59 protein-coding genes (1 of these 59 only partly in view) are annotated in these 55060 nt (G+C 71.1%); 31 read left to right on the top strand and 28 right to left on the bottom strand.

Annotated features, from left to right (window positions below):
• The first annotated feature begins 25 nt into the window (after positions 1 to 25).
• A complete protein-coding gene (locus tag Q9R20_RS03460) occupies positions 26 to 214 on the top strand; it encodes a hypothetical protein (protein ID WP_311248023.1) in 189 nt (62 codons plus the stop codon).
• A gap of 191 nt (positions 215 to 405) precedes the next feature.
• On the opposite strand, the gene Q9R20_RS03455 is transcribed toward Q9R20_RS03460, so the two are convergent.
• Entirely contained in the window at positions 406 to 645 is a 240-nt protein-coding gene (locus Q9R20_RS03455; protein WP_311248022.1) for a hypothetical protein, read from the bottom strand.
• A gap of 114 nt (positions 646 to 759) precedes the next feature.
• Here Q9R20_RS03455 and Q9R20_RS03450 point away from each other — a divergent pair, with 114 nt between their 5' ends.
• The gene (locus tag Q9R20_RS03450) at positions 760 to 1464 is read left to right on the top strand and encodes an alpha/beta hydrolase (protein ID WP_311248021.1); all 705 of its coding nucleotides are present in this window, start codon (positions 760 to 762) and stop codon (positions 1462 to 1464) included.
• Positions 1465 to 1478: 14 nt separating this feature from the next.
• Here Q9R20_RS03450 and Q9R20_RS03445 read toward each other — a convergent pair whose 3' ends face one another.
• Genes Q9R20_RS03445 through Q9R20_RS03435 form a run of 3 tightly spaced genes read right to left on the bottom strand, consistent with a single transcriptional unit; the run spans position 1479 to position 4752 of the window.
• On the bottom strand, positions 1479 to 3329 hold the full coding sequence (locus Q9R20_RS03445) for a DUF2207 domain-containing protein (RefSeq protein ID WP_311248020.1): 1851 nt from the start codon (positions 3327 to 3329) through the stop codon (positions 1479 to 1481).
• A gap of 50 nt (positions 3330 to 3379) precedes the next feature.
• Positions 3380 to 4171 (bottom strand): transglutaminase family protein, encoded by a 792-nt coding sequence (locus Q9R20_RS03440; protein ID WP_311248019.1) that lies wholly within the window; start codon positions 4169 to 4171, stop codon positions 3380 to 3382.
• Positions 4168 to 4752, bottom strand: a complete 585-nt coding sequence (locus tag Q9R20_RS03435; RefSeq protein WP_311248018.1) for a MarR family transcriptional regulator — start codon at positions 4750 to 4752, stop codon at positions 4168 to 4170. The genes Q9R20_RS03440 and Q9R20_RS03435 overlap by 4 nt, the downstream gene beginning before the upstream one ends.
• A gap of 83 nt (positions 4753 to 4835) precedes the next feature.
• Here Q9R20_RS03435 and Q9R20_RS03430 point away from each other — a divergent pair, with 83 nt between their 5' ends.
• A complete protein-coding gene (locus Q9R20_RS03430) occupies positions 4836 to 5213 on the top strand; it encodes a hypothetical protein (RefSeq protein ID WP_311248017.1) in 378 nt (125 codons plus the stop codon).
• Positions 5210 to 5491 carry a hypothetical protein gene (locus Q9R20_RS03425; RefSeq protein WP_311248016.1) on the top strand — a complete coding sequence of 94 codons (282 nt, stop codon included), beginning with the start codon at positions 5210 to 5212 and terminating at the stop codon, positions 5489 to 5491. Before Q9R20_RS03430 ends, Q9R20_RS03425 begins: the two co-directional genes overlap by 4 nt.
• 133 nt (positions 5492 to 5624) lie before the next feature.
• Here the strand turns inward: Q9R20_RS03425 and Q9R20_RS03420 are convergent, their stop codons facing one another.
• Positions 5625 to 5846, bottom strand: a complete 222-nt coding sequence (locus Q9R20_RS03420; protein WP_311248015.1) for a hypothetical protein — start codon at positions 5844 to 5846, stop codon at positions 5625 to 5627.
• Between the two features lie 137 nt (positions 5847 to 5983).
• Between Q9R20_RS03420 and Q9R20_RS03415 the strand changes: the two genes are divergently transcribed.
• Positions 5984 to 6310 (top strand): hypothetical protein, encoded by a 327-nt coding sequence (locus Q9R20_RS03415; RefSeq protein WP_311248014.1) that lies wholly within the window; start codon positions 5984 to 5986, stop codon positions 6308 to 6310.
• A gap of 2 nt (positions 6311 to 6312) precedes the next feature.
• Here the strand turns inward: Q9R20_RS03415 and Q9R20_RS03410 are convergent, their stop codons facing one another.
• The 3 genes from Q9R20_RS03410 to Q9R20_RS03400 are packed head-to-tail and all read right to left on the bottom strand — an operon-like array spanning position 6313 to position 8664.
• Positions 6313 to 7251, bottom strand: coding sequence for an aldo/keto reductase (locus Q9R20_RS03410; protein WP_311248013.1), 939 nt, complete (start codon positions 7249 to 7251; stop codon positions 6313 to 6315).
• A 37-nt stretch (positions 7252 to 7288) separates the two neighbouring features.
• Entirely contained in the window at positions 7289 to 7825 is a 537-nt protein-coding gene (locus tag Q9R20_RS03405) for a hypothetical protein (protein WP_311248012.1), read from the bottom strand.
• Positions 7822 to 8664, bottom strand: coding sequence for a hypothetical protein (locus Q9R20_RS03400; protein ID WP_311248011.1), 843 nt, complete (start codon positions 8662 to 8664; stop codon positions 7822 to 7824). The genes Q9R20_RS03405 and Q9R20_RS03400 overlap by 4 nt, the downstream gene beginning before the upstream one ends.
• Before the next feature lie 304 nt (positions 8665 to 8968).
• Here Q9R20_RS03400 and Q9R20_RS03395 point away from each other — a divergent pair, with 304 nt between their 5' ends.
• Positions 8969 to 9697, top strand: coding sequence for a DUF998 domain-containing protein (locus Q9R20_RS03395; RefSeq protein WP_311248010.1), 729 nt, complete (start codon positions 8969 to 8971; stop codon positions 9695 to 9697).
• A gap of 180 nt (positions 9698 to 9877) precedes the next feature.
• On the opposite strand, the gene Q9R20_RS03390 is transcribed toward Q9R20_RS03395, so the two are convergent.
• Entirely contained in the window at positions 9878 to 12205 is a 2328-nt protein-coding gene (locus Q9R20_RS03390) for a helix-turn-helix domain-containing protein (protein WP_311248009.1), read from the bottom strand.
• A 477-nt stretch (positions 12206 to 12682) separates the two neighbouring features.
• Between Q9R20_RS03390 and Q9R20_RS03385 the strand changes: the two genes are divergently transcribed.
• Both Q9R20_RS03385 and Q9R20_RS03380 read left to right on the top strand, forming a co-directional pair.
• Positions 12683 to 12958 carry a helix-turn-helix transcriptional regulator gene (locus Q9R20_RS03385; protein WP_311248008.1) on the top strand — a complete coding sequence of 92 codons (276 nt, stop codon included), beginning with the start codon at positions 12683 to 12685 and terminating at the stop codon, positions 12956 to 12958.
• Between the two features lie 94 nt (positions 12959 to 13052).
• Positions 13053 to 13466 carry a hypothetical protein gene (locus Q9R20_RS03380; RefSeq protein ID WP_311248007.1) on the top strand — a complete coding sequence of 138 codons (414 nt, stop codon included), beginning with the start codon at positions 13053 to 13055 and terminating at the stop codon, positions 13464 to 13466.
• Here Q9R20_RS03380 and Q9R20_RS03375 read toward each other — a convergent pair.
• The 6 genes from Q9R20_RS03375 to Q9R20_RS03350 all read right to left on the bottom strand — a co-directional run bounded on the left by Q9R20_RS03375 (position 13453) and on the right by Q9R20_RS03350 (position 19597).
• Positions 13453 to 13938 (bottom strand): VanZ family protein, encoded by a 486-nt coding sequence (locus Q9R20_RS03375; RefSeq protein WP_311248006.1) that lies wholly within the window; start codon positions 13936 to 13938, stop codon positions 13453 to 13455. The genes Q9R20_RS03380 and Q9R20_RS03375 overlap by 14 nt on opposite strands.
• Positions 13935 to 15938 (bottom strand): AarF/UbiB family protein, encoded by a 2004-nt coding sequence (locus Q9R20_RS03370; RefSeq protein ID WP_311248005.1) that lies wholly within the window; start codon positions 15936 to 15938, stop codon positions 13935 to 13937. The genes Q9R20_RS03375 and Q9R20_RS03370 overlap by 4 nt, the downstream gene beginning before the upstream one ends.
• A 26-nt stretch (positions 15939 to 15964) precedes the next feature.
• Positions 15965 to 16138 carry a hypothetical protein gene (locus Q9R20_RS03365; protein WP_311248004.1) on the bottom strand — a complete coding sequence of 58 codons (174 nt, stop codon included), beginning with the start codon at positions 16136 to 16138 and terminating at the stop codon, positions 15965 to 15967.
• Between the two features lie 104 nt (positions 16139 to 16242).
• The gene (locus tag Q9R20_RS03360) at positions 16243 to 16467 is read right to left on the bottom strand and encodes a hypothetical protein (RefSeq protein WP_311248003.1); all 225 of its coding nucleotides are present in this window, start codon (positions 16465 to 16467) and stop codon (positions 16243 to 16245) included.
• Between the two features lie 156 nt (positions 16468 to 16623).
• Positions 16624 to 17949 (bottom strand): UDP-glucose/GDP-mannose dehydrogenase family protein, encoded by a 1326-nt coding sequence (locus Q9R20_RS03355; RefSeq protein ID WP_311248002.1) that lies wholly within the window; start codon positions 17947 to 17949, stop codon positions 16624 to 16626.
• A 76-nt stretch (positions 17950 to 18025) separates the two neighbouring features.
• Positions 18026 to 19597 carry a sugar transferase gene (locus tag Q9R20_RS03350; RefSeq protein ID WP_396653653.1) on the bottom strand — a complete coding sequence of 524 codons (1572 nt, stop codon included), beginning with the start codon at positions 19595 to 19597 and terminating at the stop codon, positions 18026 to 18028.
• A 269-nt stretch (positions 19598 to 19866) separates the two neighbouring features.
• Between Q9R20_RS03350 and Q9R20_RS03345 the strand changes: the two genes are divergently transcribed.
• Positions 19867 to 20976 (top strand): PIG-L family deacetylase, encoded by a 1110-nt coding sequence (locus tag Q9R20_RS03345; RefSeq protein ID WP_311248001.1) that lies wholly within the window; start codon positions 19867 to 19869, stop codon positions 20974 to 20976.
• Positions 20977 to 20987: 11 nt separating this feature from the next.
• Here the strand turns inward: Q9R20_RS03345 and Q9R20_RS03340 are convergent, their stop codons facing one another.
• The 3 genes from Q9R20_RS03340 to Q9R20_RS03330 all read right to left on the bottom strand — a co-directional run bounded on the left by Q9R20_RS03340 (position 20988) and on the right by Q9R20_RS03330 (position 22092).
• Positions 20988 to 21206, bottom strand: coding sequence for a three-helix bundle dimerization domain-containing protein (locus Q9R20_RS03340; protein ID WP_311248000.1), 219 nt, complete (start codon positions 21204 to 21206; stop codon positions 20988 to 20990).
• 9 nt (positions 21207 to 21215) lie between these two features.
• Positions 21216 to 21740, bottom strand: coding sequence for a YbhB/YbcL family Raf kinase inhibitor-like protein (locus tag Q9R20_RS03335; protein WP_311247999.1), 525 nt, complete (start codon positions 21738 to 21740; stop codon positions 21216 to 21218).
• 70 nt (positions 21741 to 21810) lie between these two features.
• On the bottom strand, positions 21811 to 22092 hold the full coding sequence (locus tag Q9R20_RS03330) for a hypothetical protein (protein ID WP_311247998.1): 282 nt from the start codon (positions 22090 to 22092) through the stop codon (positions 21811 to 21813).
• A gap of 220 nt (positions 22093 to 22312) precedes the next feature.
• Here Q9R20_RS03330 and Q9R20_RS03325 point away from each other — a divergent pair, with 220 nt between their 5' ends.
• Positions 22313 to 23371: a PIG-L family deacetylase gene (locus Q9R20_RS03325; RefSeq protein WP_311247997.1), complete on the top strand. Its 1059-nt coding sequence runs from the start codon at positions 22313 to 22315 to the stop codon at positions 23369 to 23371.
• A 115-nt stretch (positions 23372 to 23486) separates the two neighbouring features.
• Here the strand turns inward: Q9R20_RS03325 and Q9R20_RS03320 are convergent, their stop codons facing one another.
• Complete coding sequence (locus Q9R20_RS03320; RefSeq protein WP_311247996.1) at positions 23487 to 23906, bottom strand: organic hydroperoxide resistance protein; 420 nt, start codon at positions 23904 to 23906, stop codon at positions 23487 to 23489.
• A 47-nt stretch (positions 23907 to 23953) separates the two neighbouring features.
• Positions 23954 to 24457, bottom strand: coding sequence for a MarR family winged helix-turn-helix transcriptional regulator (locus Q9R20_RS03315; protein ID WP_311247995.1), 504 nt, complete (start codon positions 24455 to 24457; stop codon positions 23954 to 23956).
• Between the two features lie 121 nt (positions 24458 to 24578).
• Between Q9R20_RS03315 and Q9R20_RS03310 the strand changes: the two genes are divergently transcribed.
• On the top strand, positions 24579 to 24716 hold the full coding sequence (locus tag Q9R20_RS03310) for a hypothetical protein (protein WP_311247994.1): 138 nt from the start codon (positions 24579 to 24581) through the stop codon (positions 24714 to 24716).
• Positions 24717 to 24785: 69 nt separating this feature from the next.
• Here Q9R20_RS03310 and Q9R20_RS03305 read toward each other — a convergent pair whose 3' ends face one another.
• Positions 24786 to 26075, bottom strand: coding sequence for a hemolysin family protein (locus tag Q9R20_RS03305; protein ID WP_311247993.1), 1290 nt, complete (start codon positions 26073 to 26075; stop codon positions 24786 to 24788).
• 164 nt (positions 26076 to 26239) lie between these two features.
• Positions 26240 to 26719, bottom strand: a complete 480-nt coding sequence (locus tag Q9R20_RS03300) for a PepSY domain-containing protein (protein WP_311247992.1) — start codon at positions 26717 to 26719, stop codon at positions 26240 to 26242.
• 140 nt (positions 26720 to 26859) lie between these two features.
• Between Q9R20_RS03300 and Q9R20_RS03295 the strand changes: the two genes are divergently transcribed.
• The 4 genes from Q9R20_RS03295 (at position 26860) to glmM (ending at position 30283) form a co-directional block, all read left to right on the top strand.
• Positions 26860 to 27696 (top strand): alpha/beta hydrolase, encoded by an 837-nt coding sequence (locus Q9R20_RS03295; protein WP_311247991.1) that lies wholly within the window; start codon positions 26860 to 26862, stop codon positions 27694 to 27696.
• Between the two features lie 275 nt (positions 27697 to 27971).
• Entirely contained in the window at positions 27972 to 28418 is a 447-nt protein-coding gene (gene rplM, locus Q9R20_RS03290) for a 50S ribosomal protein L13 (protein ID WP_295838049.1), read from the top strand.
• A 24-nt stretch (positions 28419 to 28442) separates the two neighbouring features.
• The gene (rpsI, locus tag Q9R20_RS03285; protein WP_311247990.1) at positions 28443 to 28913 is read left to right on the top strand and encodes a 30S ribosomal protein S9; all 471 of its coding nucleotides are present in this window, start codon (positions 28443 to 28445) and stop codon (positions 28911 to 28913) included.
• Positions 28914 to 28927: 14 nt separating this feature from the next.
• On the top strand, positions 28928 to 30283 hold the full coding sequence (gene glmM, locus Q9R20_RS03280) for a phosphoglucosamine mutase (protein WP_311247989.1): 1356 nt from the start codon (positions 28928 to 28930) through the stop codon (positions 30281 to 30283).
• A 63-nt stretch (positions 30284 to 30346) separates the two neighbouring features.
• Here the strand turns inward: glmM and Q9R20_RS03275 are convergent, their stop codons facing one another.
• Entirely contained in the window at positions 30347 to 31276 is a 930-nt protein-coding gene (locus Q9R20_RS03275; protein WP_311247988.1) for a Ppx/GppA phosphatase family protein, read from the bottom strand.
• Positions 31277 to 31355: 79 nt separating this feature from the next.
• Here Q9R20_RS03275 and coaA point away from each other — a divergent pair, with 79 nt between their 5' ends.
• From coaA to tsaE, 8 genes are all read left to right on the top strand, one after another.
• Positions 31356 to 32309: a type I pantothenate kinase gene (gene coaA, locus Q9R20_RS03270; RefSeq protein WP_311247987.1), complete on the top strand. Its 954-nt coding sequence runs from the start codon at positions 31356 to 31358 to the stop codon at positions 32307 to 32309.
• Positions 32310 to 32666: 357 nt separating this feature from the next.
• Positions 32667 to 36638 carry a choice-of-anchor G family protein gene (locus Q9R20_RS03265; protein WP_311247986.1) on the top strand — a complete coding sequence of 1324 codons (3972 nt, stop codon included), beginning with the start codon at positions 32667 to 32669 and terminating at the stop codon, positions 36636 to 36638.
• A gap of 2 nt (positions 36639 to 36640) precedes the next feature.
• Positions 36641 to 37450, top strand: coding sequence for a DUF5819 family protein (locus Q9R20_RS03260; RefSeq protein WP_311247985.1), 810 nt, complete (start codon positions 36641 to 36643; stop codon positions 37448 to 37450).
• 5 nt (positions 37451 to 37455) lie between these two features.
• Positions 37456 to 38484 carry an HTTM domain-containing protein gene (locus Q9R20_RS03255; RefSeq protein ID WP_311247984.1) on the top strand — a complete coding sequence of 343 codons (1029 nt, stop codon included), beginning with the start codon at positions 37456 to 37458 and terminating at the stop codon, positions 38482 to 38484.
• Between the two features lie 11 nt (positions 38485 to 38495).
• Positions 38496 to 40346, top strand: a complete 1851-nt coding sequence (gene glmS / locus Q9R20_RS03250) for a glutamine--fructose-6-phosphate transaminase (isomerizing) (protein ID WP_311247983.1) — start codon at positions 38496 to 38498, stop codon at positions 40344 to 40346.
• Between the two features lie 106 nt (positions 40347 to 40452).
• Positions 40453 to 40833, top strand: a complete 381-nt coding sequence (locus Q9R20_RS03245; protein ID WP_311247982.1) for a holo-ACP synthase — start codon at positions 40453 to 40455, stop codon at positions 40831 to 40833.
• Entirely contained in the window at positions 40830 to 41951 is a 1122-nt protein-coding gene (gene alr / locus Q9R20_RS03240; RefSeq protein ID WP_311247981.1) for an alanine racemase, read from the top strand. The genes Q9R20_RS03245 and alr overlap by 4 nt, the downstream gene beginning before the upstream one ends.
• Complete coding sequence (tsaE, locus tag Q9R20_RS03235) at positions 41948 to 42451, top strand: tRNA (adenosine(37)-N6)-threonylcarbamoyltransferase complex ATPase subunit type 1 TsaE (RefSeq protein ID WP_311247980.1); 504 nt, start codon at positions 41948 to 41950, stop codon at positions 42449 to 42451. The genes alr and tsaE overlap by 4 nt, the downstream gene beginning before the upstream one ends.
• A gap of 11 nt (positions 42452 to 42462) precedes the next feature.
• Here tsaE and Q9R20_RS03230 read toward each other — a convergent pair whose 3' ends face one another.
• Positions 42463 to 43401 (bottom strand): alpha/beta hydrolase, encoded by a 939-nt coding sequence (locus Q9R20_RS03230; RefSeq protein WP_311247979.1) that lies wholly within the window; start codon positions 43399 to 43401, stop codon positions 42463 to 42465.
• A gap of 77 nt (positions 43402 to 43478) precedes the next feature.
• On the opposite strand from Q9R20_RS03230, the gene tsaB reads away from it, so the two are divergent.
• The 4 genes from tsaB to Q9R20_RS03210 are packed head-to-tail and all read left to right on the top strand — an operon-like array spanning position 43479 to position 46187.
• On the top strand, positions 43479 to 44111 hold the full coding sequence (gene tsaB, locus Q9R20_RS03225; RefSeq protein ID WP_311247978.1) for a tRNA (adenosine(37)-N6)-threonylcarbamoyltransferase complex dimerization subunit type 1 TsaB: 633 nt from the start codon (positions 43479 to 43481) through the stop codon (positions 44109 to 44111).
• The gene (gene rimI, locus Q9R20_RS03220) at positions 44111 to 44659 is read left to right on the top strand and encodes a ribosomal protein S18-alanine N-acetyltransferase (RefSeq protein ID WP_311247977.1); all 549 of its coding nucleotides are present in this window, start codon (positions 44111 to 44113) and stop codon (positions 44657 to 44659) included. The genes tsaB and rimI overlap by 1 nt, the downstream gene beginning before the upstream one ends.
• Positions 44659 to 45759: a tRNA (adenosine(37)-N6)-threonylcarbamoyltransferase complex transferase subunit TsaD gene (gene tsaD / locus Q9R20_RS03215; protein ID WP_311247976.1), complete on the top strand. Its 1101-nt coding sequence runs from the start codon at positions 44659 to 44661 to the stop codon at positions 45757 to 45759. Before rimI ends, tsaD begins: the two co-directional genes overlap by 1 nt.
• The gene (locus Q9R20_RS03210; RefSeq protein ID WP_311247975.1) at positions 45756 to 46187 is read left to right on the top strand and encodes a hypothetical protein; all 432 of its coding nucleotides are present in this window, start codon (positions 45756 to 45758) and stop codon (positions 46185 to 46187) included. Before tsaD ends, Q9R20_RS03210 begins: the two co-directional genes overlap by 4 nt.
• Positions 46188 to 46196: 9 nt before the next feature.
• On the opposite strand, the gene Q9R20_RS03205 is transcribed toward Q9R20_RS03210, so the two are convergent.
• The gene (locus tag Q9R20_RS03205) at positions 46197 to 47384 is read right to left on the bottom strand and encodes a class I SAM-dependent methyltransferase (RefSeq protein WP_311247974.1); all 1188 of its coding nucleotides are present in this window, start codon (positions 47382 to 47384) and stop codon (positions 46197 to 46199) included.
• 230 nt (positions 47385 to 47614) lie between these two features.
• On the opposite strand from Q9R20_RS03205, the gene Q9R20_RS03200 reads away from it, so the two are divergent.
• The 4 genes from Q9R20_RS03200 to Q9R20_RS03185 all read left to right on the top strand — a co-directional run bounded on the left by Q9R20_RS03200 (position 47615) and on the right by Q9R20_RS03185 (position 52941).
• On the top strand, positions 47615 to 48466 hold the full coding sequence (locus Q9R20_RS03200; RefSeq protein ID WP_311247973.1) for a hypothetical protein: 852 nt from the start codon (positions 47615 to 47617) through the stop codon (positions 48464 to 48466).
• 30 nt (positions 48467 to 48496) lie between these two features.
• Positions 48497 to 49351 carry a hypothetical protein gene (locus Q9R20_RS03195; protein WP_311247972.1) on the top strand — a complete coding sequence of 285 codons (855 nt, stop codon included), beginning with the start codon at positions 48497 to 48499 and terminating at the stop codon, positions 49349 to 49351.
• A 126-nt stretch (positions 49352 to 49477) separates the two neighbouring features.
• Complete coding sequence (locus tag Q9R20_RS03190; RefSeq protein WP_311247971.1) at positions 49478 to 51397, top strand: dynamin family protein; 1920 nt, start codon at positions 49478 to 49480, stop codon at positions 51395 to 51397.
• Complete coding sequence (locus Q9R20_RS03185) at positions 51394 to 52941, top strand: dynamin family protein (protein ID WP_311247970.1); 1548 nt, start codon at positions 51394 to 51396, stop codon at positions 52939 to 52941. The genes Q9R20_RS03190 and Q9R20_RS03185 overlap by 4 nt, the downstream gene beginning before the upstream one ends.
• Here the strand turns inward: Q9R20_RS03185 and Q9R20_RS03180 are convergent.
• The 3 genes from Q9R20_RS03180 to Q9R20_RS03170 form a co-directional block, all read right to left on the bottom strand.
• Positions 52876 to 53577: a hypothetical protein gene (locus tag Q9R20_RS03180; protein ID WP_311247969.1), complete on the bottom strand. Its 702-nt coding sequence runs from the start codon at positions 53575 to 53577 to the stop codon at positions 52876 to 52878. The genes Q9R20_RS03185 and Q9R20_RS03180 overlap by 66 nt on opposite strands.
• Positions 53564 to 54304 (bottom strand): IniB N-terminal domain-containing protein, encoded by a 741-nt coding sequence (locus Q9R20_RS03175; RefSeq protein ID WP_311247968.1) that lies wholly within the window; start codon positions 54302 to 54304, stop codon positions 53564 to 53566. The genes Q9R20_RS03180 and Q9R20_RS03175 overlap by 14 nt, the downstream gene beginning before the upstream one ends.
• A gap of 89 nt (positions 54305 to 54393) precedes the next feature.
• Positions 54394 to 55060 carry the final stretch of a LuxR C-terminal-related transcriptional regulator gene (locus tag Q9R20_RS03170; RefSeq protein ID WP_311247967.1) on the bottom strand. The gene runs 1916 nt beyond the window's last position, so only the last 667 of its 2583 coding nucleotides appear in the window; its start codon lies beyond the right edge, outside the window — the gene reads right to left on this strand; its stop codon occupies positions 54394 to 54396.

Here is a 55060-nt window from a genome sequence, read left to right as displayed (position 1 = left end):
GACACCCTTTCCGAGGAGGACGACGATGACCGAACGCGAAGAAACCCAGGACGCCCCCGTCATGGACGGCGCCACCGACGCCGGCGTGGAGGAGAAGAAGGACGGCGCGCGCGAACAGCTGGCGGCGGACGCCGCCGTCGCCGACGACGACCTCGCGCAGGAGGATCTCAAGGACGACCTGCGCAGCATCCGCGGCTACGGCGAAGACCGCTGAGACGGACGACGACTCCCGTCCGGAGCCGGTGGGGGACGGGCTCGACGGGCGGGAGTCGTCGGGGACGCCGTGAGCGGCGTCATCCGCGCCGGCGATGCCGGGGTGGGATACGACAGAACAGTACGCTCGCCCCGGCGCGGTGGGATGATATCCCAGCCAATCCGAAGGAGACGCCTCCTCCGGGATCAGCGTCAGTCGGTCGGGACCTCACCTGCGGCGATCGCGTCGGCATAGGTGCGGATGTCGGGGCCCGGTTCGTAGTCGATGAAGCGGTCCTTGATGCGGGCGTTGATCTGCGCGAACGCCTCGTCGGACGAGATGCCGTCGCTCTCGCGGGCGATGGCGACGACGGCCTCGCGGAGCACCTTGTCGGCGTCGTCGAGGATCTTCTGACGGGCAGGTTCGTTCCAGCGGATGTCCGAGATGTCCATGGCTCACACGCTAAAGCGGCCCCCACCGCCGGATCCCGGGGTTGCGCGACGGGCCGCGATGTGCGGCGGCGCAACCCGCCTGACCTTCTGGTCGACCCCCGGCAGGATGGGGGCATGTCGACGGATGCCGGACCACGCCACGTCTCGCGGATCGCGGCGGGCGTCCGCGACCTCGACTGGTGGGTACGCGACTACGCCTACGCATTGAACGGGCAGGTGCGTGCGCTCCTCGGTCGCAGCGTCCCGGACGATCTCACCGCGGGGGGAGGGACCCCGCTCGTGCTTCTGCCCGGGATCTACGAGACCTGGCGCTTCCTCGAACCTCTCGCCCGGGTGCTCCACGATCGCGGTCACCCCGTCAACGTCGTCACCGAGCTCGGCGACAACCGCCGTCCGATCGCCGAGGCGGCGGGTCGCGTGGCCGCGCTCCTCATCGAGCGGGGGCTCGACGACGTCGTCCTCGTCGCGCACAGCAAGGGCGGGCTCATCGGCAAGCACGTCATGGCCTTCGACCCCGCGGGCGACCGGGTGCGTGCGATGGTCGCCGTCGCCACCCCGTTCGGCGGGTCGCGCTACAGCAGCCTCATGCCGACGCCGTCGCTGCGGGCGTTCCGCTCGGGGGACGCGACGATGCGCGCCCTCACCGCCGCGGCCGAGGCGAACGCCCGCATCACCTCGGTGTACGGCGCCTTCGACCCGCACATCCCCGAGGGCAGCGAACTCGCCGGAGCGCGGAACGTCCGCCTCGACAGCGGAGGACATTTCCGCGTACTCGCCGATCCGCGCGTGATCGCCGAGGTCGTCCGCGTCGCGGAGTGACGCCCCGCCGGGCGTCAGCGCCCGCCGCCGCCACCACCGCCCATCCCACCGCCCGAGAAGCCGCCGCCGAAGGACCCGCCGGAGAAGCTCCCCGACCCGCTGCTCGTCGTCACCGGAGTGCTCGCGGTACGCATCGAGCCCAGCGTCGTCGTGAACGCCGCGCTCGAGAAGCCCTGGGTGCCGGCATACCACGACAGGTCGCCGCCCGCCTCGCGCACCCGCGTGTCGAGAGCGTGCGCCCACTCTTTCTCGACGCCCCACACGACGGCCCACGGCAACAGTCGCTCGTACAGGTGGAGCACCTCGGACGCATCGCCGGGGTCGATGCGTCGCCGCTCCGCCCCTTCCGGGCTCTGCAGGACGCGCAGGCGGTCCGCCTCCGCCAGCTGCAGGTAGTCGCGTAGTCCCCGGAGGTGGTCACGCGCGGGAGCGCCGGCATCCGTGATCCGGTCGCGATACCGCAGGAGGACGAAGGCCACGATGCCGACCACCACCGTCGCGGGGACGGCGGCGATCTGCCACCACGCGGGAGCGGTGCCCTGGGCGGCGAGGATGACGACGAGCACGGAGACGACGAAAGCGCCGACGGCGAGCAGACCGGCGGCCACCCCCGCACCGGCCCGCTGCCTGCTGGTCCATCCGCGGGCGCGGAGTTCCGCGGACGCCGCGGACGGCAGTTTCTGCAGCGCCTTCGCCACGTCCTGGCGATCGGCGCCGAGCACGACGCGCGTGCCGGGGGAGGGGGTGTCGCCGAAGACGGCCCGCAGCACCGCGGAGCGCAACGGCGTCGCGCGCTCGCCGGTGACGAACTCGAGCTCGAGCTCGTTCGGGCGATCCGGCATTTCGATGATGCACAGGTGCCCGGCCACCGCCGTGTCGAGGAGGGCGGCCGGGATGCCGGCACCCCGGCGGTTCACCAATTCGGCGCCCTCGAGAACGTCGACGTCGGCGGGCGGCTCGTACTCGGGGACGATCACACCGCGCCCCGGGGCGTCACGGCCGCGACGACGCGCGAGGAGGGCCGTACCGACGCCGGCGAGGGCGAGGCCCACCGCGCCGAGGGACGAGGCCGCCAGCATCGGCGCGGCGTCGACGGAGAACTGCTCGATCGGGGTGCGTACGACCTCGCCGGGGACGAACGTCCCCGTCGCGAGTCCGACCGCGATGGTGACGTTCTCGCCGGGCCCGAGACCGGTCGCGCCCGCCTCATACATGAGCGGGGCCCCGCCGCCGCCGGACCGCGCGATATCGCACCGGGTGGTCGATCCCTGAGCGCCGACGTAGCAGGCGGCGGCGCCATCGAGAGCCGCCGACTCGAGCCCCGGATCCAGCCGGAGGCGCGCGGTGACCTCGGCGAACGGCTGCTCCCAGTCGGTGCCGTTGATATCGCGATAGAACTCGTCGGCGTCGGTGTCGGCGAACGCGCGGATGGTGTCGCGCTGCGTGTAGCGGAGGACGTACGTCTGCACGCCCCGGACGTACGAGTCGTCCCCGGTGAGGACGGTGACCTGTCGACGGTCCGTCTCGACCTCGAAGGGCACGGCGGCGCCCGCGGCGTCGGTGACCGAGACGATCCGGGTGTGCAGGGGGACGCCGTCGTAGTCGTCGGGGATCACGCGGACGATGCCCCGGTTCTGATCCTCGTCGGGGAAGCGTGCGATCAGGGTCTCGGTCACGGCCAGCTCGGCGTGACCGTCGGCGCTGCGAGACAGGGTCATGTCGGCGTCGAAGGCGTCGAAGGTGAAGTCGTCCGTGTCGGCCCGGGCCGGCAGGGGAGCCCCCACCGTCAGCAACGCGGCCAGCAGGAGCAGCGCCGCCGCCGAGAAGAAGCGGCGGGAGGGGCGCGGTCGGGCGAGGACGTCCATGGGTCGACGCTAGCGACCCGGCCCGCGCGGCGGATCCCCCGCACGGGGGATCAGCGCAGCAGGACCGCGCTCTCCGGGTCGTCGACCTGCAGGTCGCCGCGCACGACGGCGGTGACCTCGACGGAGTCGAGTGCGACGGCGCCGGAGATCGTGGTGAGGAAGGCCGTGTCGGCGGCGTCGCGTCCCGTCGCGATACGCACCAGATGGGCTCGAGGCGCCAGGCGGGTGGCATCCACGACCTCCCACCGACCCTCCACGAACGCCTCGACGACGGCATGGAAATCCATCGGGTCCAGCCCCGGCGCGAAAGCGGAGACGAGCCGGGCCGGTACCCCGCTCGCCCGCAGCAGCGCGATGGTGACGTGCGCGAAGTCGCGGCAGACGCCCGCCCCCGCGCGGAGGGTGTCGAGGGCGGAGTCGGTGGGTCCGCTCGAACCCGGCGCGTACGCGAGGCGCGCGGCGACCTCGCGCGGCACGAGAGCGACGATCTCGCGCGGCGGGAGCCCGACGAACGCCGACGCCTCGTCTCCCAGCAGGTCGGACGGGACGTAGCGGCTCGGCCGGAGGTATCGCACGGGGTCGAGATCGTCCGAGGCGGCGGGTGCGGCGGGCGGGGACACCTCGGCGCGGTAGACGAGGGATGCCGCGCCGGCCGGGAGGACAGCACGATGCAGACGCGTGCCGTGCGCATCGACGCGCTCGACGGGGACGATGTGGTGTCCGTCGACGGCGAGGTCGAGCCTCTCCTCCGTGGCCCACCCGGTCGCCGGGACGACGGAGAGGACCACCTCGGCGTCGACGGAGACCGTCAGCGCGATGTCGACGGTGACGACGGCCCTCACGCGGCGGCCGGGGGGATCTGGTCGGTCGCGCCAGAGGTCGTGGCCGACAGCGCCGCAGCGCGGGGGCAGCAACGCCGTTCCTCGACGTCGCAGATCTCGGCGACGGCGCAGCGCATGCGCTGCAGGAAGGACGTCACCGCGACGGTCTCGCTCTCGCTCATCCCGCGCGTGGCCTGCATCATGCGCGCGTGCATGGCGGCGAGGGTCTCGCGCATCTCGTCGTCGGCGTGGTCGGTGGTGGAGACGACGACCTTGCGTCTGTCGGTGGGGTGAGGGTCTCGGCGCAAGTGCCCCGAGCGCTCGAGGCGGTCGAGGAGGGCCGTCATCGACGCGGTGGAGACGCCGAGGTGGCGGGCGAGATCGATCGGGGTGACCTCACGCCCGGTCCCCGTCGCACGGGTGAGGTACCGCAAGACAAGGAGCTCGTTCTCGCCCATCGCCATCGAGTCCTGGGTGCGCCGGCGCATCGTCATCTCGGCGGCGCGGTACGCGCGCATCGCCTCCATGATGCGTGCCCCGCGTTCGTCCTCGGTGCTCTCGCTGTACCAGTAGGACGGGGGCGAGGTGCTTTCGGCGGTCATCGACGCTCCTAATATCTCGCTTGCCTATTCGCTAGTCTACCTAGTAAGTTAGAAAACAAGCAACGAGCAGAGAGGGACACATCATGGCGAAGCTCTTCTACGGCACCACGCCCGAGCCCATCACGATCGACGACCGCATGCTGGCGCACGTGAAGGTCGTCGTGGCGACCAAGCTCCGTCGCGGCGAAAGCTTCACCCTCTCCTGGGTGCACGGACCCGACGAGCCCGTCGGGCGCTCCACCATCTGGCTTCAGCCCTCGATCCCACTGCGCTTCGTCTTCGACTCCGAGCAGCCCGAGGCTCTCGATCAGAACCTGCTCAAGCGCCTCGCGAACGACGCGAACTCCTCGCGCGGATTGAGCCTCGACGTTCCGGTCGACGAGCCGGTCGCACCCCGGGCTCCCGCCCGAGCCGCTGCGCCGGCCGCGAAGGCCGGTCGCCCCCTCGTCCGCGCCGCGTGACCACCGCGCGGGCCGGACGATCACCGCTCGTCCCCGACATCGTCTGGTCCCGGATCGACGACGACCTCATCGTCGCCACGCGCGCCGGTGCCTTCGCCGGGTACATCGACCGGCGATCCGCCGCGACGTACGTCCTCTTCGACGACCACGCCCGGCAAGTCGGTGTCTTCGACGATCAGGGCGATGCCCGTCGGGCACTCGGCACCCCGAACCTGCGCCCAGGGCGCACCGGACTGAGCGCGTGGATCGCGTGGGCGCGCACTTCGCTTCTTCGTTGAACCGTCCTACAGGAAGACAGACATGGACACCGTCGCATCGTGGGACGTTCCCACCGAGCCGATCTCGATCATCCCCGCCGAGGCTCTGCCCGTTCTCGCCTCTCGCTGAGGCTCCCCGGCGTCAGGGCCCGGGTCACCGCCCGCCGTCGCCGGTCTCGTCGTGATCGCCGGGCGGGGTGCCCTCACTCCGGGTACGCACGACGGCGATGCCGAACAGCACCGCCCCCACGGCCGCGAACGCGAGTTTGGGTGCGATGGGGGAGTCGGCCGGGAGGACGAGGGTCGGGGCCGCGCACGTGAGAGCCGCGACCGCGCTCACGATCGCGCCGTAGGGACGCCTCGTCTCTCGTCTCATGCCGATTCTCCTGCCGCGATCGTTCCAGCCTAGCGACGGTGCAAGCGTCGGCCATATCGCGTCGAGCGCCGGCCGTCTACCGTCGGGCGATCGCCTCCCTGCGTGGTTACCGTGGCCGGACCGACGAAGGGATGCCCGTGCGCACCAGAACTTCTCTGCCGGTCGTGACCGCGCTGACTCTCGCGATCGTTTCCGGCGCGGCACCGGCGTCCGCGACCGCGGCCCCCGAGCTGTCCGCGAGCCCGGCCACGCTGTCCATCGGCCACACCACCACTCTCGCCGCTGACGACGCCGCCGCAGCCTCGACGCCGACGGACGAGGCCACACCGGAAGTGGAGCCCGACCCCGAGGCCGAGGCCGGGCGCTTCGCGTTCGTGCTGATCCCCCTCATCGCCGCCGCGATCGTGGTCGTCGGCGGGATCTTCGTCATCACCCGCGGTCGTCGCCGGCCCCGCGGAGACTGAGGTCAGGGCACGAGGTAGCCGGCCGCGCGCACCAGTGCGTACCACTCCGAACGGGTGAGGCGCAGGTCGGACCCCGCGGCCGCCTCGGTCACCCGCGACGGCGTCGTCGTACCGAGCACCACCTGCATGTCGGCCGGATGCCGCGTGATCCAGGCGACGGCGACCGCCAGCGGCGTCACGGCGTAGGACTCGGCGAGCTCGCGCAGCAGCTCGTTGAGCTCGGGGTAGTCGGGGTGGTCGATGAAGACGCCGCCGTCGCCGCGCGTTCCCTGAAGCGGCGACCAGGCCTGGAGGGTGATGCCCTCGATGCGGCAGTACTCCACGAGGCCGCCGCCGTCACGCACCACCGATTGCGCGGCCGACTCCATGTTGGCGGCCACGCCCTGCATGGCCAGCGGGGCGTGCGCGATCGACAGCTGCACCTGATTCGCGACGATGGGCTGACGCACGCGGGTGCGCAGCAGATCGATCTGCCGTGGCGTGTGATTGGACACCCCGAACGCGCGCACTTTGCCACTGCTCTCGAGATGATCGAACGCCCGGGCGACCTCGTCGGGCTCGACGAGGGCATCGGGGCGGTGCAGCAGCAGGACGTCGACATAGTCGGTCCGCAGGGCCCGCAGCGATGCCTCGACCGATGACACCAGGTGATCGAACGAGAAGTCGAAGAAGGGGCCTTCGCGGACGATGCCCGCCTTCGTCTGCAGGCGGATCTCGGAGCGCTCGGAGGGGGAGAGCCGCAGGGCCTGCGCGAAACGCTCTTCCGCGGAGTGCAGGGAACGTGCGTAGATGTCGGCGTGATCGAAGAAATCGATGCCGGCCCCGCGTGCGGCCTCGTAGAGGTCGCGCACCTCCGCGTCGCTCTTACCATCGATGCGCATCATTCCGGCGATGACATTGGGGACGGACAAGCCAGTGGAACCGAGGGGGACGCTTCTCATCCGTCCACGGTAGCCGCCGGCTCGGGCAGGGGGCCGCTCATTCGCGTTCGTCGACGCCCGAGTGCTCCTCGAAGGCGGCTTCGTCTGCGTCGACCTCGGCGTTGGGAGCGTCCTCGGCGTCGTCTCCGTCCGCGACGTGCTCCGTCCGGGCTCCGCGGGGTGCGGCGCGCAGCAGTTCGTTCATCTCGGACATGAAGCTGCCGAGCTGCTGCTGCTGCCAGCGCAGATCGCGGGTGCGGTCCTCGGCGTCGCGCAGCACGCCCGAGGCGTGCGAGGTGATGGTGTCGGCGATCCGCTGCGCCTTGTCGCGCGAATCGTCGAGGATCTCGCGGGCGCGCACCTGCGCGTCGGCTTCGACCTGCTGAGCCTGCGCCCGCGCGAGGCGTTCGTAGTCGTCGGCGCGGGCGCTGATGCGGCGCGCGTGCGCGAGGGCGGCCTCCACCTGCTCGCTCGCGTCGGAGGTGATGCGCTCGGCGTGAGCGACGGCCTGGTTGTGCAGCACGAGGAACTCCTGCTGCGCTTCGTCCTGGCGTCGGGTGAGCGACTCCTCGAACTCCAGAACGCGCGCGGTCATCTCGCGTACGTCGCGCTCCGCCTTCGCCCGCAGCTCGCCGGTCTCGCGCGACACCATCGAGCGCAGCGCCGCTGCGCCCTTCTCGGCCTCCGTGCGGATCGCGTCGGCTTCGCGTGACGCCTGCGCGACCCGTTCGGCCGCGTGGGCGGCCTCGCGCTCGAGGCGGCGGCGTGCGCCGTGGACTCGGTCTCGATGCGCAGTCGCACCTGATCGGCGTCGTGCTGCGCCTCGGACCGCAGCCGCGCCTGCTCCGCGACGGCTTCTTCGCGCACCGCTGCCGCCTCGTCCTGCGCCGCGGCCAGGAGCCGATCGGCCTGCGCCACGGCGTTCTGCACGAGCACCGAGGCCTGCTCCTCGGCGACGCGGAGGATGGCATCGAACTGCTGGCGATCCTGCTGCGGATCGGCGTCGTCACCGCGACGGGCGGCGAAATCGTTCGACAACGCCGACACCTGGGTCTCCGCCTCGGCGGCGCGTGCGGACGCCTCCCGCAGCTGCTCCTGCAGGGAGCCGTTCTCCTCGGCGTGCCGGCGTGCGGCCTCTTCGAGTTCTTCGTCGTGCTCCGCGCGCTGCTGGGCGAACATCGCCTCGGCGCGGCGCTTCGCCTCTTCGACGTCGGCCGTGGCGCGGCGCACGCGCTCACCGAGTTCTCGGACGGCGGCGTCGACCGCATCGCGGTCGTAACCGCGGAAGCCGATGGGGAAGACAGCGTGGAGATCGTCCCCGGCCTCCGCCGAACGCAGCAGATCGTCGAGCGGCGAGTCGGAACCGGAGCGGGACGCTCCGGGATCGAGGGAGTCGTCGCGGGTGACGTCGTCGTCGTCGTGGGGCTCGGTCACGATGGTCCTCCTCGGGTGGGCGCCTCTCGATTCAACCTCACGCCACATCCCGGGACCGCGGGTTCGCGGGAGGTTCACAACCGGCCGCCTCGAGAGACACGGGTGGAGCCGGGCGTCGATCGGTACGGCCCCCCGGCTCGCAGGCGACGCCGGCTCCACCCGCGGACCCAGCATCGGGGCACACCGGTGACGGAGAGGCCAGAACCCGGGAGAATTCACCCACGTCACGTGAGTGCATCACCCGCGGGTGAAGCCCGCGGGGGTCGAGGCGGTAGGGTGGCCGAGCCCGATCCAGGAGACCGCGATGACAGACGACGACGAGGTGCGCGCCCTCCCGCGCGCGACGCCCGCGGCATCCCGGGCATCGCGGTGGGCTGTCGTCGGCGGGCTCGCGGCGCTCACCAGCGCCGGCCTCATCTGGATCTGCCGCTTGTGGGATCCGAGCGTCCACTACGTCAGTCAGCTGGGATCGACCGGCGCACCGACGGCCCCGGTCTTCAACCTCGCCCTGTTCCTGCTCGCCTTCGCGGCCGTCGTCGTGGACCGCGCGATGGTCGCGGGACGCTCCCGCTACGTCGTCGGCTGGCCGGTGGCCACGACGCTGCTGCTGTGCGGGCTCTGCTTCGGCGTGGCGTCGGCTGTCACCTGCTCGCCCGGCTGCCCCGTCCCCTTCACACCCGGGGCGCTCCCCCAGGACCTCGTCCACATCTGCTTCGCCGTCCTGGGCTTCGTGCTCGCCCTCGTCGCGATGGGGCAGGTCGCCGCCATCCGTGCGCGTCCCTGGATGCGCGCGACCAGCGCGGCGACGCTGATCGCCGTCGCGGTGACGTCGTTCACCGGCGCGATGATCGCGCTGGGGCGCGCGGACACGGTGCTCGGCGGCAACCTCGAGTTCACCGCGGCCACTCTTGCAATCGTGTGGTTCGGCGTCCTGGGGTTCCAGGTCGCCATCGACGAACGCGTCATCCGGTCCGAGCAGCTCGACACCGCCCCGGGGGCACCCGTGCACGCGTCCTCCGCTCGGACGACATGACGCGTGCGCGCAGGATCATCAGCGGACTCCTGCCCGTGGTCGCCGTGGCGGTGATCCTCGCGGTGCTGCGTGGAGCGGGAGTCCCGCTCACAGTTCCGGGCGTCATCACGATCGTCGTGGTGATCGCGATCGCGCGCGTGGCCGGGTCGGTGTTCGCCCGGCGACGGCGTGCCCGCGTCCTCACATCTCCGCGTCCTCCTCGACGAGTCCCCACGCGTGCGCCGCACGGATCGCGCTCACGCGATCGGTGACCCGCAATTTGCGATAGAGGCTGCGCAGCTGCGTTTTGACGGTGTTGGGCGAGACCACCAGCGCCGTGGCGATTTCGGAGACGGTGGAGCTCGGTGTCAGCCGGGCGAGCACGATCTGCTCCCGCCGGGTGAGCTGGGGAACGCTCACGGACGTGTCGAAGAGGGACGGCCGTGCCGCGATGAGCTCCCGCGATCGCGGGGAGAGGGCCTCGAAGACGAGCGGCCGGTCCTCGGGGGAGACCATGCCCCAGGGTGTCCACAGGTCGTGCCGCTGACTCATCGCCTCGGCCCTCTGAGCGGTGGTGATCTGCGTGACGTACCCGTGCAGACGGGCATCGGCGACGAGGCTCACGACGAGGTTGTCGAGGGCGGTGCGGGGCGACGGCTCGTTGTGCAGGCCCCACTTCATGCTCACGACGAAGGCCTCATGGGGGTGGCCGGCGTACAGCTGCGACAACGCGATGGCGGGCGCCGTGGCGGGAGCGAGCGCGAAGGCCCCCTCGAACAGAGCGGCCGCCTTGCGGGCCTGGCGGAGCGCGATGAGGACCTTGGCGCGCGCGAACAGCAGCTGGGTCGACAGGAAATGCGGCGCGGGGGTGCTGCGTCCGCGGGTGCTCCAGCAGCGGAGCAGACCCGCGGCGTCGGGCGCGTCGCCGCAGAGCAGGGCTGAGAGGGCGTGCGCGGCGGCCGCGAGAGGCCAGAGCTCGCGGGCGCCCTCCGTGGCGGTGAGGTCGTCGAGGAGCGCACGTGCGGCCCTCGCGTCGCCGGTTTCGAGGAGCAGCCAGGCATCGGCCAGGCGCATCGGCTCTCCCCAGGGGGAGCGGAACCATTCGTCGGCGCGACCCGCTTGTACAGCGACGCGCGCGGCGGCGACGTCGCCCTCGATGAGATCCAGGAGCGCGAGGACGCCGTGGGCGCGTAGACGCCGTGCGGGCGGGGCGGTCTGCGCCGAGTGCTCCAGCTCCGATCGCGCGTCGCGCAGGGCGCCCATCGCCAGGGACGTCATCCCGGCCTGGTACCACCCCTCGCCCGCGCTCTCCGGGGAGGGGGAGCGGGAGTGGCGGAGGGCTTCCACCAGGTGGCCCGAGGTCTCCGAAGCCAGGGCGAACCGGCCCGCCGCCCTCTGCAGGCTCGCGCGGAGAGCGAGGGCATCGACTCCGCCGCGGGACCCCGACATCTTCTCCAGCAGAGTCGCGGCCAGGGTGGGAGTGTCGGACGAGGTCGCCGCGCTCGGATCGAGGGCGAGGAGCACCTCGAGCATCGGAGGTGACGGCGGCAGCGCCCGCAGGACCTGCACGAAGCGTCGGAAGGCGTTCGCATCCCGTGCCCAGATCTCCGGACTCGCGGATCGCAGGATCCGGGTGAGCGCCGTGTGCTGTCGTAGATCGGCAGCGAGGCGCGCGGCGAGGAGCGGGTCGTGTCCCGCGGCCAGGTGATCCAGCAGGTGATGACGCGCCCGCAGCACGCGGCGGGGGTCACCCTGTTCGATCGCGCGCAACCAGCGTTCGCGGATCGGTTCCGCCAGCGTCGACCGGGTGGAGTTCGGCCACACGAGCCCCGCCTCCTGCAGCAGCAGCAGGAGGTCTTCCGTGTTCGTCGGTGCGGGGACCCCGAGCGCGTCGATGATCCCCGGGTTCAGGTGCGGCGCGACGGCGAGGATCCGCAGCGTGTCGGTCACCTCGATCGGCAACCGGCTCTCCATCGTGGCGGTCAGGGCCGTGATCGCGTCGTCTGCCACCGTCTCCGCCTCCTCCCGGGTGCGCAGCGGCATCTGCTCGAGGCGCAATCGAACGCTCGCGAGGTGGATCAGGGCCGGCCACCCGTAGGTGCGCTGGGCCAGGGACTCGATCCCGACGCCCGTGGCATCCACGCCGTTGAGGGCCAGCACGCGGGCGACATCGTCGCGCGTCATCAGCAGGTGCGAGGGTGGGACGACGTGCACGTCGAAGTCGAGTGCGGCTCGCGGGCTCTCCAGCGTCGTCGCGCACCGGGTGGCGACCACGAGACGCAGCGCCGCGTCCTCGTGCAGCAGGGCGAGGAGATCGTCGCCGGTCAACCCCGGACGCTCGACGAAGTCGTCGACGAGCAGGACGTGCGAGCTCGGCCCGTCCGAGAACTCGGCGCGGACGCGCTCCAGCTCGTCGGCGTCGACCCGCCCGCCGTCGACGAGACGGACGCCGTGGCCGGGGTCGAGGTCGAGCTCGGACGCCCACTGACGAAGCAGTGCCGTCTTGCCGACGCCGGAAGGTCCTCGCACGAGGACCACGTCACTCGTCAGCGACTCGTCCAGCGCGGTGAGGGAACCGGTGCGAGGGGCCCAGTAGCGACTGGATCGGCGCTGGGGACGGGGGCCGCGTCGAGGGGGATCCGCGTCGATGAGCATGGTGCCTCCGGAGGGGAAGGGTGGTCTCGTCACTCGTCTGTCGTCGCGAGGTCGGACACGGCCCGGCGCAAGACCGGTCGCCTATCCACGATCCTGACCGGTATCGCGGAGCGACCCCCGGCCGGCGGCAATCTTTCATCCCCTTCTTCACCGACATCTCACCCGTTCTGTCACCCGTCGCACGCATCCTCGCGCGCGAGGAGCCGGCATCCGCTGCGTGGGAGTCCCGGTCCCGAAGCGTCGCGCCCACGACGATCGGGTGGCAGAATTCACCCTCGATGAGGTGACGGTCACCAAGTACGGAATGTTTACATGTTCATGTGAGATTGACCCGCCGACCAAGCTGGACGGATGAGCGATGCTCCCGATCCCTGGACCGAATTCGCCCGAGAGCTCGGTGTGCGGATGCTGCGCGCCCGCGCGGAGAAGAAGATGTCCCAGGAGCAGGTCGCTCATGCGGCCGGCCTCGCCACCTTCACCTACCGGAAGCTGGAGAAGGGCGAGTCGAACCCCGGCACGGCGGCCAATCCGCGCCTGCGCACCCTCGTCGCGCTCTCGGAGGTGCTCGACGTCCCCCTCGACCGTCTCATCCCCACGCCGCCGAAAGGGCTGCCACCCAGTCGCTGACAGTGATGTCGGAGGTTGGTGATCAACTGATCGTGTGCCCACCGTTTTACGAGTCGTCGGCGATGCCCGCGACTCCGCGAGGAAGGTGTCTGGCATGAAATCGGCGAACTCCCCCGACGAGCGCGAGCGGGTGCGGTGCGCGTACGCGTGGTGCGTCACGGACCACGGCCGAACGGTCCACCCCGACGACGAGGACCACCGCAGTGCGGGCTCGGGCTTCGCCGCGCGCGTGCGAGACGGCGCCTCTCGCGGCGGCGGCGAGATCACCGACCTCGAGATTGGTGTGCTGCGCCGCCGAGGCGACACCGAGACGTGGATCTCGATCGAGTCGGGCGCGGGGGTGTCGCTCGCACTCCCCCTCGTCGATGCGCGCGCGCTCGCATGCCGCCTCGGTCGAGAACTCGCCGACGCCGGTGCCCCGCTCGAGCCCGGGTTCACGGGCGCGTCCACTGCCGCGGCACGCGCCAGCGCGCACCGGGGTGGGGCGGGCGAGCTCAGCCCCCGCTGACCCTCTGACGCGCGCTCGAGCGGCGGCGCCAGAGCGCGACCGCCACGGCTCCGGCGATCGCGCCCGTGCCGTTGGCGATCACATCGAGCACGCTGGCGGTGCGACCGGGGAGGAAGACCGCCTGGGTCAGTTCGACCAGCGTGGGCACGCCCATCGCGACGGCGAGGGCCGCCCATGGTCGGCGCGTCGACAGCGGGGCGAGGAGGGCTCCGAAGGGGAGGAACAGCAGCACATTGATCACGACGTCGGCGGAGTCGGCGCCAGCCCCGGGGAAAAGGCGGAAGAAGAAGCGGTACACGGCGCCCGCGTGCCGGTCGAGGTGCTCGGGCCAGAGCAGGATCACCGCGAGGGCGAGCAGGTACACCGCCGCGACGACGGCGCCGACCGACGGTCGGCGTCGGGAGGAGCGCCCGGGGGCGGAGCGGCCGGGGCGACCCGGAACGGCGGCGGTGGGACGGCGTCGGCCCTTCATCTACGGCGGCCGAAGGTCTTGCGGATGATGCGCAGCAGTCCGAGGAATCCGAAGAGGCCGATCACCGCCCCCAGCACGCCGAACAGCGTGATCGAGCCGCCGAGCACCGGCCCACCACCGGCGATCACCAGCACGACCGCGAGGACGACGGCGGCGATGGCGACGAGGGTCGAGGCGACGTCGTTGGTGGTCCGACCGAGGAGCTCGCCGAGGTCGTCACCGTTCGCGCCGCGCAGCGTGATGCCGATCGAACCCTTCTCCGCCCCCGTCAGCAGGGCGTCGATCCGGCGCGGGATCTGTTCCAGGCGCGCGAGGTTGATCACCGACTGCGCCTGGAGGTCGGTGGCCACGCGTTTCATCGAGACGGTCCGACGCAGGAGGGTCGGCATGAGAGGGAGGGCCCGACCGACCATGTCGAAGTCGTCGACGAGGACGCGCAGACACCCTTCGAGCGTCGCGAAACTGCGGAAGGCGGAGGCCAGTTCGCCGGGCAGGGCGATGCGGTGCTGCCGGATGACGTCGAGCATCCGCGTGAAGATCGAGCCCTGGCCGCCCGTGCGCAGGTGCTCGGTGGTGAGGACCACCCCGACGTCGTGTCGGAACGCGTCGACGTCGAGGTCGGCAGGGGCGTCGACGATGAGCAGCAGCGCGTCGGCGGCGGCGACGTCGTTCTCGCTGAGCGCCGCGAGCAGGAGCGCCGTCATGTGCTGGCGGCGACTGCGCTCGATGATCCCGACCGCACCGAAGTCGATCATGCCGAGCGTGCCGTCGTCGGTGAGCAGGACATTGCCGGGGTGCAGGTCGGCGTGGAATACACCATAGACGAGGATCTGCTCGATCACCGTCGACATCAGCACCTGGGCGAGGCGGTCGCGCTGCTCGGCATCCATCGCCGCGAGGCGCTCGGCCGAGTCGCCGAGGGCGTCGCCGTCGACGAGGCCCATCGTCAGCACACGCTGGTGGGAGGCCGCGTCGACGATCGCGGGCACCGCGATCATCCCGCGCCGATCGGGCTCGGCGCGGTCGATGAGCTCGAGCGTGGCACCGATCATCCGGGTGTTGCGCGCCTCGATGCGGTAGTCGAGCTCCTCCAGGAGGGTGGCCGTGAAGCCGCGGGCCACCGACTCGATGCGGAGGTCGCGACCGACGCGGGTGTGCGTCTCGGCGCGGTGCGCCAAGCGGCCGATGATGTCGGCATCCGCCTCGACCTGCGCGCGGGCGGCCGGACGCTGCACCTTGACCACGACGGTCGTGCCGTCGAGCAGGCGCGCTCGGTGCACCTGCGCGACCGAGGCGGCGGCGAGGGGCACGGGATCGACCTCTGCGAACACCTCCGAGAGGGTGATGCCGAGGTCGGCTTCGATGACCGCGCGCACGGTCTCCCAGGGCAGGGTGGCGGCGCTGGTCTGCAGGGAGGCCAGGGCGCTGAGGTACGGCTCGGGGACGAGATCCCGTCGGCTGGACAGCACCTGCCCCAGCTTGACGAAGCTGACGCCGGCATCGTTGATGGTCGCCACGATCGCGCGCGCCCGTTCCTCCGACGTGCTCAGCTCGGCCTCGACGCGAGCCCGTCCGCCGTGGAACAGCCAGCCCACGCCGTGCCGCGACGCGATCGTCAGGATCTCGAGATAGCGGCGCGTGCGCTTGCGTTGACGCAGGGCAGCGCGGACGACGTCGATCGGGTTCGGCAGGGGGCGGGTGGGAAAGACGGCCTCGCTGGCGACGAGGGCTGCCACCCCGAGGGCGAAGACCCATGCCAACGACAGCACGATCAAGCCCAGCCAGAGCCAGACGTCCTCGGCCGGCACGTCGCGGGAGCCGTCGAAACCCGTCTGCCGGAGCGTCCACGCGACCGACGGCACGCCGAGGAAGAACACGAGGAGGCCGACGGCGATGCTGCGGGGCCAGCCTACGGGGGTGCCGAGAACGCGCCGCGCGACGAACCCCACCAGCACCGCCGAGACGACGGCGGCGATCGAGATGAGGATGGTGGCGACCACGGGGTCAGCGTAGCCGTCGGGGGCTCTCAGAGAAGAGCCAGGGCGCACCCCGGGCACTGCCAGAACGCCACGCGCGCGGACCCGGCCGGCTCGGCGGTGAGCAAGCAGGCGTCACAGCGCGGCGCGAATCCGCTCAGGGTGTCGTCTTGGTCGGATCCGTCGGTGTCGGCCGGTTCGATCACGCGCGTCGTCCGCTGCATCGGTCCTCCTCTGGTGACATGTGCATTCTGACATGCGCACGTCATGGGAGGGACGTTGTCCACAGCCGATCGGACGGAGCGCGCGGCGGCCCGCCGCACACGGCTCACCCGCGGAGGTCGCGGAACGTCTTCTTGGCGCGCTTCTCGGCGGCGGCTGCGGCCTTCTTGGCGGTCTTGCGGCGGCGCTTGCGGGCGCCGGGGTTGTTCCACAGGCGGACGATCTGGTGGCCGACCGACTCCCGGTTCTTCACCTGCACGCGGGGCGTGCGGGTGCCGACGACGTAGGCGAGCAGCGCGACGGCGCCGAGCAGGACGAGCTTGGTGCGCATGGCATCCTCCAGTCCGACGAGCGTCCGGTCGGTGCGCGCCCCGGTGGGCGACAACGGCTCGTCACTGGTCAGACGTGTTCCGCGCGCGATTCGTCACGTCTCATCGCGAAACACGCGGACGCCCCGACCCTGCGGCCGGGGCGTCCGCGGGGACGATCAGGGGCGACCCATGCCGTGGTAGGTCCAGCCGGCGGCGCGCCAGGAGGCGGCGTCGAGGCAGTTGCGGCCGTCGATCACGGTGCGGCCGCGAGCGAGGGTCGCGGCGTGCTCGGGGGAGAGCTCGCGGCGATACTCGTCCCACTCCGTGACGACGATCACCGCGTCCGCTTCGCGCAGGGCCTCGTCGCGGTCCTCGACGTAGTTCAGCTGGGGGTGGACACGGCGGGCGTTCTCGATCGCGGCGGGATCGGTGATCGTGACCCAGGCGCCGAGGCCGTGCAGGCGGACGGCGACGTCGAGGGCGGGGGAGTCGCGGATGTCGTCGCTCTGGGGCTTGAACGCGGCCCCCAGGACGGTGATGTTCTTCTTGAACACCGTTCCGCCGAGCGCGTCGACGGCAAGGTCGACGGCGCGGTCGCGCCGGCGGAGGTTGATCGCGTCGATCTCGCGCAGGAAGGCGACGGACTCACCGCGGCCGAGCTCTTCGGCACGGGCGGAGAACGCGCGGATGTCCTTGGGCAGGCAGCCGCCGCCGAAGCCGATGCCGGCGCCGAGGAAACGGCGGCCGATGCGGGCGTCGTGTCCGATCGCGTCGGCGAGGGTCGTGACGTCGGCCCCGGTGACCTCGGCGATCTCGGCCATGGCGTTGATGAAGGAGATCTTGGTCGCCAGGAAGGCGTTGGCTGAGACCTTGACCAGCTCGGCGGTGGCGTAGTCGGTGACGATGAAGGGCGTGCCCTTCTCGACCGAGGGGTGGTAGACCTCGCGCAGGATGTCGGCGGCCCGCTCGCCCTCGGCGGTGGGATACCCGTCGTCGCTGGGGACGCCGGCGACGAGGCGGTCGGGGTCCACGGTGTCCTGCACGGCCCAGCCCTCGCGGAGGAACTCGGGGTTCCACACCAGCGTCGCCCCGGTCGCGCTGACGCGCGGAGCCAGTCGGACGGCGGTGCCGACGGGGACCGTGGACTTGCCCGCGACGATGTCGCCTTCGGTCAGGAACGGCAGGAGGCCGTCGATGGCGGCGTCGACGTAGGTGAGGTCGGCGGCGTACCCCCCGGCCTGCTGCGGCGTGCCGACGCCGACGAAGTGCACCTTCGCGCCCTGGGCGGCCGACATGTCGGTGGTGAACGACAGGCGCCCCGACGCGATGCCCTCGGTGAGGATCTCCTGCAGGCCGGGTTCGAAGAAGGGGGCCTCGCCCTTCGACAGAGCGGCGACCTTGCGCTCGTCGATGTCGATGCCGACGACGTCGTGACCGATGGATGCCATGGCGGCGGCGTGCACGGCACCCAGGTAGCCGCACCCCACTACAGATAGACGCACGGGAAGAGCCTTTCAGGTCGGTCGCGCCGCGCACCGGAGGTACACGAGCGCGACGGCGAGTCGAGAGCGAGTGATGTCACGCAGCGGTCTCGCCCGGCGCCAGGGCGGCGCGGGCTGTCCTTCCGAGGATGACGAAGTCTCCCAGCAAGGTCCAATTCTCCACGTAGGACAGGTCGAGCCGCACCGACTCCTCCCACGACAGGGAGGAGCGCCCGCTCACCTGCCAGAGGCCGGTGATCCCGGGTTTGGCGAGGAAGCGCCGATGCACGTGGTCGGCGTAGACGGCCACCTCGGAGGGGAGCGGCGGCCGCGGACCCACCAGCGACATCGATCCGCCGAGGACGTTGAACAACTGCGGCAGCTCGTCGAGGCTGTACTTGCGCATGATGCGCCCGATGGGCGTCACGCGCGGGTCGTTCTTCATCTTGAACAGCACTTCGTTGCCCGCGTCGCGCCGCTGGGCGGCCAGCTGGGCGAGCAGGTCCTCGGCGTTGACGACCATCGACCGGAACTTGATCATGGTGAACTCGCGTCCGCGGAAGCCGACGCGCGTCTGGCGGAAGAACACCGGCCCCTCGCTCGAGAGACGCACGGCGATCATCAGGAACACCAGTAGCGGGCTGAGTAGCAGGACGCCGACGGAGGCGGCGAGGAGGTCGACGCTGCGCTTGAGGAAGCTTTGACCGCGCGAGAACTTGGGCGTCTCGACGTGGATGAGGGGCAGCCCCGCGACGGGGCGGGTATGCAGGCGGGGGCCGGCGATGTCGACGATGCTGGGCGCGAGCACGAGGTGCTGCCTGCCCGCCTCGAGGCTCCAGGAGATCTGCTTGACCTTGTCGGCGGGCAGCTCGTCGGCGCTGGTGACGGCGACGGTGTCGGCGCCCGTGGCCTGTAGGGCGCGGGTGACGTCGCCCACGTGCCCCATGATCGGGATGGCGGTCCCGGGGATGGTGTCGGCGATCCGCCCGTTGGGCACGCAGGCGCCCACGACGCGGTACCCGGCACTCGGGGTGCGCGCGAACTCGCGGGCGAGCTGTGTGACGGAGTGCAGGGACCCCACCAGGAGCACGTTCGCCGAGTAGCGGCCCCGCGAGCGCTGCACGACGAGCCACTGGCGCCACATCCAGCGCGTGAAGAAGAGCACGATGATGCCGAGCGGCAGACTGACGAGCAGGTACCCGCGGGCGACGTCGATCTGCGTCAGGAACGCGATGATCGCCACGGCGCCGAACAGGCGGAAGCTCGCGTCGGCGATGCGCACGTACTCGGCGGAGCCGGTGCCGATCACGCGGTCGCTGCGCGACTCGACGAAAGCCAGCGCCCACATCCACGTCACGATGAGGATGGCCGAGAACGCCCAGTACGACAGATCGCTGATCCGGCTGTCGCGGCCGGCCGCGAGCTGCGCGTTGCCGAGTCCGAACCACAACAATTGCGTCCCGTACACCACCCAGATCAGGGAGGCGAGGTCGGTCAGGACGAGATTGCGCCGGTATCTGCGGCGCCAGGGGTCGCGGGGCGGTGCCGCGGGAAGCGGCTCGTCGTCGGCTGCGGAGGGGGCCCCGGCTGTCGCAGAAGCGTCGTCGGCGTGTGGGGTGGGCGCGTCCGGGTCTCCCGCCGATGCGTCCGCGCGGAGCTCGAACGTCACGATCGTCTGCCTTCCCCGATCGACGAACGCCGATCCCACTCGGCGAACGATAACAGGCGAATGTCACCCGCTATGTCACCCATTTGGAAATGTCACTTACCCGAAACGTCGGAAGGGAAGGGGGTTGATTTGCCGGACCGGGTGCCGTAGTGGACTGTGCCCACCACCGTCGCCTACACTCGGGCGCGGATCAGCCGTTCCCGGTTATCGCGAGATCGTCCCGCCCGCGGGAGTGGATGCCATCGACCGACGCCGTGGGGGAGAGCCGGATGTCACGCGAGACGACGCCGTCCCGGCCGCCACGGAGACGGCGCGGATCCGCCGGACTCATCGCCGCGATCGCGGTCGCCGCGATCGTCGTGGCCGCCGTGGCCGGCGTCTTCGCGTTCGCGCTGCTGCGGCCCGAGCCGACGCCGGTCGCCGCATCGCCCACCGCCACGGTCTCTGCGCCCACGCCGACGCCGGCGCCGACCGCCTCTCCTACGCCGACAGCCATTCCGGAGGCCCCCGCGACGCCCGCGCCGACCGTCCCGGCCCCACCCGTGTCGCCGGCGACCCAGATCTGCGAGGGGGCGCCCACGACCCTGAGCATCTGGGCGCACCCCGACGACGACATCATCTTCGCCAACCCGACGATCTCCAGTGCCATCGCCGCGGGCGAGTGCGTGCGCACGGTCTTCGTGACGGCGGGAGACGCCGGCAAGGGCGGGCGCTACGTGAGCGGGCGCGAGCTCGGCATCCTGCGCGCCTACAACGCGATGCGCGGGGCCGACGGCCTGTGGGACGCCACCGACCTGACGTTGGACTCGGGCCTGCACGTCCGGCGGCTGACGCCCCAGGGTGACCCTCGGGTCTCGGTGCTGTTCCTCCGCCTTCCCGACGGCAACATCACCGGTGCCGGGTTCGACGCCACCGGCCATGCGACCCTCTCGAAGCTCTACGACGGAGTCATCCCGGCGATCTCGCCCTTCGACGGAGGTGCGGGCGTCTCCCGCGATCAGCTGGTCGCATCCCTCCGCGAGCTCGCGGGGGCCTTCGCGCCGACCCACCTGCTGACCCACATCCCCCGGGGCAGCGCCTTCGCCCCGGGCGACCACCCCGACCACTCCCTGGTCGGCACGCTCGTGCGCGACACGTTGAGCTCCGACCCGGCGGTGGGCCCCGGCATCCGGTACTTCGTCGGCTATCCTTCCGCCGATCTCCCGCGCAACGTCGACGGCGCGACGCTCGACACCAAGGTCGACACGTACCGCATCTACACGCAGCAGGACGAGGTCATCCGCTGCGCCGACCGCAACGCCTGCCTCGGCACGCGCAAGTTCGGCGAGTGGCTGCGGCGCTCGTACCCGAAGGCCGAGGCCGAACTGCAGATGGGCTGAGCCCTCGGCGCTCAGTCGGCCTGAAGCGTCTCCTGGACCGCGGCGCGCGCCTCGCGCTCGGCGATGATGTCGACGAAGTCCTTCACGGGCGCGTCGGCGTACTTCTCGACGGCCACGACCGCCTCCTCATGGACGATCTCGGCGGGCGCCTCGGGAAGGCGCGACGAGATGCGATCCTCGACATCGGCGATGGTCTCGTCCTTGTCGAAGGCGTCGTTACGGTGCGTCATCGCTCGTCCTCAGTGCGCGTAAGTGCCGTGCAGGATGGCCCGGCCGAGGGTCTTGAAGGCCAGGTTGAACGACACGACGGCGGGGGTGGCATCCGGATCGACTCCGAGGGTCTCCTCGCCGACGGCATGCACGACGAAGAAGTAGCGGTGGGGCTGGTCGCCCTGCGGCGGCGCGGCCCCCATGAAGCCGGGCTCTCCGCCGTCGTTGCGCACGTGGAAGGCGCTTCCGGGCAGCTCGCCGGCGGAGGCGCCGGTCGCGAGCTCGTGGACGTCGGCGGGAACGTCGACCAGCACCCAGTGCCAGAACCCGCTCGGGGTGGGGGCGTCGGGGTCGAAGCACGTCACGACGAACGACTTCGTGCCCTCGGGCGCACCTGTCCACCGCAGGTGCGGAGAGGTGTTGCCCTTGTCGGCGACCTGGTCGTCCTTCAGCGGGGCCCCGTCGACGACGTCGTCGCTGGCCACGTCGAAGGACGCGGCGGCGGGGAGGAGCGGGTAGGGATCGGGAGTCTGCGCGCGGGAGAGATCGACCATGACGAGCACGATAGGGGCCGCGTCCGAGGGGCTCGGAGGGCTTGCACCCGAGCCTGCGGCTCGGTAGAGCTCAGCGCGCGAGCGCCAGGAGCGAGCGCGCCGCCTCGTGGCATCCATCCGGCGCCGGCAGACCGTAGTCGACCTCGACGACCGAGCGGAGCTCGCCGGCCAGTTCGTCCACGGTGGGTTCGACGTCGAGCGCCTCGAGGATCGGCACGATCAGATCGTCGTACTCGTCATCGGGCCACCCGTGCCCGATGTGGTGCACGCCGATGGGGTCCCATTCGTTCAGGACCGCTCGGACGCGGAGGGCTACGGGCGACAGTGACCGCGGCGGTGAGGACGTCTGCATGAGGCGAGTGTCGCGACCCAGGTTAGGTGCGCGCTGAGGATCGTCGATGTGTTCCGTGCGGGAGAGACCGGCCTCCCGCGTCGTGACGCGGTCTTCGTCCCGCGGCCCGGGGTTTCGCGTCGGGGATGACGCCCGCGTCGCGGTAGCGTCGAGGGGCGTCCTCGGGCGCGAGCAGTGTGATCCGTCGCCGGGGGGCGAGCAACACAGGACGGAGTCGAGTGTGAGCGACATCGACGAGCCTTCGGGCGGCGAGGACGCGCGTTCGCCGCGGCGCCCGGCGATCAGCCGCCGCGCACTCGTCTTCGGGGGACTCGCCGTGGGGGGCCTCGCCGCTCTCGGCGGAGGCGCTCTGATCTACCGGGACCTCCGGCGCTCCGCCGGTCCCGAGGGAACGTGGGTCGAGCTCAGCCCCATCGTCCCCGTCCCCGAGGAGTCGCCTCGGGGGGATTCGCCGGCGTTCGAGGAGCCGGGCGAAGACACGACCGTCGCGGTCTGGGCGCACGCCGACGACGACATCATCTTCGCCAACCCCCACCTGGCGGGCGTGATCGCCTCGGGGGCGACCCTGCGCACCGTCTTCGTCACGGCGGGCGATGCGGGACGCGGCCTCGCCTACGCGCAACAGCGGGAGGCCGGCATCCGGGCCGCATACGACGAGATGCGGGGCAGTGACCGGCCGTGGGAGAGCCGCGAGATCACCTTGCTCAGCGGAGCGCGAGTGACCCGCTTCGTCCCGACCGACGATCCGCGGCTGTCGATCTCGGTGCTGCGCCTGCCGGACGGCAACCTCAGCGCGAAGGGCTTCCCCACCACCGGGGACGCCGGCCTCACCCAGCTCATCAACGGGCTCGTCCCGGTTCTCGAACCGATCGACGGGGGGCCGACCCTGGATGCCACCCGCCTGGCCGACACGATCGCCGAGCTCATCTACGCGGGACGGCCCGACCACGTCACCACGAACATCCCGCACGAGAGCGCGTTCGCCCGCGGGGATCACCCCGACCACTCCTGCGTCGGATCCCTCGTGCGCGCCGTCGCCCCGGCGGCCGGGGTCTCCTCGGCCGCCGTGACCTATTACATCGGCTATCCGTCGCAGCATGAGCCGCCCAACGTCTCGGGTGACGAGCTCGCCGCCAAGGTCGACGTGTACCGCTCGTACTCCGCCGAGGACCCGGTGGTGACGTGCGGGAGCGCGGCGGCCTGCTTGGCGCAGCCCGGCTTCGGGCAGTGGCTCCGCCGGTCGTACGGCAAGAGCGAGGACCAGCTGCGCCTGGCGTGATGCGGCCTCGACAGCACGACGCCGCCCGCGGAGGCGGACGGCGTCGTGCGGGGTAGAGCCCGCGACGGGGCGCGATACGTGGGGCTCAGCGCCCCGCCACGGGGGTCGGGAGAGGTCAGTCCTCGGAGACGGTGACGGTGACCTCGATGTTGCCGCGCGTGGCGTTGGAGTAGGGGCACACCTGGTGCGCCTCGTCGGCGAGCTGCTGCGCGAGCTCGCCCTCGACACCGGGCAGGACGACCTTGAGGAGCACGGCGAGCTGGTAGCCGCCCTGGCCGTTCGGGCCGATCTGCACGCGGCCGCCGACCGAGGAGTCCTCGAGCTTGACCTTGTGGCCGCGCGCCACCGCGTGCAGGGCGCTGTGGAAGCAGGCGGCGTATCCGGCGGCGAAGAGCTGCTCGGGGTTCGTGCCGTTGCCCGAGCCGCCCATCTCCTTCGGCACGGCGACGTCGAGGTCGATACGGTCGCCGGCGACGACGTGGCCGTTGCGACCTTCGCCGGTGGAGAGGGCTTCAGCGGTGTAGAGGACGTCCATGGGGTGTTCCTTTCTGAGGACGGTTCGTGGATGCCGGGTCTCCGGCGTCACGCGGAGCGACGACGCGAGGCCGCCTTGGCGCGGCGGGGGGCGCCCAGCGCCGCGAGGACGGTGTCGGGCTGGTCGCGCAGGCCCTTCATCGCCTCGGTGAGCTGGTGGAGGGCGTCGATGAGCTCGCGGGCGCTGTCGGCATCGGTGAGGCCGGCGCCGTAGGCGATGCACTGCGGCACGTGGGCGAGCTCTTCCCGCATCTCGACGCCGCGCGCGGTCAGCGAGACGATGACGACGCGCTCGTCGTCGTCGTCGCGACGGCGGACGACGTATCCGGAGGCCTCCATGCGCGCGAGCATGGGCGACAGGGTGCCGGAGTCGAGCTGCAGCGCCTCGCCGAGGCTGCCCACCGTCTGCTCGCCGTCGTTCCACAGCGTCACCAGTGCGATGTACTGCGGATACGTCAGGTTCCACGGTTCGAGCAGCACGCGATAGGCCTGGGTGGTCGTGCGGTTCGCGGCGTAGAGGGCGAAACAGACGAGGGCGTCGACGGCGGGCATACAAGAACTATTGCACACAACTGAATTGTGCACAACTGAATGATTCGCCTCGCCACCCGCGACCCCGACGGCGCCTGTCAACCCCTGCCGCGACGCTCCCCGTCGGGTGAGCATGGGTCGCATGATCAGCCGCAGCGACGCGAGCGCCACGGCGCCCTCGGGGTTCCTCCCCGACGGCGACCGTGACCTGCTCGCCATCAACGGGCATCACTTCGAGCTGGGCGACCCGGTCGCCGGGCTCGGAGGAGACCCCGCCTGAGTCTCCCGCTCGTGCCGTCCACGGGCGGCGCCGACCGCCCCCGCCACGATCGCGGCCGTACCGCCGGACTCAGTCCAGCGCTGCCGCCGTGTCGTCGACAGGATGCCGGGTGACCAGCAGCTCCGCGACCCGGCGCCGGTCCACGGCGCTCACCTGGAGGGTCGCGCCCTCGACCTCGACGGTGTCGCCCACGTGGGCCAGCCGTCCGAGCCGCTCGACGACGAAGCCGCCGACGGTGTCGGACGCGCCGCGGGGGAGTGGCACCCCGGTCGCCTCCTCGAAGTCCTGCAGGTTCAGGCGACCCTCGACGGTGCCGTGCTCTCCCTCCGAGAGCGGCTGCTCGGCATCGGTGTCGTACTCGTCGAAGATCTCACCGACCACCTCCTCGACGAGGTCCTCGAGCGTCACGATCCCATCGGTGCCGCCGTACTCGTCGACGACGACGGCGATGTGGCTGCCCTCGGCGCGCATCGCCGTCAGCGTCGGAAGCACCCGCGCGGTCGACGGGATGTAGCGGATCTCCCGCATGACGGCGGTGAGCGGGCGCTCGGGATCGTCGTTCAGGTCGCGCACGTGCACGAAGCCGATCACGTCGTCGATCGTCTGCTCGGCCACCGGGTAGCGGGAGAACGGCAGGTCACGCACGCGATCCATCGCTTCGGCGATGGTGCCGCCGGCATCCAGGGTCACCACCTCGGGGCGCGGGCGCATCACCTCGCTCACATGACGGTCGCGCAGCGACAGCACGTCGTCGAGGATGCGGCGCTCCTCGGCGGGGAGCCCCTCATGACTGGAGACGATGTCGCGCAGTTCCTCGTCGGTCAGCTCCTCGCCGGTCTTGTTCGGGTCCCCGCCGAGCAGGCGCACGAGCAGGTTCGTCGAGATCGACAGCAGCCAGATGACCGGCCGCATGAGCTTCGCGAAGCCGTTCAGCACCGGGGCGACGGAGTAGGCGAAGGCGGCGTTGCGCTGGATGGCGAGGCGCTTGGGGACGAGCTCGCCGAGCACGAGCGACAGGTAGGCGATCACGAGCGTGAGCGCGATGGTGGCGACGGTGGCCGCGACGCCCTGGTCGAGACCGAGCGAGACGAACAGCGGGGTGACCGACGGGGCGATCGAGGAGGCGCCGTAGGCGGCGGACGCGAAGCCCGCCACGGTCACGCCGATCTGCACCGCGGAGAGGAACGTGTTGGGATTACGGGCGAGGTCGGCGACCTTCTGACCGCGCTTGCCGCGAGCGGCGAGAGCGTTGACCTGGCTCTCGCGCAGGGTGACCAGGGCCATCTCGGTCGCGGCGAACACGCCGCCGATGAGCACGAACACCACCACGAGCACGATGTTGAGAGCGAGATCGTTCACCGTCGTCCTCCCGCTGTGCGCAACGAGACGCCCGGGGTCACCCGGGCGCTCGGACTATGACCGTCGGCGTCGAGAGCGTGACTCATGCGCCGAGTGTAGTGAGCCGTCGGCCCCCATCCCGAGGAGGGTGCGGGGGTTGCGCGGGCGCGCGCGGTCTGCTCGGGTCAGAGCACGGCTCCGTCGGACGCCGAGACGCGAACGGTCGAGCCGCCGCCCGTCTCGACCTCCCACACGGTCGTGCCGCCCTCGTCGTCGAGCTCGACCTTCTCGATCCGCGCGCCGCCGGGTGTGCGGCCTGCGGCGATGCGCACCGCGTCGGCGAGGGTGGTCACGGCCGCGTCGAGCCGGGCCTGTTCGTCGGGGTCGAGGGCGTCGCCGTCGCTCGAGGAACGCACCTCGCCGCCGTCGGCGCTCACGTGCACCTCGGTCTCGCCGCCGTCGGTCGCCACGTGCACCTCCCACTCGTCATCGTCGCTCTCCAGCTCGAACGCGCGACCGCCCGACTGCGACTCGGCCAGCGTGATCGCGCGCACGGCCTCGCGGTCGGTCGCGGCGTCGGTGGTGTCGGGGCCCGCCGCGCATCCGCCGAGGGCGAGCACGCCGGCGGTGGCGAGGGCGGTCACGAAGGTGCGGGTCGAAGCCATGGCGCGAGGCTAACGAGGCCGTCACCGGGAGGCGGGGAGCTTGCGTCCGAGCTCGAGCTGTGGATGGGCGCGCATACCCGCCGGAGAGGTATGCGTCAACCGGACCCTTCCGTCCAGGTTGGGTCCCGACCATTTGGGACATGAGCGAGATCACCGCACACCACGGACTTCTGACCGACATCGACCTCCACGTCGACGACACCGGCGGCACCGGGCGACCCGTCGTCCTGATCCACGGCTGGCCCCTCTCGGGTGAGTCATGGGCCCACCAGGTTCCCGCGATCGAGGGCGCCGGCTACCGCGTCGTCACGTACGACCGCCGCGGATTCGGTCGCAGCGACAAGCCGCGCTCCGGCTACGACTACGACACCTTCGCCGACGACCTGCAGGCGGTGCTGGAAACCCTCGACCTGCGCGACGTCACGCTCGTGGGCTTCTCGATGGGCGGGGGCGAGGTCGCGCGTTACCTGACCCGGCACGGCTCCGACCGGGTGCACAGCGTGGTCTTCGCGGCCGCCGTTCCCCCGTACCTCGCGCAGACCGATGACAACCCGGACGGCCCGCTCGACGACGCGACCGCCGACGGGATGAAGAACGGACTGAAGGACGACGAGAAGGCCTTCTACCACCAGTTCACGACCGACTTCTTCTCGGTCGACGGCGAACTCGCCGTCTCCGAGGCCGATCGCGCCGAGGCGGAGCGCCTCGCGAACCAGGCCGACCACCACGCCGCGCTGAAGTCGATGGAGGCCTTCGCCACCACCGACTTCCGCGAGGACCTGCCGAACGTGACGGTGCCGACGCTCGTCATCCACGGCGACAGCGATGCCACGGTCCCGTTCGAAGGGTCCGGCAAGCGCACGCACGAGGCGATCGCGGGCAGCGAGCTGCACGTCGTCGCCGGCGCCCCGCACGGCGTGAACGTCAGCCACGCCGAGGAGTTCAACCGCGTCCTCATCGACTTCCTCGCGCGCTGAGCACCGACCGTCCGCGTCCCCTTTCTCGCCCGCACCCGCGGAGGACGCGACCGGATGCCACGATGCCCCGCTCTCTTCGGAGGGTGGGGCATCGTCGCGCGTTTGGCGATGGCATCCCGATGCCCTAAGCTTGGTCGTTGGTGCCCGCCTCTCTGCGAGCGGGTTGCCCGAACGTGAGCCCTCCACCGGCCCTGTTCCCCGGTCATCGACAGGAGAACGGACCACCGGAGCGGGATTCACGAACTCCTCCGTTCGATCAAGAAAGCAGCACTACTGTGACGCGCACTTTCACCCCCAAGGCCGCTGAGGTCACGCGCGAGTGGGTCGTTATCGACGCCACCGACGTCGTTCTCGGCCGTCTGGCCTCGCACGCGGCGGTCCTCCTCCGCGGCAAGCACAAGCCCACCTTCGCCAACCACATCGACTCCGGCGACTTCGTCATCGTGATCAACGCCGACAAGGTGGCGCTCACGGGTCAGAAGCTCACGCAGAAGAAGGCCTACCGCCACTCGGGCTTCCCGGGCGGCCTCAAGTCCGTCACCTACGACGAACTGCTCGAGAAGAACCCCGTCCGCGCGGTCGAGAAGGCCATCCGCGGCATGCTGCCCAAGAACAGCCTCGGCGCGGCGCAGCTCAAGAAGCTCAAGGTCTACCGCGGCGCCGAGCACCCCCACGGTGCCCAGCAGCCCACGGCATACACCTTCGACCAGGTCGCCCAGTAAGCGCCGCCGGATAAGGACGAAACAGTGTCGAACATCGACTCCAGCAACTACAGCACCGAGACGCCGGCCGAGCAGTCGGCCGTCGCCGCCGAGCGCCCCGTGCTCTCGGTCCCCGGCGCAGCCGTCGGCCGTCGCAAGCAGGCCATCGCCCGCGTGCGCCTCATCCCCGGCTCGGGCACGATCACGGTCAACGGCCGCACGATCGAGGACTACTTCCCGAACAAGCTGCACCAGCAGCTGATCAACGACCCGTTCACGGTGCTCGAGCTCGCGGGCTCGTACGACGTGATCGCGCGCATCTCCGGTGGCGGCCCCTCGGGCCAGGCCGGCGCGCTGCGCCTGGGTATCGCCCGTGCGCTCAACGAGATCGACGCCGAGAACAACCGCCCGACCCTCAAGAAGGCCGGCTTCCTCTCGCGCGACGCTCGCGTCAAGGAGCGCAAGAAGGCCGGTCTCAAGAAGGCCCGCAAGGCGCCTCAGTACTCCAAGCGCTGAGTTCGATCCTCCGTATGCCTCTTTTCGGCACGGACGGGGTGCGGGGGCTGGCCAACGGCCTCCTCACCGCCGAACTCGCGCTGCACCTGGCCCAGGCGACTGCCGTCGTCCTGGGCCAGGGCCGTTCTGCGGAAGCGCGAAAGGCCGAGGGCCGTCGGCTCACGGCCGTCGTCGCGCGCGACCCGCGCGTCTCGGGGGAGTTCCTCGCGGCCGCGGTCTCGGCAGGACTGGCATCCTCGGGCGTCGACGTCCTCGACGCCGGTGTGATCCCCACCCCGGCGACGGCGTTCCTCATCGCCGACCGCGACGCCGATTTCGGCGTCATGGTGTCCGCGTCGCACAACCCGGCCCCTGACAACGGCATCAAGATCTTCGCCCGCGGCGGCACCAAGCTCCCCGACGTCGTCGAGCAGCGCATCGAGCGCGCGTTGGAGTGGGACCGCCTGCAGCCGACCGGTGCCGGCGTCGGCCGCATCCGTCGCTTCGCCGACGCGGAGGACCGGTACGTCCTGCACCTGCTCGGCTCGCTGCCGCACCGGCTCGACGGCATCCACGTGGTGCTTGACTGCGCGCACGGCGCGGCCGCCGGAGTCTCGCCCGAGACCTTCAAGGACGCCGGCGCGATCGTCACCGTCATCGGTGCCGAGCCCGACGGGCTCAACATCAACGACGGCGTCGGATCGACGCATCTCGACGTGCTCGCGGAAGCGGTCGTGCGTCTGGGCGCCGACGTCGGCATCGCGCACGACGGCGACGCCGACCGCTGCCTCGCGGTCGACGCGCAGGGCAACGTCGTCGACGGCGATCAGATCATGGCGATCCTCGCGGCCGCCATGCAGGAGCGCGGCGCCCTCAAGGACGACACTCTCGTGGCGACGGTCATGAGCAACCTCGGTCTGCATCGGGCGATGCAGGAGCGCGGCATCCGGGTCCTGCAGACCGCTGTCGGCGACCGGTACGTCCTCGAGGCGATGAACGAGGGCGGGTACTCGCTCGGCGGTGAGCAGTCCGGTCACGTCATCATGAGCGAGTTCGCCACCACCGGCGACGGGCTGCTCACGGGCCTGCACCTCGTGGCCGAGATGGCGCGGCAGAACAAGACCCTCGCCGAGCTCGCCTCGATCATGACGGTGTATCCGCAGGTGCTCGTCAACGTGCGCGGCGTCGATCGCGACGGCGTGGACGACGAGGGCGTGCAGGAGGCCGTCGCCGCCTCGACCGCCGAGCTCGGCGACTCCGGACGCGTGCTGCTGCGCGCCTCGGGCACCGAGCCGCTCGTGCGCGTGATGGTCGAAGCGGCCGACGAGCACACCGCGCGGACGCACGCCGACCGGCTCGCCGACGTCGTGCGGGAGCGTCTGGCGCTGTAGAGTCCGGTCCCTTCGACAGGCTCAGGGACCTCCGTTCATCGGGGGCCCTGGGCCTTCGTCGTCTCAGTACTCGAGCGACTCGATGTAGCGCAGCAGCACGCCCTCGCGCAGCGCCCAGGGCGAGACCTCGAGCTCGTCGACGTCCATCGCCTTCATCGCGCGCTCCACCACGATCGCCGCCGCGACGATCTGGAACGTGCGGTCGGCGGTGATCCCGGGCAGCGCCTCGCGGGCGTCGGCGGGGATGCGGGCGAGCCGGGGGATCCAGTCCTTCAGCTCACGTCGCGGCAGCACCATGCGGTCGATGCCCGACCACCCGGGCACGGGGTACCCGGCGAGCTTCGCGAGCGAGCGGATCGCCTTCGAGGAGCCCACCACGTGATCCGGCCGGGGGAGGGCGGCGAAGCGTTCCGCGACGGGGGCGAGGACGGATGCCGCGTGCTGGCGCAGCGCGTCGATCTCGTCCGCGGCGGGCGGGTCGTGCGGCAGGAACCGCACGGTGGAGCGCCCGGCGCCGAGCGGCACCGATTCAGCGAGGTCGGGCAGTTCGTCGGCGCCTCCGGCGATCTCGAGCGAGCCGCCGCCGATGTCGAACAGCAAGATCTGCCCCGCCGACCATCCGAACCAGCGGCGCACCGCGAGGTAGGTGTAGCGCGCCTCGGTCTCCCCGCCGAGCACCTGCAGGCTCTGTCCGAGCGCCTCCTCGATGAGCGCGATCACCTGCTCGCCGTTCGTGGCCTCGCGCACCGCCGAGGTCGCCGTCGCGAGGAGCTCGTCGACCCCCTCGGCGCGGGCGCGATCGCGCGCCGCGGTGACGGCATCCACCAGTCCCCGCACGCCCTCGGGGGAGATCGACCCGTCGGGGAGGAGGTAGCGCATGAGACGCAGGACCGAGCGGTGCGAGGTCGTGGCGGTCGGGCGACCTCCCGCGCGCGCGTTGGCGACGAGCAGATGGACCGTGTTCGAACCGATGTCGAGGACTCCCAGGCGCACGGTCCGAGCGTAGTGGGCGGCCCGGGCTCGCCTGCCGCGCCTCGGCGGGCGGGCGCGCCGGCGCCGGTAGCATGAGCGGGTGTCCGCCGCCGAGACAGCCGCTCCCGCACCGTCGCTGAGCCCGTACCGCCAGATCGACCGCGACGATTGGGCCCGCATGGCCGGCGGCCTCGAGCAGCCCCTCACCGAGAACGAGATCGTGCAGCTGCGGGGCATCGGCGACCGCCTCGACCCGCGCGAGGTCGCCGAGGTCTACCTGCCGCTCAGCCGGCTGCTCAGCCTGTACGCGCGTGCGACCCGCCGGTTGGGCGCCGACACGAGCGAGTTCCTCGGCGAACCGGATGCCACGACCCCCTTCGTCATCGGCGTCGCCGGCTCCGTGGCGGTGGGCAAGTCGACGATTGCCCGTCTCCTGCGAGAGTTGATGAGCAGGTGGCCCGACACCCCGCGCGTGGAGCTGGTCACCACCGACGGCTTCCTCTACCCGAACGCCGAGCTGGAGCGCCGCGGGCTCATGGACCGCAAAGGCTTCCCGGAGTCCTACGACCGTCGCGCGCTCGTGCAGTTCCTCAGCGAGGTGAAATCGGGTGCCGAAGAGGCCCGGGCGCCCTTCTACTCGCATGTGCGGTACGACATCATGCCGGACGCGCACGTCACCGTGCACCGGCCCGACGTGGTGATCGTCGAGGGGCTGAACGTGCTGCAGCCTCCGCCCGCGCCGCACGACGTCGCCGTGGCCGACCTGTTCGACTTCTCGATCTACGTCGACGCCGACGCCGCGCACATCGAGCGCTGGTACGTCGAGCGCTTCCTCGCGCTCCGCGACAACGCCTTCACCAACCCCACGTCGTTCTTCCGCGTGTTCGCCGACATCAGCGACGAAGAGGCGGTCCAGCGCGCCCTCGGCTACTGGCGCGACATCAACCTCCCCAACCTCGAAGAGAACGTGCTGCCCACGCGCCATCGCGCGAAGCTCGTGCTGCAGAAGGGCGCCGACCACACCGTCGAATCGGTCCTCCTGCGCAAGCTCTGAGCGGCGCCTGGCCGACTCGCCGACGAGCGGGCACGAAGACCGTCCGGTGCGACGGGTGCGTAGCCGTCTCAGTAGTACCTACCGGTGACCCCGGGGGCGGGGACCGGTAGCGATCCCCGTATCAGCGCGCATTCACAGCCTGCACATAGCCCTTTTGAATGGATCGCACGGCTGTCGGAAGGCCGCAGAGGGTGCTGCATTCGCGGTTCCCCGAGCACCAGGTACAGGAGCATCGCTATGGATCGCGAGGATGTGGGGACGTCCGGGGCATCGCCCGGGCGCTCCGGGACACGGAAGAGGAGCGGACTGTGGTCTCGCTCCCGAGTAGGACGGACGGCGGTCAAGACGGCCGCGGCGGTGGGGGCCGCCTCCCTGAGCCTGTTCGGCGGCGTCACCGCCGCGAACGCCGCCCCCGGTGACGAGTCGAATGCGACGGGCACGTTCCTGGGCGGTTCGATCCTCAGCCTCATCGATCTCGACGCGATCGCCGAGATCGAGGGTGCCGCGGCGACCAACGACGGCACTGAGCCGACGGTCGTCGACTACAACACGCTGGACCTCACGGCGCTCGGCGTCGTGAACGTCACCGTGCCCGGCGGCATCCAGGTCCCCGTCGACCTCGGCTCCCTCGGTGTGGTCGGGCAGTACGCCGAGGCCGACCCCGACGGCGGCTCCGTCGGCGCCTCAGGAGCGGTGGGCTCGGGCGGTGTCATCGGCACCGGTGCGCCCGCGACCGGCCCGCTGAACGTGAGCCTCGGCGGAGCGGTCGACGCCCTCGCCGGGTCCGTCGCCGCCGAACTGATCGCCGAGCTCGCCGATGTGGACCTCACGCTGGATGCCGTTTCGGCCCGCGCCTCTCTTCAGGCAACGGCGGACGGCGAACCCGAGCTGGTTCGCGACTACACGATCGCCGGTGGCCAGCTCGTCATCGACAGTGCGACCCTCTCCGATCTGACGGCCGACCTGAACGCCGCGGTGGCCGGAGCGCAGGGCACGGTCGACAACGTCGACACCGGCCTGAACAGCACGCTCGCCACGCTCCTCGGACCGCTCGGCGGCCTGGTCACGGCGAACCTCTCCGTGAGCACCACGAGCCTCACCGACGCGATCGCGGGGCTTCTGCAGGGGCAGCTCACCTCTCCCGAGTACCCCGGGGTGATCATCGATCTCTCCACGGGTGAGATCATCGTGGACCTCGACGCGATCCAGCCCCTCAATGGCCTCGCTCCCGGAACGAACATCCTCGGGTCCGAGACGGTCGGCGAGATCGGCGACGCCGTCGCCGCGCTCGTCGGTGGTCTCGTCGACGACGTGAACGAGGCTCTCGTCGACGCGGTTCGCGGGCTCAGCGTCACGGGCGGAGCGTCTGTCAACCTCGGCCTCGGGAGTGTCAACGTCCTCAACGTGAACACCACGGTCGGGGCTCTTCTCGACGGCCGGACCACCGGCGTAGAGCTGGTCGGCATCGGCCTGGGGCTCGGAGGCGGCGTGCAGGGACTCGTCGACGGTTTGACGACGCCCCTGGAGACGCTGCTGACGAACCTCGGGGCGACCGTCGAGGCCGTGGCCGCCCCGGTCACCACGCTGCTGACACCCGCGCTGGACGAGATCCTGCCGCAGCTCGTCACCGTGACCGTCAACAACCAGAGCGAGCCTTCGCCTGGCGTGTTCTCCGAGACGGGCGTCATCGTGACGATCCTCCCCGGCTCGATCGCGACGACCATCGAGCTGGCCAACGCCACCGTCGGACCGAACGCACTCGACGACAACGCCGACGTGACCATCGTCAGCCCGGAGGACGGCACCGCCTTCGTGGTGCCCGACGCGGACGACGTCTCCGACGTCATCATCACCGGCACCGGTGAGATCGGCGCCGAGATCACCGTCTCGATCGAGGGTCAGGAGGACCAGGTCACGACGGTCGGCGAGGGCGGCACCTGGACGGTCACCTTCCCCGACCTGCCGGTCGGCGAGTACACCGCGACCGCCACGCAGGATGCCGACGGCACCACCGCCGACGTGACCTTCTCGGTCGTCGAGGCGCCCGACGTGGCCATCCTCACCCCGACGCCCGACCAGATCATCGTGGTGCCCGGTGCCGATGACACGTCCGACGTGATCGTCACCGGTACCGGCTCGCCAGGGTCGGACGTCGAGGTCGTCATCGGCGACGAGACGCAGACCGTGACGGTCACCCCCGAGGGCACCTGGACGGCGACGTTCGAGGACCTGCCCATCGGCGACTACACCGTCACCGTCACGCAGGAGATCGACGGGTCGACCGACACGGTCGACTTCTCGATCGCCGAGACGCCCGACGTCGTGATCGAGCAGCCCGCCGACGGCACCGAGATCGCGGTCGGAGCCGCGGACGATGTCACCACGGTGACCGTCTCCGGTACCGGATCGCCCGGCTCGACCGTCACGGTCGAGCTCGACAACGGCGCCATCGAGGACACCGTCGTCGCCGACAACGGTGAGTGGACCGTCACGTTCGAGGACCTGCCGATCGGCGACTACACCGCCACGGCCCTGCAGGACGCCGACGGCTCGACCGACACGGTCGACTTCTCGGTCGTGCTGGCCACGCCGGTGACCATCACCACCCCGATCGACGGCACCGAGTACGAGGTCGGCGAGCCGGACGCGACGCGCACGGTCACCGTCTCGGGCACCGGCCAGGCCGGCGCCGAGATCGAGGTCACGCTTTCGAACGGTGACGTCGAGACGACGACGGTGCTGCCGAGCGGTCTGTGGAGCGTCACGTTCGACGAGGTGGGCGTGGGCGAGTTCACGGCCACCGCCGTGCAGGACATCGACGGTTCGAGCGACTCCGCCTCGTTCTCGATCAGCGCCGCGGCCGCAGACGCCGACGCCGCCGACGTGGACGTCGCAGATGCCGACCTGGTGGACGCGGATGCTGATGCGGCGGACGCGGATGCCGCTGACGTGGATGCGCTGGACGTGCTGGACATCGATGTGACGGACGTTCTCGACGCCCTGGACATCGACGCCGACGCGGACGTGCTCGACGCTGACGCCGACGTGGCCGACATCGACGCGGACGCGGACGGTCTGGATCTCGATCTGATCGACGCCGATGCGCTGGACATCGACATCCTCGACGCCGACGCCGACGTGCTCGACATCGACGCCGACGGTGCGGACGCCGATGTGGCCGACGCCGACGCGCTGGACGTGCTGGACATCGATGTGACGGACGTTCTCGACGCCCTGGACATCGACGCCGACGCGGACGTGCTCGACGCTGACGCCGACGTGGCCGACATCGACGCGGACGCGGACGGTCTGGATCTCGATCTGATCGACGCCGATGCGCTGGACATCGACATCCTCGACGCCGACGCCGACGTGCTCGACATCGACGCCGACGGTGCGGACGCCGACGTGGCGGATGCGGATGCCGTTGACGTGGATGCGCTGGATGTGCTCGACATCGATGCCGACGGTCTCGACGTGGCTGACGCGCTGGATCAGCTGGACATCGCTGACGCGCTGGATCAGCTGGACATCGCTGACGCGCTCGATCAGCTGGACATCGCTGACGCGCTGGATCAGCTGGACATCGCTGACGCGCTGGATCAGCTGGACATCGCTGACGCGCTGGATCAGCTGGACATCGCTGACGCGCTCGACCAGCTCGACATCGATGCCGTGGACGCTGACGCGACGGACGCTGACGCGACCGACGCCGACGCGACCGATGTCGCCGACGCCGACGCGACCGATGTCGCCGACGCCGACGCGACCGACGCCGACGCGACGGACGCTGACGCCGCAGATGCCGACGCCGCCGACGCGACCGACGCCGACGCGGTGGACGCCGACGCGACCGACAGCGACGCGACCGACGGTGGCGTGACCACCCAGGCGCGCGCCGACGTCGCACTCACGCAGATCGTCCGGGGAACCGGCGTGACCCAGACCGTGATCCTCACGGGCTTCCAGCCCGGCGAGACCATCTCGGCCACGGTGAACTCCACCCCGTTCGAACTCACCCCGGTGACCGCTGACGCCTCGGGCTCGGCGCGCATGACCTTCGCGGTCGGCGCCGACTTCCAGCTCGGTGCTCACCGTGTGGACGTCCGCGGTTCGGTCTCGGGTGAACTCCCGACCGAGCGGGAGAACACCGCCTTCACGGTGACGGCCCAACCCGTCGCCGCGGCCGGCGGTGGGGGTAAAGCCCTCCCGGCCACCGGTGTGGACCTCAACGGTCCGCTCACCGGCGGCATCGCGGCAGCACTGATCCTCGCTGGTGCGACTCTGTGGACCCTGCGTCGACGGAGCGCCAGCGGAGAGCAGCGCTGACGATGACCACCACGGCGGAGGGCGCCCCCGAAGCGGGGGTGTCGGAGGGGCGTCCCTCCGCCCGGCGGTCGGGCGGGGTCATGGCGGCGGTCGCCGCCGCCATGACCCTCGCCATCGTCCTCGGCTACGCCTTCGTGGCGGCGTCGTTCACCATCACCTCGAGCCCGACGCGTCCCGCCGTGTCGGCCGCCTTCTCGCCGTACTTCTCGCAACGGTGGAACGTGTTCGCGCCGAACATCATGAAGGTGAACCGCTCGCTCCAGATCCAGGTCCAGTGGCGCGACGGCGGCGAGCTGCAGCGCAGCGAGTGGGTCGACGTGACCGACATCGAATTCACGTCGGCTCGTGGCATCCCGACTCCCTCGCGCATCTCGAAGAACAGCTTCAACGCCGCCCAGGCCTTTCTGACGCGTTACCAGTCGTTGAGCTCCGACCAGCGCGACCGGGTGCGCGACACCTTCATCCGCGGCACGAACGACGGCGCCTACGCGCCGATGGACCCCGAGGCGCTGCTCGAGGAGCTCGACGAGATGGGCGGCAGTCGCGCCGCGCTGGTGAGCTACCTGCGCTACGACTACATGCTCGTGCGCTTCGCCTCGGCGTTCGGCAGCGCCTACTTCGACCGAGATGTCGAGCGCGTGCGCTGGCGGATCCAGCACGACCGTCCGAACGACTTCCTGCACCGCTTCGACGAGGAGCGCCAGAGCGAGCTGTCGTACACGACGTTCGGGTGGCGTCAGCCCGCGGTCGCGCCGTCGGACGAGGTCCGCGCCATCTACGACGAAGTCATCGAGAGGTACACGGGACGATGAGCAAGGTGGCATCCATCGACGAGGCGCCGCCCGTCGAGAAGCCGAGCCTGCGGGAGCGCCTCGCCCCCGCGGCGCTGTGGGACCGGCTGCAGGGGTGGCTGACCGAGCGGAAGCACTCGACGATCGGCTTCTCGATCCTGCGGATACTGTTCGGCATCGCGATGCTCATCGTGCTCGTGCCCAGCTACGCCGACCGGCAGTACCTCTGGGGCGCCGGCGCGTGGTGGGTCGAGCCGGAGGCGAGCAGACGTGGGTGGTGGGAGCCGCTGCGCCTGCTGTTCCCTAAGGACAACGCGGTCGTGTTCGAGATCTCGTTCCACGTGCTGCTGGTCCTCGCGGTGCTCTTCTTCGTGGGGTTCCAGACCCGGTGGGTCACCCCGGTGCTGCTGGTGTTCTGGGTGGGGCTGTCGACCAACAGCACCCTGCTCGGGAACGGCGGCGATACGCTCATGCGCATCGTGCTGCTGTTCGTCGTGTTCGCCGACCTCAGCCGGCACTTCTCGGTGGACGCGTGGATCCGCAGGCGGCGCGGCATCCGCCCCTCCCGCTTCGCGATCCGGATGCCGCGCGGGGTGCCGCCGTGGCTCGGGAACTGGGCGCACAACACGGTGCTGATCCTCTGCGTGTTCCAGATCCTGCTCGTGTACCTCGTCTCCAGCGTGCTGAAGTTCCAGGGTGAGGAGTGGCTGGATGGCACGGCCATCTACTACGCCCTCAGCATCGACCAGTTCCACGTGCTGCCCGCCCTCAGCCAGCTCGCCTGGCAGTCGGCGCCGGTGGTGGCCCTGGCGACGTGGGCGGCGCTGTGGGTGCAGATGCTGTTCCCCGTGCTGATCCTCTGGAAGCCGACGCGGTATGTCGCGGTGGTGCTCATCACGGGGATGCACCTCGGGATCGCGGTGCTGCTGGGTCTGTGGCCGTTCTCACTCGCGATGATCGCCCTCGACCTGTTGCTCGTGCGCGACGGGACGTGGGAGCGGATGGCCGCCCGAGCGGCCCGCGTGCGGCGGGGGTTGCTCAGCCCCGCCACGTAGGATTGACCTCCATGTGCGGAATCATCGGTTACGTGGGTCCTCGGCAGAGCCAGGACATCCTTCTGGCGGGTCTGTCGCGACTGGAGTATCGCGGGTACGACTCGGCGGGTATCGCCGTGATCGACGGCAACGGCGACCTCGACATGCGAAAGCGCGCGGGCAAGCTCGCCGTGCTGCGCGACGATCTCGAGTCCTCGCCGATGCCGAACGGCACCACGGGCATCGGCCACACGCGCTGGGCGACGCACGGCGGCCCGACCGACGCCAACGCGCACCCCCACCTGGCCGACGACGACAAGCTCGCCGTCATCCACAACGGCATCATCGAGAACTTCGCCGAGCTCAAGAGCGAGCTCGTGGGCGACGGCTTCGCGTTCCGCAGCGAGACCGACACCGAGGTCGCGGCCGTCATGATCGGCCGCGAGTACGCGCGCACCAAGGACCTCGTGCAGGCCTTCCGCTCGGTCGTGTCGCGGCTCGAGGGGGCGTACACGCTCCTCGCGATGCACCAGGACCACCCGGGTCTCGTCGTCGGCGCTCGCCGCAACTCCCCGCTCGTGATCGGCCTCGGCGAGGGCGAGAACTTCCTCGGCTCCGACGTCGCCGCCTTCGTCGAGCACACGCGCAATGCGCTCGCGATCGGTCAGGACGAGATCGTCGCGATCACTCCCGACGGCGTCGAGGTCACCGACTTCTCGGGCGCTCCGGTCGAGGTCGAGGCGTTCGAGGTGACGTGGGACGCGACGGCCGCGGAAAAGGGCGGCTGGTCGTCGTTCATGGCGAAGGAGGTCTCGGAGGAGCCTGAGGCCGTCGCCAACACCCTCCGCGGCCGCATCCACGAGGGCCGGGTCGAGATTCCCGAACTCGACGGGATGGACGATTTCCTCGCCGACATCGACCGCATCCTCGTCATCGCGTGCGGTACCGCGGCCTACGCGGGAATGGTCGGCAAGTACGCACTCGAGACGTGGACGCGCGTCCCCGTCGACGTGGAGCTCGCGCACGAGTTCCGCTACCGCGACCCGGTGCTCTCGCCCCGCACGCTCGTGGTGTCGATCAGCCAGTCCGGCGAGACGATGGACACGCTCATGGCGGTGAAGTACGCGCGTTCGCGCGGCGCGAAGACGCTGTCGATCTGCAACACCCAGGGCGCCACCATCCCCCGCGAATCGGATGCCATCGTCTACACGCACGCCGGTCCCGAGGTCGCGGTTGCCTCGACGAAGGCGTTCGTCGCCCAGATCACGGCGCTGTACCTGCTCGCGCTGCACGTCGGTCGCGTCCGCGGGGCCGTCGACCCGGTCGTCGCCGTCGAGGCGGTCACCGAGCTCGAGGCCGTGCCGGGCAAGATCGCCCGCGTGCTCGAAACCGAGCAGGCCCGCATCGAGCAGCTCGCGCACTGGATGGCCGACACCCGGTCGGTGCTGTTCCTCGGCCGCAACGTCGGCTACCCCATCGCCCTCGAGGGCGCGCTCAAGCTCAAGGAGCTTGCGTACATCCACGCCGAGGGCTTCGCCGCCGGCGAGCTCAAGCACGGCCCCATCGCCCTCATCGAGCCCGGTCAGCCGGTCTTCGTCGTCGTGCCGAGCCCGCGTGGCTCCGGCGAGATGCACAAGAAGGTCGTCTCGAACATCGAGGAGATCCGCGCCCGCGGTGCCCGCGTCATCGCGATCGCGGAGGAGGGCGACGTCGCCGTCCTGCCCGCCGCCGACGAGGTGCTGCGCATCCCGCTCGCGGCGCCCCTGTTCGAGCCGCTCCTGGCGGTCGTGCCGCTGCACATCTTCGCGATGGGCCTGGCCGAGGCCAAGGGCCTCGACGTCGACCAGCCGCGCAACCTCGCCAAGTCGGTGACGGTCGAATAACGCCTCCGCCTGTTCGGGGCCGGATGCCGGTGGCATCCGGCCCCCTCGTCGTCTCGGGACCGGCGGACACCGGCAGAATGGACAGGATGCCAGGAGGGGAGGGCGCATGATCGTCGGTATCGGCGTCGACCTCGTCGACGTACCGCGGTTCGAGGCGCATCTCGCCCGGACCCCGCGCCTGCTGGCCCGGCTCTTCGCTCCCGCCGAGCGCGTGCTCAAGCCCCGGTCGCTCGCGGCCCGCTACGCCGCGAAAGAGGCGCTCATCAAAGCCCTCGGCGGGTCCGACGGCGTGCATTGGACCGACATCGAGGTCACGTCGGAGCCGTCCGGGCGCCCGGTCTTCGCGCTGAGCGGTGAGACGGCCGCGACCGTGGCCGCGCGCGGGATCACCGCCGTGCACCTGTCGATGTCGCACGATGCGGGTCTGGCCACCGCGTACGTGATCGCCGAAGCCGGCTCCGCGCCCACTCGAGAGGACACCGCATGAGGATGGCACCCGGGGTGCTGCGCGAGGCGCTCGTCGACGTCGACGCGATCACCGAGAACGTGCGGCACCTGCGGGCGCTCACCGGCTCGGAGGTGATCGCGGTGGTCAAGGCCGACGGCTACGGACACGGTGCGTACCGCGCGGCGGTCGCGGCGCTGCGCGGCGGCGCGGCGCGGATCGGGGTGTCCGACATCGACGAGGCGCTGGCGTTGCGCCGGGCGGGGGTGCGGGCGCCGCTGTTCGCGTGGCTGCACGCGCCGGGGGCGTCGTTCGTCGAGGCCGTGCGAGAGGAGATCGAGCTCGGCATCTCCGACCTCGACCAGTTGCTCCGCGCGGCGCAGGCGGCCACCGGCGATCGGCCCGCCGCCGTGCATCTGAAGCTCGAGACGGGCCTCTCGCGCAACGGCATCGCCCCCGCGGACTGGTCCCTCGTGTTCTCCGAGGCGGCGCGTCTCGAACGCATCGGGCGCCTGCGCGTGGTGGGCCTGTTCTCCCACCTGTCGAACACGAGCGCAGCCGACGACCGGGCCGCTCTGGCCCGCTTCGAGGAGGGCGTCCTGCTGGCTGCCTCCGCCGGGGTGAACCCGCCGCTGCGTCACATCGCGGCGACGAACGCGGCGATCGCGCTGCCCGAGGCGCGTCTGGGATGCGTGCGCATCGGCATCGGCCTCTACGGCGTCTCGCCCTTCGACGACCGCACGCCCGCCGACCTGGGCCTGCGTCCGGCGATGACCCTCCGGGCGGCGGTGGCCGCCGTGCGACGCGTGCCGGCGGGCACCGGGGTGTCGTACGGCTACGACTACCGGACCGAGCGCGACACCACTCTCGCCCTGGTCCCGCTCGGCTACGCCGACGGCGTGCCGCGGCAGGCCTCCGGGCGAGGGCCGGTCTCGATCGGCGGCCGCCGCTTCACGGTGGCGGGGCGCATCGCGATGGATCAGTTCATCGTCGACGTGGGAGACCACCCGGTCGCGGTGGGCGACGAGGCGGTGCTCTTCGGCGACCCGACGCTGGGCGTGCCGTCGGCACGCGACTGGGCGGATGCCGCCGACACCATCGACTACGAGATCGTCACGCGGGTGGGGTCCCGTGTGCCGCGACGGGAGGTGAGCGCGTGAGCGTTCCCGAGGAGTTGCAGGGGCGCCGGGTCGTCGACGGCCCGGCCGACATGGAAGAGCTCGGTCGGCGCATCGGACGCGCCCTCGAACCCGGCGACGTGGTGGTGCTGACCGGGCCGCTCGGCGCCGGGAAGACGACCCTGACCCGCGGGATCGGCGAGGGTCTCGGCATCCGGGGTCCGGTGCAGAGCCCCACGTTCGTGATCGCGCGCACCCACCCCTCGCTGTCGGGCGGCACGCCGCTCGTGCACGTCGACGCCTACCGCCTGGGCGCCGCGGTCGAGCTCGACGACCTCGACATCGACGTCGCCGGTTCCGCCGTGATCGTGGAGTGGGGCCGCGGTGTCGCGGAGCACCTCGCCGACTCCTGGTGGGAGGTCGAGATCGAACGCCAGGTCGGGGGTCGCGGGGTCGACAACGCGTGCGGCGAGATCGCCGTGCACACCGTCGAACTCGACGCCGACGCCCCGCGCACGGTCACGATCTCGCGTCGCCCCTGAGGCGGTCGTGCTCAGACCGTCGTCGCGCGCGAACCGTGACGGCGACGTCGGCCGTCGGCCGGGGCGCGGTGCGCGGCCCACACCTCGCGCAGCGCCCGGAGGGTCGCCGCGGGCTGCTCGACGTGTGCGAAGTGGCCGCTGCCGGGGAGCTCGCGGTCGTCGTAGTCGCGCATGAGACGTGCCCACGCGCGGGCGTCGCTCGCGGCGACGAACACGTCGTGCTCTCCCCGCACCGACCGGACCGGGCAGAGGATCCGCCGCCACACGCCGTCGTCGTGATGGCGCGACAGGCGCACGGCCGCGAGGAACGCCGTCGGGCGGATCTCGTTCGCGAGAGCGTCGGTCACGGCCCGGTCGACCGATTCCGGATGCCGGAACAGCGGCCGCGCAAGTCCGCGCAGCGCTCCCGTGCGTCGCAGGAGCCGCAGGAGGGGGCCCGCGAGCGGACCCAGGAGGCGCAGGACGCGCATCGCCACGACCATTCCGGCGAGCCAGGGCAGGCGGAGCGCCCCGGCCAGCGGCCGGCGGGTCACGGTGCGCGCTCCCGCCCCGCTGGGGGAGATCACCCCGACCGCGACGGTCTCACGGGGGAATCGTGCCGCGACGTCCAGGGCGACGACCCCGCCGAGGGAGTGGCCGACGATCCGCCAGCGGGGGTATCCGAGCGCCCGGGCCACGGCGGCCACCGCCACGGCCAGGTCGGCCGGGTCGGGCACCGGACCCGGCGTCTCGCCCCACCCGGGCAGGTCGAGGGCGATCACGTCGGAGAGGGGGAGGCGGAGGTCATCGGATGCCGCGATCATCGGCATCCACGTGCGCCACGACCCGGCGGCTCCGTGCAGGAGCACCGTGGCCACGGGACTCCCCGACGACCGCCCCGCGCGCACGACGATCGGCCCCACCGCGGTGGGGACGACGACGCGGCGCAGACCCAGGTCGAGGACGTCCATACCTCTTGTTCGGAGCCGGGCGGGGCAGCGGATGCCTCGGAACGCTCGGCGTCGGGGGCGGCGGATACGCTGGAACGGTGATCCTCGGCATCGACACCTCGCTCGGCACGGCCGTCGCCGCGATCGCTCGCGACGGCGAGATCCTCGCCGACGAGCAGAGCGCGAACCCCCTCGGGCACGCCGAGGTCATCGGCGATCTGCTGCGCCGGGCCACCGCCGTCGCGCCCGCTCCCACGCACGTGGCGATCGGCACGGGTCCCGGGCCCTTCACCGGGCTCCGGGTGGGCATCGCCACCGCCCGCGTGTACGCCCTCGGTCGCGGAATCCCGGCCGTCCCCGTGCCCAGTCACGACGGCATCGCCCTCGGTCTCCTCCTCTCCGACGCGCTCACCGGCAGCGACACCGGCCGCTTCGCCGTCGTCACCGACGCGCGCCGCAAGGAGTTCGCCTACAGCGTGTACGAGGGCATCGATGACGACGGCCTGCCCGTCCGGGTGTCGGACGCGCAGCTCAGCCCCCGCGACGACCTCGACGCCCGGCTCGACGCCGTCGGCGCCCGCCGCTACGACGCGACGACCGCCTCGGCGGCGATGATCGCTCTCGCCGCGGCGCGCGCCCTCGACGCCGGCCGCACCCTCGCCGGCTCCGAGCCGCTGTATCTGCGCAGCCCCGACGTGGTCGCCGCGCACGCCCCCAAGCGGGTGAGCTGATGACCATGCGCACCGCGACCGTCGCCGATCTCGACGGCATCATGGCGCTCGAGCACGCCTCCTTCCCGACCGACGCGTGGAGCCCGGCGATGATGCGCGAGGAGCTCGCGTCACCGCACGGCTGGTACGTCGTCGTCGAGGAGGCCGGTCAGCTCCTCGGCTACGCGGGGCTGCGGGCGGTGCGGGGCGCACGGGATGCCGATGTGCAGACGATCACGATCTCGGCGGCCGCGCGCGGGCGGGGGCGGGGCCGCGCCCTGCTGACGGCTCTGCTCGAGGAGGCCGTGCGCCGCGACGTGCACGACGTGTTCCTCGAAGTGCGCGCCGACAACCCGGTCGCGCAGACGCTCTACCTCTCCGAGGGGTTCGCCGAGGTCGGCCGCCGCCCTCGCTACTACCAACCCGACGACGTCGACGCGATCGTCATGCAGCTCGATCTGCGCGGCTGGGCCGCGCGGCGGGCGGAGACGGAAGCCGAGGACCTCCAGGTCGAGGAGCCCGCCGACGGAGCCGCCGCCCCGACCACCTCCGGAAAGGGATGGTGCTGATGGACGCGCCCCTCGTGCTCGGCATCGAGACCAGCTGCGACGAGACCGGCATCGGCATCGTGCGCGGCCGGCAGCTGCTGAGCAACACGATCGCCTCGAGCATGGACGAGCACGCCCGCTACGGCGGGGTCGTGCCCGAGGTCGCCGCGCGCGCCCACCTCGAGGCCTTGCAACCCTCGATCGACGCGGCGCTCGCCGAAGCCGGCGTCACCCTCGCCGACCTCGACGCGGTGGCGGTGACGAGCGGTCCCGGCCTGGCCGGAGCCCTGATGGTCGGCGTCGGCGCCGCGAAGGGCCTCGCCGTCGCGCTGAACAAGCCGCTGTACGCCGTCAACCACCTCGTCGGGCACATCGCCGCCGACATCCTCGACGCCGACGCGGGCGAGCTGGAGTACCCCACCGTGGCGCTGCTGGTCAGCGGCGGGCACACCTCCCTCCTGCTCGTGCGCGATCTCACGAGCGACGTCGAGCTGCTCGGCGAGACCATGGACGACGCGGCGGGAGAGGCCTTCGACAAGGTCGCGCGCCTGCTGAAGCTGCCGTACCCCGGCGGTCCTGAGATCGACCGCGCCGCGGCCACGGGCGACCCCACCGCGATCCGCTTCCCGCGCGGTCTTTCGCGCGCCTCCGACATGGCATCCCACCGCTACGACTTCTCGTTCTCGGGCCTGAAGACGGCCGTGGCGCGCTGGGTCGAGCAGCACGAGGCCGCAGGCCGACCGGTGCCGGTCGCCGACGTCGCCGCCTCGTTCCGCGAGGCCGTGGTCGACGTGCTGGTCACCAAGGCTCTCGACGCCTGCGCGCGATTCGGCGTGCCGCGTCTGCTGCTGGGCGGGGGAGTGATCGCCAACAAGCGACTGCGCGACGTCGCCCTCGAACGCGCCGCGGCCGCCGGGGTGGCAGTCCGGATCCCGCCGCTGCGCCTGTGCACCGACAACGGCGCGATGATCGCGGCGCTCGCCGCGGAGCTCATCTCGTCGGGGCGTCGACCCTCGACCCTGGCCTTCGGGGCGGACTCCACCCTCCCCGTGACCGAGATCCAGGTGGCCGAAGATCCGGATGCCGCGCCCCCGGCGCGCCGAGCGGAGACCGCCCCGTGACCGAGGTGCCGCCGCCCACGCGCCGTTCGCGTAAGGACGACGCCGCCGTCCCCGCTCTGCCGGAGGCGGTGCCCGCGGACGGTGGCGACACGACGGCCGCCGAGGACGACGGACGTCTGCCGACCGCGCAGCTGGAGATGGCGGCGTTCGGCGATCACCTCATCCCCTACGTCCCGCCAGTGACACCGACCCCGCCCTCGTTTGCTCCCTGGGCGCTGACCGTGTCGATCATCGCGCTCGCGGCCGCCCTCTTCACGGGGTGGCTGGTGCCGCTCGGCGCCGTCGGGGTGATCCTCGCCGCGGTCTCGCTCCGTCGCCGGCACGACAGCCGTCGCGTCGCCGCGTGGGCGCTCGCGCTGGGCCTGCTCTCGATCGCCTTCAGCGCCGGATGGCTGGTCTGGGGCTTCTCGCAGCTCTCGGTCGGCTGAGACCCGCCGTCACACGCGGTCGGCGAGCAGCGCCAGACGCGTCGAGCCGACCCGGGTGAGCAGCAGCGTCGCCGCCTCGTCGCCGCGCAGCGACAGTCTCTTGCGCAGCACCGCGGGATCGACGTCGACACCGCGCTTCTTGATCTCGAGCGTGCCGATCCTGCGCGCCCGCAGGGCCTGCGCGAGCTTCTTCGGGTCGGCGGGAAGCGCTTCGCGCACACGGAACGACGACACGAAGGGACTCGTCAGGGGAGCGTCCGAGGTGAGGTAGGCGATCCCGGGGGATAGCATGCCGGCGTCGAGGGCGCGGGCGACCTCTCCGATGAGACGCGCGCGGATCACGGCGCCGTCGGGTTCGTGCACGAACGCCCCGAGGTCCCGCGCGTCGACGTCGGGGGTGTCGGCGGGGGCGGTCAGCTCGAACGCGTCGTCGCCGCGGACGACGAGAGCCGCTCGGCGCACGCCCTCCCTGGCGAGCGCGCCCGCCCACAGCACGAGCTCGATCGTCGAGCCGTCGGCGCTGATCCACTGCGCCTCGACGTCGTCGGGGATCCGGTCGCGGTCGAAGCCGGGTCCGAGCTTCACCCCGCCCGGGGTGGTGCGCAGCAGCTCGAAGACCCACTCGAGCGAGGGGGACCACTCGGCGGACGCGACCTGACGCGTCTCGGAGTGTCCTGCCGTGCGGCGCGCGGGGTCGAGCCAGACGGCATCCATCCCCTCGAGATCGACCTCCTCGGCGCGCGCGTGCGCGACGGTGGCCGCCTCGCCGAACGGGGCGAGGTTGTAGGCGGCGATCGCGGCGGTCACCTCGTCGGCGTCGACGGCGTGGACCCGGATGCCGAGCCCCGCCAGCCCCAGAGCGTCGCCGCCGATGCCGCACCCCAGGTCGGCGACGCTTCCGACGCCCGCGGCACGGAACCGTCCGGCGTGGCGCGCGGCGATCGGCAGACGCGTGGCCTGTTCGAGGCCGGCGCGGGTGAAGAGCATCCGGTCGGCGAAGGGGCCGAACTTCGTCGCGGCGCGCACGCGCAGCCGCGCCTGACCGACCACCGCCGAGACGAGGTCGGGGGAGTGCCCGGCCCCCCGCAGACGCGACACGGCGCGAGCGGCGTCGTCCACCGAGGAGAGGGGCCCCACCTCGTCGAGCAGGCGCAGCCCCTCGGGGGTCAGCAGGGCGGTGAGCTCGGCGGTGTCCACGGCGACAAGCCTAGGCGGCGCGGGGTCCTTCGCCCGGGGGAGGCCCGGGGGCTGTCCGGGGCCCGGAGAGTCGATCCCCGAACCTCACCCCCCTCCCCCCACCCCGAAACCCCGGGGGACCCCCTCCCCGATACCGGGGGTGCCCCCGATGTCGGAAAACGGGGCCGTTCCTAATCTCGACAGTACGAACAGCACCTGCGGGCCGCGGCCCGGGAAATGGGATGGAAGAAATGCCTACCACCGGCGACATCAACAACTCGCTCAACACGGTCATCGCGGACTCGCTCAACGAGGTCAACGAGGACAACTCGGTCAACACCGACCTGGGCGCCACCGACTCGTTCAACGAGACCAACGACACCGTCATCACCGACGAGACCGTCACCGACATCGACGGTTCGTTCAACGAGGGCTCGAACAACGAGTCGACCGTCATCACGGACTCGGGCAACGACAACTCGGACAACTCGATCAACGACTCGGGCAACTCGGTCGACTTCAGCTACGCCGACGGCTCCTACAACGTCGACGAGTCGGTCACCGACGCCTCGACCAACGCGGGTGTCCGCGAGTACAACACGGGCATCTGGGGCGGCTCGGGCTCGTCCGCCGCTGCTGCCGGTGGCGCCGGTCACACCGAGATCTGGAGCCAGTCCACGATCGTCGACCAGTCGGTCAACCAGAACATCGCCGCCGACGGCGTCGTCACGCAGGACTTCGCCAGCTCCTCGGTCACCGCTTCGGGCGCCGACTCGATCGCCGCGGGTGGCGACTTCACCTCGGTCACCACGATCGACCAGTCGACCAACTTCACCGCCGAGGGCGACATCAACATCGGCAACGAGACCACCGTCACCACGGTGACCGACTCGTTCAACACGGTCGATGTCGACTTCTCGTACACCGACGAGTCCACCACGATCGACGTCACCGACTCGTTCAACGACGCCTCGGAGAACTACTCCTTCGACGGTTCGTTCAACACCTCGGACGTCTTCGAGGGCACCACGGACATCGACGTCAACATCGAGGCCGTCGTCGACAGCTTCAACTCGTTCGACACCAACTTCCCCATCGCCTAAGCGTCACACGAGACAGGAAAGACACAGATCATGACTTGGGACATCGGCAACATCACCGACTCGGGCAACGAGGCCTGGGAGAACGTCGGCAACACGTCGACCACCAACAACTCCACCAACCTCGGCGTCGACCTCGACAACGTCGGCAACGTCGACACCTCCGTCGAGCAGAACACCTCCACCGACACGACCGTCGTGGACTCCGGCAACGTCGACTCGGGCAACACCGACTGGGACATCAGCGGCTCGGGCAACGACAACTCCGACAACTCGGTCAACGGCTCGGGCAACGAGACGGTCATCGACGTCGCGCTCGACTCCTACAACACCGACAGCTCGGAGCTCGACGAGTCGGTCAACGCCGGCACGCGCGCCTACAACACCGGCTTCGAGGGTGGCTTCGGCGGCTTCGGCGGCGGCAACGCGGCCATCTGGAGCTCGGCGACCATCACCGACCAGTCCGTGAACCAGAACATCGTGGGCGGCGACGTCGACCAGATCTTCGCCAACGAGGCCGTCTCGGCCTCGGGCGAGGGTTCGATCGCGGCCGGCGGCGACGTGACGATCGCTCAGTCGCTCGACCGCTCGACCAACATCGACGCCGGTGGCGACATCAACATGAACAACGTCACCGAACTCACCACGATCGACGGCTCGTACAACGAGAGCACCACGACGATCGACATCGTCGACGCGTCGCAGGACTGGACGATCGACAACTCGTACAACGACACCTCCCTCAACGTCGACCTGACGGACTCGTTCAACGAGGACTTCTCGACGATCGAGACCGAGAACTGGACGATCAACGCCGACGTCGTCTGGGGCTCGGGCAACTCCGAGGTCGTGGACGTTCAGCTCCCCGACCTCGACGTCGAAGGCTGAGCAGCCATCCGTACACACGGAAGCGTCTGACGGTAGCCCTGGGCGGGATTTCCCGCCCGGGGCTATCGTCGTTCCCATTCTTCTTCGACGCCGAAGAGGCGTCGGCCCCGACCGAGAGGTACCCGCGTGTCCGCACCGGCCCAGCCCACGACTTCCCGCGCCGCGAACGGCGCCGCCCCGGGCGGAACGTCGAACCAACCGCCGGCGCCCGCGGAGCTGGGTCCCCTGGTGGATCGCGCCCGCGCGTATTCGGGTGCGGTCGGCCGTGAGGACCTTGTCGAGAAGCTCACGGCCACCCGGTCGCGCCTGCAGGACCCGCACGTGCGGGTCGTGATCGTCGGGCAGTTCAAGCAGGGCAAGAGCAAGCTCGTCAACGCGCTCATCAACGCCCCCGCGTGCGCCGTCGACGACGACATCGCCACGAGCGTGCCCACCTCCGTCGGCTACGCCGAAGAGCCCTCCGCGACCGTGCTCGTGCGCCGCGAGAGCGGAGAGTCGCACGAGATCCGCCGCGTCGACATCCCCTTCGAGCGGCTCTCGGACTACGTCACCTCGCGCGCTGACGACGAGCAGGACGGCGACGTGGTCGGCGCCGAGGTGCTCCTGCCCCGCGAGATCCTCAAGGGGGGCTTGCGTATCGTCGACTCGCCCGGCGTCGGCGGGCTCGAGTCCACGCGCTCGCTCGCGACCCTCGCGGCGCTGACGACGGCCCACGCGGTGCTGCTCGTCTCCGACGCCTCGCAGGAGTACACCGAACCCGAGATCCAGTTCCTGCGTCACGCCATGCGCATCTCGCCGAACGTCGCGGCGGTGCTGTCGAAGACCGACCTGTACCCCGAGTGGCGCGAGATCCAGCGTGTCGACGAGAAGCACCTCGACGAGCTCGGCGTCAAGATCGACGACGTCCCCGTGTTCGCCGTCTCCAGCGACCTGCGCCTGCTCGCCGCCGAGCAGCAGGACCGCGACCTGAACGAGGAGTCCGGCTTCCCCGAGCTGGTGGCGCACCTGCGCCGCGACGTGCTGGGCAAGGCGGAGGACCTCAACCGCAGGGCCGCCGTCCACGACCTCATGACGGTCGCCGATCAGCTCGCGCTCACCGTCAAGACGGAGCTGAACGCGCTGGAGCACCCCGAGGACACTCCGGGCATGATCGCCCGCCTCGAAGACGCCAAGGCCAAGGCCGACGACTTCCGCAGTCGCACCTCGCGCTGGCAGGTCACCCTCTCCGACGGCATCGCCGACCTCATCGCCGACACCGAGCACGACCTTCGCGACCGTCTGCGCAAGGTGCAGCGCGAGGGAGAGGCCGCGATCGACGAGGGCGACCCGGGTCCGATCTGGGAGCAGATCGCCGAGTGGGTCGACCAGCGCGTCAACGCGGCGGTGTCCGAGACCTTCGTGTGGACGAACGAGCGCTCGCAGTGGCTGGCCGAGCAGGTGGCCGACGAGTTCCGCATGGGCGAGGAGTCGATCCCGCTCATCGACGTCGCGAGCACCGACGGCCTGCTGGATCCGGTCGAGGAGCTCCAGCATCTCGACGACGGCAAGATGGGTGCCGCCGAGAAGATCTACATCGGCGTGCGCGGCTCCTACGGCGGTGTGCTCATGGTGGGTCTGGCGACGAGCATCGTCGGTCTGTCGCTCATCAACCCGCTCTCGCTGCTGGCCGGCGTGCTCGTGGGACGCCGCGCGTATCGTGAGGACATGTCCACCCGTCTCCTCCGGCGTCAGAACGAGGCGAAGAACCTCCTGCGCCGCCACATCGAGGACACCGTCTTCCAGGTGGGCAAGCAGCTCAAGGATCGGCTCCGCATCGTGCAGCGCACCGCGCGCGACCACTTCGGCTCGATCGCCGAGGAGCTCCACCGCTCCCTGAGCGACTCGGTACTGGTGGCCAAGCAGGCCGCCGCCACCTACACGGCCGATCGCGACAAGCGCATCACGCAGTTGCACGCGCAGCTGCGCGAAATCGAGGCGCTGCGCGGGCGCATCCCCGCCGCCGAGCTCGAGTCGGCGCGTCCGGCCCGTGCGGCGGTCTCCCGATGAGCGCCGGTCTGCCCGAGGTCGCCCGCATCGTCGACGACGCCCTCGAGGCGTACGGCGACGACGCGGCCGCGGTCGAGGTGCTCGAGTCGTTCCGTGGTCGTCTGCGCGAGCCGCTGCGCCTGGCCGTGGCCGGCATCGTCAAGGCGGGCAAGTCGACGCTGCTGAACGCCCTGATCGGGGAGCGCATCGCGCCCACCGACGCGGGGGAGTGCACGCGCACCATCACCTGGTACCGCTACGGGTCCACCGCGCGGGTCGATCTGCGCATGCACGACGGTCGCCGCATCTCGCGTCCCGTACGCCGTTCCGAGGGCCGTCTCGTGCTCGACATGGGCGGCTACAGCGCCGAGGAGGTCGCGTGGATCGACGTGGCCTGGCCGAGCGAGAACCTGCGCTCGACCGTGCTCATCGACACCCCCGGCATCGCCTCGCTCACGGTGGAGAACTCGGCGCGCTCGACCGACTTCTTCATCCCGAAGGACACGCCCACGGCGGCGGATGCCATCATCTACCTGCTCCGGCACGTGCACGCCGAAGACCTCAAGTTCCTCGAGGCCTTCCGCGACACCGCCGCGGGGGAGTCGCAGACGGTCAACGCACTCGCCGCGCTCTCGCGCGCCGACGAGATCGGCTCGGGACGAATCGATTCGCTCCTGTCGGCGGCGAAGATCGCCGACCGCTACCGTCGCGACGGCGAACTGCGCTCGCTCGCGCTCGACGTCATCCCCGTGGCGGGCCTGCTCGCCGAGGGCGGCCGGACGCTTCGCGAGAGCGAGTTCATCGCGCTGCGCCACATCGCGATGATGGACCGCGCCGCCCGTGACCGTCTGCTGCTGACCGTCGACCGGTTCACCCGTGCCACCGACGACACGGCACTGAGCGTGGAGATCCGTCGCGGACTCCTGCGCCGCTTCGGCCTGTTCGGTGTGCGCCTGGCCGCCGCACTCATCCGCGGTGGCGCCTCATCGTCGTCGGCGCTGTCCGACCGGCTGGTCCAGCAGAGCGGTCTCATCGAGGTGCAGCGCTTCGTCGAGGACCAGTTCCGCGGGCGCGCGTTCGCGCTCAAGGCGCGCGGCATCCTGCACAGTGTCGAGCGGCTCGTGCGCGAGCGGCCGAAGCAGAACACCGCGGGGATCCTCAGCGCCATCGAGCGGCTCACGGCGCAGAGCCACGATCTGCGCGAGCTGTCGCTGCTCGCCGAGCTGCGTACCGCGCCGCCCGAGCTCGACGCCGCGACCCTCGCCGAGGCGGAGCGCATCGTGGGCGGCGGGGGCCTGTCGCCGGCGCGGCGTCTGGGACTGAGCGACGACGTGGAGCCGCGCGTCCAGCGCGAGCGCATCGACGACCTGCTGACGCACTGGCGCTCGATCGCGGAGTCGCCGCTGACCGATCGGCACACGGCGGACCTGTGCCGCGGTGTGGTGCGCAGCGTGGAGGGGGCGGCATCCGACCTGCTCGGTTCGGACACCGCCCCGTCGTCACAGCTCGGGAACGCCTCCGCCGACTCCGCGGCGGATGTCGTGCTTTCGTCGGGTCCAGCGTAGAGCCGCCGGGATCAGCGAGAACAGCAGCCCCAGGGCCGACAGGCCCAGCTGGATGAGCAGCACGCGCTCGAGCGGGATGCCGCGTTCCCCGAGCACGACGAACTGCCGTGCCGCGAGGAAGACGACCGCCTGGAAGACGAGGATGCCGAGCATCCACCAGCGGGCGTTGTTGCGGCGGTTGTTGAACGACACCAGCGAGGTCACCTGCACGAGCAGGACGGCCACAAGACCGCCGAACACGCACCAGTAGACGATGTCGGACGCCGAGGTGACCGTCTCGGCGGGGCGCGAATCGTCGACGGCGCGCACGAGCGCCTCGATGTCGGGACGCAGCGACTCGCGGATGATGAAGAGGTAGCCGACGCCGATCGCGCCGACGACCAGGCTCAGCACCCAGGCGATCTGCGCGAAGCGAACCGCGGCGGGCGGTGGCATCTTCACCATCACCGGGGCGGCGGCCTTGTCGTGCAGCGCGGGACGTTCGGGTGCCGAGGGCTTCGCCGCGGGCTGGTACGCGGGAGGCGCCGGCGAGCGGCGCACCTCGGAGCGGGCGGCGGAAGGGGCGGGCGCACCGGAACGGCGGGTGAGCTCGTTCGAGCCCACCCGCCGTTCCGAAGGCGTGTCAGAGGGTGTCATCCGCCGTGTCTTCGATGACGTAGTCGTTGCCCGAGTCGAACACCACGGTGGTGTCCTCGTCGACCGAGGTGTCCACCGTCGTGTCGGTGGTGTCGTTGAACGAGTCGCCCACGGCCACGTCGGTGGAGGAGTCGTTCGCCGAGTCCGTGAGGTCGATGTCGGTCGAGTTGTCCGTGTTCTCGGTGTTCTCGGTGTTCTCGTTGTACGAACCGTCGATGTCGGTGTTCGTCTCGTCGTTGCCGATGTTGACGTCGTTGCCCGCGTTGATGTCGGTCGACTGGTCCAGGGTGGTGTCCTGGTCGACGTCGTTGCCGGCGGCGATGGCCTTGTCGCCCGAGGCGACGACGGCTTCGTTGCCGAAGGTCTGATTGACGTCGCCGTTTGCCCAGATGTTCTGGTTCACCGACTGGTCGACGATCGTGTCGCGGTCGTCGATGTGGGTGTACGACAGCTGGTTGGTGATCGTCTTGATCTCGCGCACCACCGGGTTGTCGTGCTCCGGCTTGACGTGCACGGGGGCCGGCTGCGGGTTCGGGGCGACGGAGGGCTTCTCCGCGACGACCGGGGCCACCGAGCACACGTCCGCGTACGAGACGTTGTTCAGGCCGCGGGCCGCCATTGCGCCCTCCGGGTCCTCCTCGAACTCGGCTGCGGCCTGCGGGTCACGCAGCAGGCTCAGGATGAATTCGATCAGCGCATCTGCCATGGTCGCCAGCGTGACGCTCATTGGGTCTCCTCACGGTTGTTCCTTGGTTCGACGTTAGGTCGAGGGGGTGCGTGTGCGCGTCGGGGGGAACCCCCATAGCGCGGGACGGGTCATAGGGGGTTGGCGGATGCCAGGACCCCGACCGTCCGTGTCTGTTCGGCGCCCGTGATCGGGGCGCGGCCGTCGTCCTCGAGCACCATGCGCAGGCGGGCCATCAGGTCGGAGCGCGACGTGGCTCCGAGCCGGCGGCGGATGCGCGCGATGTGATGCTCGGCGGTGCGCGGGGAGATGAAGATCTCCTCGCCGATCTCGGCGTAGGTCTTGCCCTGCAGGACCAGGGCCGCGACCTCCCGCTCGCGTTCGCTCAGGATGCCGCCGGACTCCGCCGCGCGCACGGGGACGGTGATGGGCCCGGTGTCGGTCGACGCCGCAGGGGCGGCGACCGGCGCTTCGCTGCGCTCGCGCGGGTGCAGCTGACGCGCGCAGGCGAGGAGACGGGCGATGACGCGTCGATCGCTGGACTTGCTGGCGCCGTGGCTGGCCAGGCGCGCTCCGTCCCAGGCGAAGCCCGCGGACGCCAGTCCCGCGGCGGCCTCCTCGATGGCATCCACGTCGACGGCGCCGGTGAGGACCTCCGTCCACACCCGGCCGGCGCGGGCGAGCCGCGCCGCGAGCGGGGAGTGCGCCGCCGCGGCCATGAGCGCGCGGGCGTGCACGGTCAGCTCGTCGGGGCTGCCGCGCAGGATGCTCACGTGCAGGGCGGCCCACTGCAGGCTC

The sequence above is a fragment of the Microbacterium sp. PRF11 genome (genome assembly GCF_031844085.1).
Classification (GTDB): domain Bacteria; phylum Actinomycetota; class Actinomycetes; order Actinomycetales; family Microbacteriaceae; genus Microbacterium.
The sequence above is the reverse complement of the archived record's forward strand: the minus strand, read 5'-3'. Positions and strand labels throughout refer to the sequence as shown.

Bases quoted from the DNA above. Each gene is read 5' to 3' on its own strand.
- Q9R20_RS03460 (WP_311248023.1), top strand. From the start codon at position 26: ATGACCGAACGCGAAGAAACCCAGGACGCCCCCGTCATGGACGGCGCC.
- Q9R20_RS03455 (WP_311248022.1), bottom strand. From the start codon at position 645: ATGGACATCTCGGACATCCGCTGGAACGAACCTGCCCGTCAGAAGATC.
- Q9R20_RS03450 (WP_311248021.1), top strand. From the start codon at position 760: ATGTCGACGGATGCCGGACCACGCCACGTCTCGCGGATCGCGGCGGGC.
- Q9R20_RS03445 (WP_311248020.1), bottom strand. From the start codon at position 3,329: ATGGACGTCCTCGCCCGACCGCGCCCCTCCCGCCGCTTCTTCTCGGCG.
- Q9R20_RS03435 (WP_311248018.1), bottom strand. From the start codon at position 4,752: ATGACCGCCGAAAGCACCTCGCCCCCGTCCTACTGGTACAGCGAGAGC.
- Q9R20_RS03430 (WP_311248017.1), top strand. From the start codon at position 4,836: ATGGCGAAGCTCTTCTACGGCACCACGCCCGAGCCCATCACGATCGAC.
- Q9R20_RS03420 (WP_311248015.1), bottom strand. From the start codon at position 5,846: ATGAGACGAGAGACGAGGCGTCCCTACGGCGCGATCGTGAGCGCGGTC.
- Q9R20_RS03410 (WP_311248013.1), bottom strand. From the start codon at position 7,251: ATGAGAAGCGTCCCCCTCGGTTCCACTGGCTTGTCCGTCCCCAATGTC.
- Q9R20_RS03405 (WP_311248012.1), bottom strand. From the start codon at position 7,825: ATGACCGCGCGCGTTCTGGAGTTCGAGGAGTCGCTCACCCGACGCCAG.
- Q9R20_RS03395 (WP_311248010.1), top strand. From the start codon at position 8,969: ATGACAGACGACGACGAGGTGCGCGCCCTCCCGCGCGCGACGCCCGCG.
- Q9R20_RS03385 (WP_311248008.1), top strand. From the start codon at position 12,683: ATGAGCGATGCTCCCGATCCCTGGACCGAATTCGCCCGAGAGCTCGGT.
- Q9R20_RS03380 (WP_311248007.1), top strand. From the start codon at position 13,053: ATGAAATCGGCGAACTCCCCCGACGAGCGCGAGCGGGTGCGGTGCGCG.
- Q9R20_RS03375 (WP_311248006.1), bottom strand. From the start codon at position 13,938: ATGAAGGGCCGACGCCGTCCCACCGCCGCCGTTCCGGGTCGCCCCGGC.
- Q9R20_RS03365 (WP_311248004.1), bottom strand. From the start codon at position 16,138: ATGCAGCGGACGACGCGCGTGATCGAACCGGCCGACACCGACGGATCC.
- Q9R20_RS03360 (WP_311248003.1), bottom strand. From the start codon at position 16,467: ATGCGCACCAAGCTCGTCCTGCTCGGCGCCGTCGCGCTGCTCGCCTAC.
- Q9R20_RS03345 (WP_311248001.1), top strand. From the start codon at position 19,867: ATGTCACGCGAGACGACGCCGTCCCGGCCGCCACGGAGACGGCGCGGA.
- Q9R20_RS03340 (WP_311248000.1), bottom strand. From the start codon at position 21,206: ATGACGCACCGTAACGACGCCTTCGACAAGGACGAGACCATCGCCGAT.
- Q9R20_RS03335 (WP_311247999.1), bottom strand. From the start codon at position 21,740: ATGGTCGATCTCTCCCGCGCGCAGACTCCCGATCCCTACCCGCTCCTC.
- Q9R20_RS03330 (WP_311247998.1), bottom strand. From the start codon at position 22,092: ATGCAGACGTCCTCACCGCCGCGGTCACTGTCGCCCGTAGCCCTCCGC.
- Q9R20_RS03320 (WP_311247996.1), bottom strand. From the start codon at position 23,906: ATGGACGTCCTCTACACCGCTGAAGCCCTCTCCACCGGCGAAGGTCGC.
- Q9R20_RS03315 (WP_311247995.1), bottom strand. From the start codon at position 24,457: ATGCCCGCCGTCGACGCCCTCGTCTGTTTCGCCCTCTACGCCGCGAAC.
- Q9R20_RS03310 (WP_311247994.1), top strand. From the start codon at position 24,579: ATGATCAGCCGCAGCGACGCGAGCGCCACGGCGCCCTCGGGGTTCCTC.
- Q9R20_RS03300 (WP_311247992.1), bottom strand. From the start codon at position 26,719: ATGGCTTCGACCCGCACCTTCGTGACCGCCCTCGCCACCGCCGGCGTG.
- Q9R20_RS03295 (WP_311247991.1), top strand. From the start codon at position 26,860: ATGAGCGAGATCACCGCACACCACGGACTTCTGACCGACATCGACCTC.
- glmM (WP_311247989.1), top strand. From the start codon at position 28,928: ATGCCTCTTTTCGGCACGGACGGGGTGCGGGGGCTGGCCAACGGCCTC.
- Q9R20_RS03260 (WP_311247985.1), top strand. From the start codon at position 36,641: ATGACCACCACGGCGGAGGGCGCCCCCGAAGCGGGGGTGTCGGAGGGG.
- glmS (WP_311247983.1), top strand. From the start codon at position 38,496: ATGTGCGGAATCATCGGTTACGTGGGTCCTCGGCAGAGCCAGGACATC.
- Q9R20_RS03245 (WP_311247982.1), top strand. From the start codon at position 40,453: ATGATCGTCGGTATCGGCGTCGACCTCGTCGACGTACCGCGGTTCGAG.
- alr (WP_311247981.1), top strand. From the start codon at position 40,830: ATGAGGATGGCACCCGGGGTGCTGCGCGAGGCGCTCGTCGACGTCGAC.
- Q9R20_RS03230 (WP_311247979.1), bottom strand. From the start codon at position 43,401: ATGGACGTCCTCGACCTGGGTCTGCGCCGCGTCGTCGTCCCCACCGCG.
- rimI (WP_311247977.1), top strand. From the start codon at position 44,111: ATGACCATGCGCACCGCGACCGTCGCCGATCTCGACGGCATCATGGCG.
- tsaD (WP_311247976.1), top strand. From the start codon at position 44,659: ATGGACGCGCCCCTCGTGCTCGGCATCGAGACCAGCTGCGACGAGACC.
- Q9R20_RS03200 (WP_311247973.1), top strand. From the start codon at position 47,615: ATGCCTACCACCGGCGACATCAACAACTCGCTCAACACGGTCATCGCG.
- Q9R20_RS03195 (WP_311247972.1), top strand. From the start codon at position 48,497: ATGACTTGGGACATCGGCAACATCACCGACTCGGGCAACGAGGCCTGG.
- Q9R20_RS03185 (WP_311247970.1), top strand. From the start codon at position 51,394: ATGAGCGCCGGTCTGCCCGAGGTCGCCCGCATCGTCGACGACGCCCTC.
- Q9R20_RS03180 (WP_311247969.1), bottom strand. From the start codon at position 53,577: ATGACACCCTCTGACACGCCTTCGGAACGGCGGGTGGGCTCGAACGAG.
- Q9R20_RS03175 (WP_311247968.1), bottom strand. From the start codon at position 54,304: ATGAGCGTCACGCTGGCGACCATGGCAGATGCGCTGATCGAATTCATC.